Here is a 57,671-nt window from a genome sequence, read left to right as displayed (position 1 = left end):
GTCTCGGTTGCCATCTTCCCTCCCTCCCTTCCTCTCTCCGGCCGACGTGCGGCGGGGGCCCCGGTGTTCACCCGGGGCCCCCGCCGTCACCTCAGCTGCCGCCGAGTGCCGCCTTGGCGTTCTTGTCGAAGTTCTGCAGGATGGTCTTCGGGTCGCCGTTGGCCAGCCCCTGCAGACCGGTGTCGAGGTCCTTGAGGACGCTGTCCATCTTCGGGGCGTTCACCGGGCCCTGGGCGTACGCGGCGCCGTCGATGAACACCTTGTCGGCCGGGAACGCCGCGGTGTACTGGTCGCCCGCCGACTGGCGGGACGGCATGACACCGAACGCCTTGGCGAAGGTCATCTGCTGCTCGCCGCTCGTCATCGCCTCGACGAACTTGATCGCCTGGTCCTTGTACTTGCTCTTCGCGGCGATGCCCCAGCACTGGGTGAAGGAGAGCGTGCCCTGCCCCTTGGGGCCGGCCGGCAGCGCCACGACCTTGTACTTCACGTTCGGGAAGTCGTTCTGCAGAGCACCCTTGATCCAGTTGCCCTCGATGGTCATCACGGCCTTGCCCTTGCCGAACGCCTCACCGGACCAGCCGGCGTCGAGCTGCTTCGGGTACTTGGCCAGCCCGGTGCTGAGCATGGTCTTGACGTACTGGAGGGCGGCCAGGTTTTCCGGGGTGTCGGCGGTGGGCTGCTTGCCGTCCTTGCTGGTCAGCCAGCCACCGTTCTGCACCATGAAGGCGCCGATCCGGTCCCGGGTGTCACCGATGGCGAGCGGGACCTGCCCCTTCGCCTTGATCTTCTGGGCGACCGCGGTGAGCTGGTCCCAGGTCGTCGGCACGTCGGCGTCGGCCAGCCCGGCCCGGGTCCACAGGTCGGTGTTGATCTGGAGGGCCAGGGTCGAGAAGTCCTTGGGCGCGCAGTAGAGCTTGCCGTCGTACGTGAAGGCGGTGCGCAGGCTCTCGTAGAAGTCGCCCGGGTTGCTGACCTTGTCGCCGTACGGCTCGAGGGCGCCGACGCTCGCGTAGTTGGCGAACTGGGCCGCGTCCACGTAGAAGACGTCCGGCGGGGTGCCGCCGGCGAGAGCCTGACCGAGCTGCTGGGTGAGGTCCTGCGCCGGGGTGACAGTCGCGGTGTTGCCGGAGCTGCCGGCCCACTTCGCGGCGGCGTCCTGCACCGCCTTGGTCTCGGCCTCGCCGGACGAGCCGATCAGGATCTGCAGGCTGGCCGGCCCGCTGGACTGGGCGGTGTCGCCGGAGGAGTCGTCGAAGCCGCTGCCGCAGGCGGCGGAGCCGAGGAGGGCGACGGCGGCGAGGCCGGCCACCGCTGCCCGGGTGATTGTTCGGGGTGCCATGGTTTCTCCTGATGGGGGGTGTGGGACTACGCGGTGTGCCGCAGCGCCAGCGAGGGCTGGAGCAGCACGGGGGTAGGGGTCTCGTGGTCGCCGTCGAGGACCCCGGTGAGCAGGTCCACGCAGCGGGCGGCGGCGTCGCCGAGCGGTTGGCTGACGCTCGTCAGCCCGACCGCGGCGGCCACCGGCGTGTCGTCGAAGCCGATCACCGACACCTGCGGGTCGACGCCGCGGATCGCCTGGAGGACACCGAGGGCGAGTGAGTCGCTGGCGCAGACCACGGCGCTCGGCGCCACGGCGACGAGCAGGTCACGCATCAGCCGCTCCCCCTCGGCGATGCCGTCCTCGGTCTCCCGGTGCAGCCCGGTCGGGTCGACGCCGGCTGCGCGCAGCGCGTCGCTCCAGCCGGCCCTCCGGTCGTCGCCGACGCCGGAGCCGTCGGGCCAGCCGATGAAGGCGATCCGCCGGTGGCCGGCGTCCAGCAGGCGCCGGGTGGCCTGGGCGGTGCCGGCGGCGCCGTCCACGTCCACCCAGGGGTGCGCGTCGAGCGCGTCCCACGGGCGGCCGAAGGTCACGAACGGTACGTCCCGGTCGGCGAGCCATTCGGTACGCGGGTCGCCGTACTTGGTGCCCACCAGCACGAACGCGTCCAACTCGTAGGTGCCGAGCAGGTCACCGTAGGTGGCGATCTCCCGTTCGTCGTCGGTGGCGGTGTAGAGCAGCACCCGGTAGCCGGCGGCGTCGGCGGTCTCGGTGAGGCCGTGCAGGAAGCGGTCGAGCACGGAGCCGTTGATGCCGTCGCGGGTCGGGTCGATGCGGGCGGCGATGAGGCGGGACCGGCCGGTGCGCATCTGTCGGGCGGCCTGGTTGGCCCGGTAGCCGAGCGCGTTGATCGCGTCCTGGACCCGCTGACGGGTCTCCTGCCGCACGATGTGCGGGCTGTTGAGGACGTTGGACACGGTCTGCCGGCTGACTCGGGCGTGCCGGGCCACCGTCGCGATGGTCACCTTTTCGGCCACTTAATCCCTCTCGCCAACTTGAACGATCCAATTTGGATAAGGCAGGATTGGATCGTTCAAGTTTCTGGAATGTTTCGCACTTTGCACCGCCAGGGGCGCGTTGTCAAGATGGCCGCCCCGCACCCCGAGGATCTGGAGCCACACCGTGATCGAACGCCAGCTGCAACCCCTCCTGCACGAGTTGGTAGGGGTGGTCTTCGCCCCGACCAGCGCGCTGGGGGACGCGACCGGGCAGATCCGCCCGACCGGCGTCCAGGGCGTCTTCCACGCCGACGCCCGGGTGCTCTCCCGCGCCGAGTTGCGGGTCGACGAACGGGAACTCGAGGGGCTGACCCGCGGCGACGACGGCCCACACGGTGCACGCTTCGTCGGCCTGGCCCGCTGGCTCGGCGACCCCACCCCCGACCCGACGGTCCGCGTCGACCGCCTGCGCCGGGCCACCCGCAACGGCCTCACCGAGGAGCTGCGGATCGTCTCCACCGCCACTGTCGACGTCAACGCCACCGTCACCGTCGACCTCGGCTGCGACCTGGCACCCATCGAGGCCGTCAAGTCCGGTGGCGCCGCCGCCGCGCTGGAGGCCAAGACCGGCCAGCCGGGCGTGCTCACCTGGTCGGGAGCGGGAATCACAGTCACCGTCACCGCTTCCGACGCGGACGTGCTGGCCGACGCCGATCGTGCGACCGCGCCACGGCTGGCGTGGCCGGTTCACCTGGCTCCCGGCGGCGAGACCGTGCTGCGCTGGCAGTTGACCGTCGAGGACCCGCGCGCCGTCGTCGTCGGCCCAGCCGGCGAGCCGGAGTGGTCCCGACCCGAGGTGACCGCCGACGACCGACGCCTCGTCCGACTGCTGGACCGCAGCCTCGACGATCTGCGTGGCCTCCGACTGGCCGAGACCGGCGCCCCCGGGGACGTGTTCCTCGCCGCCGGCGTGCCCTGGTTCCTCACCCTGTTCGGCCGGGACAGCCTCTGGGCCGCCCGGATGATGCTGCCGCTCGGCACCGACCTGGCCGCCGGCACCCTGCGCGTACTGGCCCGCCGGCAGGGCACCCGGTTCGACCCGGCAACCGGCGAGGCCCCCGGCAAGATCCTGCACGAGCTGCGCCGACACGAGTTCACGGTGCCCGGCAACGGCCTGCGCCTTCCGCCGGCGTACTACGGCACCGTCGACGCCACGATGCTCTGGGTCAACCTGCTGCACGACGCGTGGCGCTGGGGCATGCCCGCCGAGCAGGTCGAGCCCCTGCTGCCGCACCTGGAGGCGGCTCTGCGCTGGCTCGGCGAGCACGCCGACCCGGACGGCGACGGCCTGGTCGAGTACGTCGACACCACCGGGCACGGGCTGTCCAACCAGGGTTGGAAGGACTCCGGTGACGCCGTCCGATTCCGCGACGGCACCCTGGCCACCGCGCCGATCGTGCTGGCCGAGGTGCAGGGTTACGCGCACGAGGCGGCCGTGAACGGAGCCGCCCTCCTGGACGCCTTCGGCCGACCGGACGCCGACCGCTGGCGCGAGCACGCCGCCGCGCTTGTCGGCCGGTTCCGCAGGAGCTTCTGGGTCGACGGCCGCCACGGCCCGCAGCCCGCGCTCGCCCTCGACCGCGACAAGCGCCCGGTCGACTCGCTGACCAGCAACATCGGCCACCTGCTCGGCACCGGCCTGCTCGACCGGGACGAGGAAGCCCAGGTCGCGCACCTGCTCACCACGGACACCATGGCCGCCGGGTTCGGGCTGCGGACCATGTCCAGCGACGACGCCGGCTTCAGCCCACTGTCGTACCACTGTGGCTCGATCTGGACCCACGACACAGCGATCGTGCTCGGTGGGCTGGCCCGCGCCGGGCACCGGGAGGCTGCGCTCGGCCTGACCGAGGGGCTGCTCAGCGCGGCCGAGGCGTTCGACTACCGGATGCCGGAGCTGTACGGCGGTGACGACCGCTCACTGGTTAACCGGCCGGTGCCGTACCCGGCCGCGTGCCGACCGCAGGCGTGGGCCGCTACGGGTGCGGTGCTGCTGCTCCAGGCCGCCGCGGGGCTCTACCCGGACGTGCCGGGCGGCACGGTCCGACTGGCACCCCTGGCGGGAGCAGAGTTGGGCGCCGTAGCGGTCGACGGCCTCCGCGTGGCCAACACCCCGGTGCACGTGTCTGTCGACCGCACCGGCGAAGCCACTGTCACCAACCTCCCCACCCCACTAACCCCAACCCCAACCCTCCCCACCCAACGCCGCCCAAATTCCCCAACCCACACCGCCTAACCCGTCCCTGCCCAGGCCGGCGCCCCGACCCCACCCCGCCCGGCCCCGCCCCACCCCTCGCCGGTCGATCATGAGTTGTGGTGAGCGACAGTTCCCTGTACGCCCCATGTTGTGAGGCACCACAACTCCATGATCGACGCCGGCCTAGGCCCGCCGCCCCGGCGATCTTGCAGTTTCGGTTGCCGTTAGGGGTGGGATGTTCTCTATGTCGCGACAGGAAGTGCTAGATCGCGGAGGGCAGGGGGGTCTCGGCATCGCCGGGGGGTCAGGGGGTTCGTTCGGCGATCAGCTCTTCGTCGTCGACAGCGCCTGTCGGGTGGAAGCCCAGGGACTCGTAGAGGGCGGCAGCCTGGGTGTTGTCGGGGTGGTACGACAGGCGGACCGGGGGGTTGCCCTCTCGGGCCGCCAGCCAGGGAGCCAGCGTCTGCACGGTGGCCCTGCCGACGCCCTGGCCCTGCTCGGCGGCGTCGATCAGCATCCCGCCGATCCAGTGTGAGCCGTCGTCGTCCACGCCCCACATGACGTGACCGACGACGGTCTCGTCGGCGTACACCGCGAGCGAGTTCCACACCTCGGAGCGGGTGCTCAGCAGCAGATAGCGCGCGCCCAGCGCGGCCACGAAGCGGCGCTGGTCGTCACGTGGGGCGACGTCGGCCACCGCACGCCAGTTGTCGTCGTCTACCGGCCGCAGCGTCACTCGCCGCCCGCGCCGGTCCAGGTGTCCACCATCAATCATCGGCGGATGCTACCCGGTCCGCGTGCGCAGATCTTGGACAGTTTCCGTCAGCGCGCGACGGTAACTGTCCAGGATCTGCGCCAGCAACGAGGGAGCGGGAAAGTCTGAGCTCAGTCGAGCAGGGCGTCCAGGCCGACGGTGAGGCCGGGGCGGTTGCGCACCGCGCGGACGGCCAGCAGCACGCCCGGCATGAACGACACCCGGTCGTACGAGTCGTGCCGGATGGTCAGCGTCTCGCCGGTACCGCCGAACAGCACCTCCTGGTGGGCCACCAGGCCGGTGGCGCGCACCGCGTGGACGCGTACCCCGTCGATCTCGGCGCCGCGCGCACCCGGCACCTCGTCCTTTGTGGCGTCCGGGACCGGGCCGAGGCCGGCCTCGGCGCGGGCCTGGGCGATCTGCCGGGCGGTGTGGGTGGCGGTGCCACTCGGGGCGTCCAGCTTGCGCGGGTGATGCTGCTCGATGATCTCGACGGACTCGAAGTGTCGGGCTGCCCGCGCGGCGAACTGCATCATCAGCACCGCGCCGATACCGAAGTTCGGGGCGATGACCACGCCCACCTCGGGCCTGTCGGCCAGCCAGCCGCGCACCTGCTCCAGCCGCTGCTCGGTGAAGCCGGTCGTGCCGACCACCGCGCTGATGCCCTGCTCGATGCACCACTGGAGGTTGTCCATGACGACGTCCGGCGTGGTGAAGTCGACGACCACCTCGGCGGTGGAGACGGCGGAACGGTCGTCACCCTGGTCGATCGACGCCACCAGGGCGAGGTCGTCGGCGGCGTCGACCGCCTTACAGACCTCGATGCCCATCCGGCCACGGGCTCCGAACACGCCGACCCGCACCAGCCCGGCGGGGGCCTTCTCCTGCTCGTCAGTCACGGGGCACAACCTATCCCAATCGGGACGGACCCTTCCGGCCGGATCCGGGGCATCCACCCGCCGGGATGCCACGCCCGAAAGGGCCGCACCGCGCTGCCGCAGAAGGACTCGGGCCACGCTGGGGACGAAAGAATTCGGCCCGCCCTGAGGACGGGAGGACTCAGACCGCGCAACGGCGGAAGGACTCAGACCGCGAAGTCGCCCGCACCGAAGGGGCCCACCACGGCCAACGACATCGGCCGGTTGAGCAACTCGGCGGCGAGCACGTTCACGTCCTCCACGGTGACCTCGTCGACCCGGCGGAGCAGCTCGTCGACAGGCATCAGGTCGCCGTAGAGCAGCTCACCCTTGGCCAGACGGCTCATCCGGGAACCGGTGTCCTCCAGGCCGAGCACGAACGAGCCCTTGCTCATCCCCTTGCCCCGGGCCACCTCGGCCTCGGTCAAGCCGTCGGCGGCCACCCGGGCCAACTCGGCGCGGGTCAGGGCCAGCACCTCGTCCACCTTGCCCGGCGCGCATCCGGCGTAGACGGCGAACAGGCCGGTGTCGGCGTACTGGCTGGCGTAGGAGTACACCGAGTACGCGAGGCCACGCTGCTCGCGGATCTCCTGGAACAGGCGGCTGGACATGCCGCCGCCGAGCACGTTGTTGAGCACCCCGAGGGCGAACCGCCGATCGTCGAGCCGGTCGATGCCGGGGCAGCCGAGGATGACGTGTGCCTGCTCGGTCTCCTTCGGCTCCACCAGTGTGGTCGCCGGCTTGGTGCGTACCGCCGGGGTCGCCGCGCGGTGCGGCGCCGGGCTGGCCGGGTCGCTGTCCAGCGGGGTTCCGCGCACGGCCTGACGGACCAGCTTGACCACGGCGGCGTGGTCGAGGTTGCCGGCGGCGGCGATGACGATCTCCGGCGCGGTGTAGCGACCCCGGTAGAAGGTCTGGATCTGCCGCCGGGTCATCGGGGTGACGGTCTCCGCGGTGCCGGAGATCAGCCGGCCCAGCGGATGATCGCCGTAGACGGCCTGGACGAAGAGGTCGTGCACCTCGTCACCCGGCTCGTCGTCGTGCATGGCGATCTCCTCCAGGATCACGCCACGCTCGGTCTCGACGTCGGCCGGCTCCAACAGCGAGTCCGCGACCAGGTCGCACATCACGTCGATCGCCAGCGGCAGGTCCTCGTCCAGCACCCGGGCGTAGTAGCAGGTGTATTCCTTCGTGGTGAAGGCGTTGGTCTCGCCACCCACCGCCTCGATCTGCGAGGAGATCTCCAGTGCGGTCCGCTTGTGGGTGCCCTTGAAGAGCAGGTGCTCGAGGAAGTGCGCGGCACCGGCCTGCGGGCCGGTCTCGTCACGCGAGCCGACCGCCACCCAGACGCCGAACGAGACGCTGCGCATCGCCGGAATCGCCTCGGTGAGGACGCGCAGGCCGCTGGGCAGCACGGTACGTCGTACCGTGCCGCCCAGCGGGTCGTCGCTGAGCGTCCGGGTCACCGCGCGGGCGGTGCCGCCGGAGCGGCCCGCCCCGGTGTCCCGAACTCGACTCGCTTGGCTGGCCCGCCAGCCGGGGGCCACCCCCCGTCGATCCGGTGGAAACGGCGCGCTGATGGCCCGACTCACGACTTGCTCCCGGTTCGACGAGGGGTGGGTGATGCGTTGTGCGACGGTCAGCTGTGCCGGGTCCGACGGCGCGGACGCTCGCCGCCCTCGCCACCCTCGCCGCCGCCACCCTCGCCGCCGCGCTCCGGGCCACGCCCGCCACGGTCGCCGCCACGCTCGCGGTCGCCACGGTCACGCGGAGCCCGGTCGCCCCGGTCCCGACCAGCCGGCCGGTCGCCAGCGGCGGCCTCACCGGCGGCCGGAGCCTCGGTGCCCTCCGGGCGGACCTTGTCGAGGTAGATCTTGCCGCGGGCGTCGATGTCCGCGATCTCGACCTCGACCCGGTCACCGACGTTGAGGAAGTCCTCGACGCGCTCGACCCGCTTGCCGTCGCCCACCTTGGAGATGTGCAGCAGGCCGTCACGGCCCGGCAGGAGCGAGATGAACGCGCCGAACGCGGCGGTCTTGACCACAGTGCCGAGGAACCGCTCGCCCTGCTTCGGCAGCGTCGGGTTGGCGATGCCGTTGATCCGGTCGACGGCCGCCTGGGCCGACGGGCCGTTGGTGGCGCCGACGTAGATCGTGCCGTCGTCCTCGATGGAGATCTCGGCGCCGGTCTCGTCCTGGATCGCGTTGATGGTCTGCCCCTTCGGGCCGATCACCATGCCGATCTTGTCCACCGGGATCTTGACGGTGGTGACCCGCGGCGCGTAGTCGGACATCTCGGCCGGAGCCTCGATCGCCGCCTTCATGACGCCGAGGATGACCTGCCGGGCCTCGTTCGCCTGCTGCAACGCGGCGGCCAGCACGTCCGACGGGATGCCGTTGAGCTTGGTGTCGAGCTGGAGCGCGGTGACGAACTCCGGCGTGCCGGCGACCTTGAAGTCCATGTCACCGAACGCGTCCTCGGCTCCGAGGATGTCGGTCAGCGTCACGTACTGGGTCTTGCCGTCCACCTCGTCGGAGATGAGCCCCATCGCGATGCCGGCGACCGGCGCCTTCAGCGGAACACCAGCGGAGAGCAGGCCCAGCGTCGACGCGCAGACCGAACCCATCGAGGTGGAGCCGTTGGAGCCGAGCGCCTCCGACACCTGCCGGATGGCGTACGGGAACTCCTCGCGCGACGGCAGCACCGGGATCAGCGCGCGCTCGGCGAGGGCGCCGTGACCGATCTCGCGACGCTTCGGCGAGCCGACCCGGCCGGTCTCACCGGTCGAGTACGGCGGGAAGTTGTAGTTGTGCATGTAGCGCTTGCGGTTCTCGGGGGACAGCGTGTCCACCATCTGCTCCATGCGGAGCATGTTCAGCGTGGTGACGCCCAGGATCTGGGTCTCGCCCCGCTCGAACAGCGCCGAACCGTGCACCCGGGGCAGCACGCCGACCTCGGCGGTCAGCGCCCGGATGTCGCGCGGGCCGCGCCCGTCCATGCGGACCTGCTCGCGCAGCACGCGGTTGCGCACCTCGGACTTGGTCAGCGACCGGAAGGCAGCGCTGAGCTCCTTCTCCCGACCCTCGAACCGAGCGCCCAGCTCCTCGGCGACCCGGGCCTTGACCCGGTCCAGGGCCTCCTCGCGGTCGGCCTTGCCGGCGATGGTGATCGCCTCGGCCACGTCACCGCGAGCGAACTCGGCGACGGCGTCGTAGATGTCGTCCTGGTAGTCCAGGAAGACCGGGAACTCGGTGACCGGCTTGGCGGCGACCTCGGCCAGCTCGCTCTGCGCACGGCACAGCTCGCGGATCGCCGGCTTGGCGGCCTCCAGGCCGCTGGCGACGACCTCCTCGGTCGGGGCGGTGGCACCGGCCGAGATGAGAGCGACGGCGTTCGGGGTGGCCTCGGCCTCGACCATCATGATCGCGACGTCGCCGTCCTCGAGCGTGCGGCCGGCCACGACCATGTCGAAGGTGGCGCGAGCCAGCTCCTCCAGGGTCGGGAAGGCGACCCACTGGCCGTCGATGTGGGCGACGCGGGTCGCCCCGATCGGGCCGGAGAACGGCAGGCCGGAGAGCTTGGTCGACATCGAGGCGGCGTTGATCGCCACGACGTCGTACGGGTGCTGCGGGTCGAGCGCGAGGATGGTCTCGACGACCTGGACCTCGTTGCGCAGGCCCTTGACGAAGGACGGGCGCAGCGGCCGGTCGATCAGCCGGCAGGTGAGGATCGCGTCCTCGCTGGGCCGACCCTCACGGCGGAAGAACGAGCCGGGGATGCGGCCCGCGGCGTACATCCGTTCCTCGACGTCGACGGTCAGCGGGAAGAAGTCGAACTGCTCCTTCGGGTGCTTACCGGCGGTCGTGGCGGAGAGAACAACCGTCTCGCCCAGCTGGGCGATGACGGAACCGGCGGCCTGGCGAGCCAGCCGACCGGTGGAGAAGGTGATCTCGCGGGTGCCGAAGGACCCGTTGTCGATCACGGCGGTGCGGGATTCGGTGCCGAGTTTGGTCTCGGTCATGTGCTGTCGTGCTCCTTCGCGTCGTGGGCCCACGACATCGGGGAGCTGCTCAGCCGGCCGGTCTTCGATCGAAGCGCCCGGGTGGCCGGCATGATGCCGGGTTCCCGGGGGCCACTACCGGAGACCGGTACGCTGACCGGCTCCCTCTCGGGTGGTCGCGCGGCCCGTGTTTCTTCAGGTGGGACGCGGCACGGGGGAGTAGCCGAGCGGCCACTCCCCCGTCACGTCACCGGCGCAGACCGAGCCGCTCGATGAGCGACCGGTAGCGGGCAATGTCCTTCTTCTGGACGTAGTTGAGCAACCGACGGCGACGGCCGACCAGCAGCAGCAGCCCACGGCGGCTGTGGTGGTCGTGCTTGTGCACCTTCAGGTGCTCGGTCAGCTCGGCGATCCGCTTGGTGAGGACCGCTACCTGGACCTCCGGCGAACCGGTGTCGCCCTCGGCGGTCGCGTACTCCGCGCGGATGCTGGCCTTGGCTTCCTGATCGAGCGCCATGTTCTCCCTGTTTCGATGGGTTGATCAAGTGGGTGTCCGTCGTCCCGATGGACCGGGAACGGACCGGTACCTCGCACCCGCGGCGTCGAGCAGGCACGCGAGGCCCCACGCCGGTCACCCGACGTCCCGGCAAGACTACCAGCACTCGCCGGTAACACCCGGCGAAGGGCCTCGGTGGCGGCCCGGCGCCCCGGCACGATCAGGCCAGTACGCGCCGGGTGCGCTCGACGTCCTGATTCATCTGGGCGATCAGCGGCTCGATCGAGTCGTACCGGATCTGCCCCCGCAGGTGCGCCACGAAGTCCAGGGCCAGCCGCTCGCCGTACAGGTCGCCGGAGAAGTCCAGCGCGTACGCCTCCACCCGTCGCTCCCGGCCGGAGAAGGTCGGGTTGGTGCCCACGGACACCGCCGCCAGCAGCGGCTCGTGCTGACCGCGGCGGATCAGCCGGGCCGCGTACACGCCGTCGGCGGGCACCGCCGCGTACCGGTGGCAGAGCAGGTTGGCGGTGGGGAAGCCCAGCTCCCGGCCCCGCTGGTCGCCGCGGACCACGACGCCCTCCACCCGGTGTGGGCGGCCCAGCGCGCCGGCCGCCGCGCCCACGTCACCCGCGTCGACGCAGGACCGGATGTACGTGGAGGAGAAGACGGTGCCGGCCTCGGCGACCAGCGGGGCCCCCTCCACGCCGAAGCCGAACGTCTGACCCAGCCGTTCCAACAACGCCACGTCGCCGGCGGCCCGGTGCCCGAAGCGGAAGTTGCCGCCGACCACCACCAACGCGGCGTGCAGGTGCTCGACCAGGACGTCGTGCACGAACTGCTCGGCCGGCACCCGGGAGAATTCCGGGGTGAACGGCACCACGCAGAGCACGTCCACGCCGAGCGCCTCGATCAGCTCGGCCTTACGGGCCGGCTCGGTGAGCACCGCCGGGTGCGAACCGGGGCGGACCACCTCGGCCGGGTGCGGGTCGAAGGTGACCACCACCGACTGCACGCCCAACTCGCGGGCCCGGGTCACGGCGTGCCCGATGGTCGCCTGGTGCCCCTTGTGCACACCGTCGAAGACGCCGATGGTGACCACCGAGCGTCCCCATCCGCCAGGCGCCGCGTCGTAGCCCCGCCACCGCTGCATGCCGTTCCTCTCTGCTGTCCCGCCGGCCGGCGGGTCGACACCGCCGGCTGCGGGCCGACGGACCTGCGCTGCGCTGTCAGGCCGGTGCGAGCACGATCTCCGCGCGGGCCCGCCCGTCCCGCTCGCTGACGATAGCGATCAGGCCGCCGGCCGGCCCGAAGACGGCGTACGGCCCGGAGAGGCCGGCCGGGTCCAACGGCCCACCGTGGGCGAGCACCCGGGCCTCGTCCGGCGTGGCCTCCCGGCGCGCGAAGAACCGGTCGGCCGCCGCGTCCAGTGGCAGGTTCACCACGTCCGGGGCGCGCTGTTCCAGCTCGTCGAGGGTCGCCGCCTCGGCGAGGGTGAAGCCGCCCACCGCGGTGCGCCGCAGGGCCGTGAGGTGCCCGCCGACGCCGAGCGCCAGGCCGGCGTCCCGGGCGATCGCGCGGATGTACGTGCCGGAGGAGCAGGTCACGTCCACGTCCACGTCCACCACGTCCGCCTCGGTGCGACGGATCGCCAGCACCTCCAACCGGGAGATGGTGACCCGCCGCGCGGGCAGCTCGACGCTCTCCCCGTCGCGGACCCGCTTGTACGCCCGCTGCCCGTCGATCTTGATGGCGCTGACCGCGCTCGGCACCTGGTCGACCTCGCCGCTCAGTCCGGCCAGCGCCGAGGAGATCGCGTCGTCGGTGACCTGCCCGGCCGGCACGGTGGCGGTCACGTCGCCCTCGGCGTCGTCGGTGACCGTGGTCTGGCCGAGCCGGATCGTGCCGGTGTAGCTCTTGCCCGCGCCGATCACGTAGGTCAGCAGCCGGGTGGCCCGGCCGACACCGATCACCAGCACGCCGGTCGCCATCGGGTCGAGGGTGCCGCCGTGCCCGACCCTCCGGGTCTTCGCCAGTCGGCGGATGCGCGCCACCACGTCGTGCGACGTCATGCCGCCGGGCTTGTCGACCACGATCAGACCATCGGTGCTCACGTCGGCCAAGCCTGCCAGATGGCCCGTACTCCGCGGGGCGTGGGCACGCCCCGCGTGACCCGAGCCTCCGCTCACGAGGTCTGAGCCGCTTCGTCGGGACGAGGCGTCCATCCGGCGGGAGGTAGAGCCGGGCAGCCGTGCCCGGTTCCGCGCTGGTGCCCGGGCCCTACCATCTGCTCGCACGCCATCAGCGGCGGCGACATTGACGGGGGAAGCATGGACAACACGTCGTCGAGCGAGCCCACACCGCAGGACCCGGTCGATCCGCCGCCGCCGCCCGCCGCGGTAGCGCAGGTCAACCCGGTGCAGCTACCGGACTGGCTCCGCACATCGCCGACCGAGCACCAGCCGACCGGGTGGGACCGGGTCCGTTTCTTCTCGGCCCGGCACAACGGGGCCATGCTGCTCGGCCTCGGGCTGGTGCTGGCGCTGCTGATGGTCGTCGGCGGGGTGGTGTTGGTCGGTCGGGTCGCCGATGGTGTCCGCACGTCCGCCTCGGCGAGCCCCACACCGACCCTCACCCCGCCGGTGAGCAGGGTCGGCGAACCACGCGACCTGTTCGCCGGATCGCCGGCGGCCTCCTTCGCGCCTGCCGAGGAGGCCGTGCGGATGCCGGCGGCCAAGGGCGCCGGGCCGTTCACCGCGACCCAGGTGCGGACAGCGCTGGAGTCGGTGCGCAAGGCACTGATCGAGGGTCGGGTCGACATCTCGATGTTCTCCGGGGATCCGGATCCGTTCCTCGCGCTGCTCGCCCCGGACGCTCGCGAACGGCTCCGGGGCGACTTCACCAATGGCAGCTTCCTGCGGTACGCCACCAGGATGGCGTCACCGTCGGAGTGGGAGTTCGGCGTCCGCGCCGACGGCCGGGTCAGTTACCGGGCCACCAGGCAGAACGGCATCCGACTGCTGGAGGTCTCCACGGAGTTCGTCTGGGCGTACCCCTTCGACGTGGACCTGCGGGCCCCCGCCGGCGCCACAGTGGTGGCGCTACGCGACCGGGTGGTGTGGCAGGTGCCGCACCCGGACGACGTGCCGGCTTCCTCCCGCGGCCTCTGGATCACCTCGGCGGAGGCCGTGACCTGGAACGCGGATTGCGCTCAGCTCCGTGAGGGCTGGGTGCGGGAGCAGTTCTGGATCGCCGATGTGCACCGGGACCGGATACCCGCGGGCGACCCGGGCACCATCTTCGACCTCGACGCGCCCGCGCCGACCACCACGCGCTGCTGACCGGCGGGCCCGGCGACCGGTCAGCGGACCGCGCCGGTCACCGCCCACCTGCCGTTGCGCAGTCGCAGCAGCAGGGCGACCAGCCGGATCACCACGAACACTGTGAGCCCGGCCCAGATGCCGCCCAGCCCGAGATTGAGCGCGTACGCCAGCCAGATGGCCGGCAGGAAGCCGCCGAGCGCCGCCACGATGGTGAGGTTGCGCAGGTAACGCACGTCGCCGGCGCCGATCAGCACGCCGTCGAGGGCGAACACCACCCCGGCCAGCGGCAGCATGACGACGAACCACGGCCAGGCCACCATGGCCTGCTCGCGTACCCCGGCATCGGAGCTGAACCACGACGGCACCACGCCCGCGCCGGCGGCGACGAGCAGCGCGAAGCCCACGCCGCAGACGCCGCCGAGCAGCCCGACCCGGCGGGCGAGCGCCCGCGCACCCGCGTCGTCGCCGGCGCCGAGCGCGGCACCGACCAGGGACTGCGCGGCGATGGCGAGGGCGTCGAGGACCAGCGCGGTGAAGAACCAGAGTTGCAGGGCGATCTGGTGGGCGCCGACGGCGGCGGCGCCGAAACGGGCGGCGACGGCGGTCGCGGACAGGAAGCTGGCCTGGAACGCCAGCCCTCGGATCAGCAGGTCCCTGCTGAGCACCAGTTGCTGGCGGATCACGCGAGGTTGAGGGCGCAGCGACACCCGTTCACCGACCAGGGCGGCGGCGAAGAGCACTCCGCAGAGCGTCTGCGCGACGACGTTCGCCACGGCCGAGCCGACCAGACCCAGCCCGCCGGGATAGACCAGCAGCGGGCAGAGCAGCGCGGAGAGCAGGTTGGGGCCGAGCACGAAGTACAGGGGGCGGCGAGTGTCCTGCACGCCGCGCAGCCAGCCGTTGCCGGCGGCGGCGAGGAGCAGGCCGGGAGCGCCGAGGGCCGCGATCCGCAACCACTGGGCGGCGGCGTCGGCGACCTCGCCACCACCACCGGCGAGGGTACGGGCGAGCGCGCCCCCGCCAAGCTGCATGCCGATCGCGATCAGCAGACCGACACCGAGCGCCAACCAGGACGACTGGACGCCCTCGGCGACGGCGGCGGCCCGGTCACCCGCGCCGAAGCGGCGGGCCGTGCGTCCGGTGGTGCCGTAGGCGACCACGGTGCCCACCCAGGCGGTGAGCGTCATGACCGTGCCGCCGACGGCGAGCGCGGCGAGCGGCACCCGGCCGAGGTGACCGACCACTGCGGTGTCGACCAGCACGTAGAGCGGCTCGGCGGCGAGCACCACGAGAGCCGGCAGGGCGAGCGCGGCGATCCGCCGAGGCGAGGCGGTTCGGTGGGCGGTGGTGACGGTCTGGCTCATCGCGGCCGATCCTGGCACGGCTGCGGTAAGGATCGCAATCCCGCCGACTACTTACCTTCGCCGGCGCGCCCGGATCTGGCCGAATCTCCCGCCCGCACCGATCTGAGGATCACCGTCGGCGGGGTCGGATCACTGGCGGGTGTCCATCGACGTCTGCAGCGCGCGGCGGGCCTGCTCGCGGGCGTCGTCGGTGGTGGTCTCGGGCTTGGGCTTGTTCGGCATGGTGGCGCTCCTCTTCCCAGGGCGTGAGCCGCCGACACGCGGCGGCCCTCACGGGCGGTCCTGCTGAGCGCCCCACGGCGGTCCGGGGTTACCGGAGCAGCCGACTGGGCAGCGTGAGCCCGGGTCGATCCGACCCTGGAGGGAGGCAGCGCGGGGTGTGGCACCACCGCCCATGACCTGCACCGCCAGGCGGTACCGGCCTTCTCCCAAGTTATCGTTCAGGTCCACATACTGCTTACGGTTCCCGCCATTTGGACGGTCGGCAACCCGGCTCAGCGAGCCAGGAAGTGCCAGCCCAGCCACCACCAGAACCCGAACAGACCGATCCGGCCCACCGGCACCGAACCGACCTCATAGCGCATCACGTAGGCACAGACCTCGCCAAGGGTGGGGATCCGCGACCCCTCCCGCCGGGCCATCCACTCGACCACCGCGAAGAGGATCAGCGCGGCGAGGAAGCCGCCGATCGCGAGCGCGCGCATCATCGCCGCACCAGCCCCCAGAAGGCGGCCAACCAGGCGAACCAGGCTGCCGACCTGGTCAGTTGATCCTCCAGGAGAGGATCGGCCAGCCGGGAGAAGGTGGGGAAGTCATCGCCGGCGGCCAGCACGAAGGTCACGCCCTCGAAGACCCCGAAGACCACCACCGGCACCGCCCACCAGGCCGCTCCCGCGCCCAGTCGGCGCGGCGCCGGCCGGCGGGGCACCCGGTTGCTCAGACCGAGCCAGATCAGCACCCCGCCCGTCCCGAGGGTGAACAGATTCGCCTCGGTCGAGAAGGACGCGAACCGGCCACCGACGAGCGAGAGGCAGACGAGGACGGGAACGGAGACGGCGGGCCGGTCCCAGGCGCGGGGGGCCTCCACGGTGAGGTCGTGCGGCTGCTCCATCCCGCAATTCTTCCCGGTATCACGGAACGCGGGAAGACCAACACTCCCCGGAGCTGACCCTGATCTTCCAGACCGACAGATCGATGGCGGCCGAAGGCGCGTCAGCCGATCAGCGCCGCGTCCAGCTGACCGCGGATCGACTCGACCACCTGTTCGACGGTGCCCCGACCGGTGAACCCGGCCGCGAACGTGTGCCCACCACCACCCAGCGCCACCGCGACCCGACTGACGTCCACAGCGCCCTTGCTGCGCATCGACACCGCCCACTCGGCCGGCCTGGTCTGCTTCACCACACAGCTCACATCCGCCTCGGCGGTGCAGCGCACGGAGTCGATCAGCGCCTCCAGCACGTACGGCCGCTGGTCGTGCCGGGACAGGTCATCGAGGGTGGCGAAGGTCCAGACCAGACCCCGACCTCCGGCGGCGGCCGGCTCCAGTCGAGCCCGGCCGAGCACCTCACCGAAGAGGCGGACCGCGCCGAAGGGCCGGGTGTCGAAGACCTGCCGGGAGATGTCACCCGGTGAGATCCCGGTCGCCAGCAGTCGGGCGGCCATCTGGTGCACCGCCGGAGTGGTAGCCGCGAACCGGAAGGAACCGGTGTCAGTGGTCAGCGCCACGTAGAGGCACTCGGCGATGGCCGGATCCACCACCACCCCGAGCCGGGCCAGCAGTTGCTCGACCACGACCGACGTGGCCGCCGCCCCCGGGTCGACCAGGTTGACGGTGCCGAAACCGGGGTTGGAGGCGTGGTGGTCGAGCACCAACGCCGCACCCGCCGACGACAGCCGCCCGGCCAACTCGCCGAGACGCGACTCGCTCGCCGCGTCGAAGCAGATCACCAGATCGGGCGCCGGGTCGGCGGCGTCCGCCGGGACCAGCAGATCCAGACCCGGCAGCCCCCGGAACGGCTCCGGCACCTCCGGCGGCCCGGGAAAGGTCGCCTGCACGTCGCGTACGCCGAGCTGCCGCAGGCCCAGACCGAAGCCGAGCATGCTGCCCAGCGCGTCGCCGTCCGGATTGATGTGGCAGATCAGCAGCACCCGGGCGGTCGGCGGGAGAGCCCGCACCAACGCCTCGGCCTCGGCCCACGCCGCCTCGGTCGGGCCGAGCCCGGTCGAGGCGACGAACGCTGCGCTGGCGGTGCTGGTCACCGCGCTTCCCCACCCCGCGGGGTCTCCTTGACGTCGGCCTCGTCGGCCTCGTCCGTCTCGTCGTCCTCGTCATCCACCCGGTACGGCTGGGCCTCACCCGCGTACTTCGCCTGGGCGGCGAGCCGCTGCACCTCGGCGTCGGCGTTGCGGGCGGCGGCGAGCAGGTCGTCGATGTGCTTGACCTGGTCCTGCACGTCGTCGAGGACGAACGCGAGCGTCGGCGAGTGGCGCAGCCCGAGCGCCTTGCCGACAGTGCTGCGCAGCATCCCCTTGGCGCTCTCCAACGCCGCGGCGGTGTCCGCCTGGGCCACCGAGTCCCCGAGCACCGTGTAGAACACCGTCGCGTCACGCAGGTCAGCGGTAATCCGGGCATCGGTGATGGTGATCATCCCGAGCCGCGGGTCCTTGATCTGGCTCCGCACCACCGACGCGACCAGCTCACGCACCCGTTCCGCGTGCCGGCGTACCTTGGCCGGATCAGACATCTCGCCACCTCCACGGCGTCCTGCTTCCGGTCGACCCGGCGACCCGGAGGCCGCCGGCCGACCGGCCAACATCTCGAACATTACCTTCGGGGCCGCTCCGGTCGCCCGGCACAGCCGGCACCATGGTCAGTCGTCGTCCGCACCGTAGAGCCGGCGTCGAACCGACAGCAACTCGACCTCGGGGCGATTGGCCACCAGGCGCTCACAGGAGTCGAGCACCTCGCGGACGTGCGCCGTCTCGGCGGCCACCACGGCCACCGCCAGTTGCGCTCGACCATGCAGGTCGAGCGCACCCACCTCGGCGGCCGACACCTCGAAGCGGCGCAGGGCCGCCACGATCGGCCGTACATATGATCTCTTGGCTTTGAGCGACCTGGAGTCGCCCGGCAGCAGCAGGTCGAAGACCGCGGTTCCGGTGAACATCGCCCCGGACGATACCGCCAACCCGCCCCGCATGATCAAGGGGTTTACGCCGAGTGGCGTAAACCCCTTGATCAGCGTGTCACTGCCGGATCAGGCGCGAACCTTCTCCCGCATCTCGAAGGTCTCGATGACGTCGCCGACCTGGACGTTGTTGTAACCACCCAGGGTCAGACCGCACTCGAAGCCCTCGCGGACCTCGGTGGCGTCGTCCTTGAACCGCTTGAGCGAGGTGATCGTGAGGTTGTCCGCCACGACCGTCCCGTCCCGAAGCAGTCGAGCCTTCGCGTTGCGTCGGATGATGCCCGACCGGACGATGCAACCGGAGATGTTGCCGATCTTGGACGAGCGGAAGACATCGCGGATCTCCGCGCTGCCCAGCTCGGCCTCCTCGTACTCCGGCTTGAGCAGGCCCTTGAGCGCTGCCTCGATCTCCTCGATGGCCTGGTAGATGACGGTGTAGTACCGGATCTCCACGCCCTCGCGGTCGGCCATCTCACGGACCTTGTTCGAGGCCCGCACGTTGAAGCCGATGATCGTGACCGGCTCGGACGAGGCGCTCGCGAGCATGACGTTGCTCTCGGTGATCGCGCCGACGCCCCGGTCGAGGACCTTGAGCTGGACCTCCTCGGGGATGTCGAGGTTGAACAGCGCGTCCTCCAGGGCCTCCACCGAACCGGAGACATCGCCCTTGAGGATGAGGTTGAGCGAGGTCTTCTCGCCCTCCTTGAGCTGCTCCATGAGCGTCTCAAGAGTGGCCCGGCCACGAGAGTTGGCGAAGGACGCCGCCCGCCGCCGTGCCTGCCGCTGCTCGGCGATCTGCCGCACCGTGCGGTCGTCCGCCGCGGCGAGGAACGTGTCACCCGCACCGGGCGGCGCGGTCAGACCCAGAACCATCACCGGACGCGCCGGACCAGCCTCGGAGAGCTGGTTGCCGTTCTCGTCGAGCATGGCCCGGACCCGGCCGTGCGCCCCACCGGCGACGATCGAGTCGCCCGCCCGCAGGGTGCCCTTCTGCACCAGCACCGTCGCCACCGCACCGCGGCCCTTGTCCAGGTGGGCCTCGATGGCCACACCCTGCGCCGGCCCGTCGATCGGAGCGGTCAGCTCCAGCGACGCGTCGGCGGTCAGCAGGACGGCCTCGAGCAGTTCCTCGATGCCGATGCCCGGCTTGGCTGCCACGTTGACGAACATGGTCTCGCCGCCGTACTCCTCAGCGACCAGGCCGTACTCGGTCAGCTGCTGGCGGACCTTGTCCGGGTTGGCGTCCGGCTTGTCGACCTTGTTGACCGCGACCACGATCGGCACGTCGGCCGCCTTGGCGTGGTTCAACGCCTCGATGGTCTGCGGCATCACGCCGTCGTCGGCCGCGACGACCAGGATCACGATGTCCGTGACCTGGGCACCACGGGCACGCATGGCGGTGAACGCCTCGTGACCCGGGGTGTCGATGAACGTGACCGCCCGGTCCTCGCCCTCGTGCGGGACGTGGACCTGGTACGCACCGATGTGCTGGGTGATGCCACCCGCCTCACCGGCCACGACGTTCGCCTTACGGATGGCGTCGAGCAGCTTGGTCTTACCGTGGTCGACGTGACCCATGACGGTCACCACCGGCGCACGGCTGACCAGACGCTCCTCGGCCACCTCCGCGTCGAGGTCGATGTTGAACTGCGCGAGCAGCTCGCGGTCCTCGTCCTCCGGACTGACGATCTGGATGTCGAAGCCCAGGTGCTCACCCAGCAGGTGCAGGGTGTCGTCAGAACAGGACTGGGTCGCGGTCACCATCTCGCCCAGGTTGAACATCTCCTGGACCAGCGAACCCGGGTTGGCGTTGATCTTGTCGGCGAAGTCCGACAGCGAGGCGCCACGGGAGAGCCGGACGACCTGACCCTGACCCCGGGGAGCACCCGAGCTCATGGTCGGAGCCGACAGGTTGTCGAACTCCTGTCTGCGCTGCTTCTTGGACTTGCGACCGCGCGTCGGCCGACCACCCGGACGCCCGAAGGCACCCGCGGCGCCGCCGCCACGGCCACGACCGCCCGCACCCGGACGACCGCCGCCACCGGCCGGACCACCCGGACGGAAACCGCCACCGGGAGCACCGCCACCGCCGCCGGGACCGCCACGGTAGCCACCGCCACCGCCGGCACCCGCGCCGCCACCAGGGCCGCCACGGTAACCGCCACCGCCACCGGCGCCACCGCCGGGACCGCCACGGAAACCACCGCCACCGCCACCGGGACGACCGGCGCCACCGCCACCGGGGCGACCAGCGCCACCGGGGCCGGGACGACCAGCAGCCGGGCGCTGGCTCGGCATGGACGCCGGGCTGGGCCGCGGCGGCATGGAGTTCGGGCTCGGCCGCGGCGGCATGCCCGCCGGGGTGTTGGGCCGAGGGCCACCCGCACCGGCGGCCGGGGGCCGCTGCTGCTGGCCACCCTGGATGCCGAACGGGTTGTTACCGGCGCCACGCGCCGGCGGACGACCGCCGGGGCGGGCACCCGGACCCGGAGCCGGCGTGCTCGGACGAGCTGCCGGGGAACCGGGACGGGGCGGCATCGCCGCGGGACCGGGCCGAGGGCCGGGACGGTTACCGCCGTCGGCCGGAGGCTCCCGGCGAACGGGGTTGTCCCGCTGCTGCTGGCGGGCGGCCTGCGCGGCCTTGACCGCGGCCTCCTGCTCAGCCTTCAGCGCGGCGGCACGCGCCTCCGCGGCCGCCACCTCGATGTCGTGGGCACTCGCCGGCTTGGCGACCGGGGTCGCCGACTGCGGGGCACCGGGAACCGGACCCTTGGGCTTGGGACCGGGTGCCGGCGCGGCCGGCCGCCGAGGCGGCATCGGCTTGGCCGAGACCCGGGGCGCGCCCGGGGCCGGGGTTGGCGTCGGGGTCGGGTTTGAAGCCGGCGTCGACGCGGGCGCCGACGGGGCGGCCGGAGCCGGGGCTCCGGCGGACGCGACGAATGCGTTACGCAGCCGCCGGGCGACGGGCGCCTCGACGGTGCTGGACGCGGACTTCACGAACTCGCCCATTTCCTTCAACTTGGCGAGAACGGTCTTACTCTCGACCCCGAGCTCTTTTGCAAGCTCGTGAACGCGGGCCTTGCCTGCCACTGCACTCCTCACTCCGAGGTCGTGCGGGCAGCACCCGCAGCGACCTCACTCGTGCACTTGAAGCCTGGTCATTTCAGGGACTTCATCGTGTGCTCATGTCGGTCGTCCTACCCTGCTAGCGACCCTCGCCCGGTCGGGCTGACCGGACGTAGTGGTTGGCGCATCGACGTGCTCCGCCAGCGCACCGTGGTCGAGGACCTCGGTGCTGCGCAGCGCACGCCCGAAGGCGCGGCGCCGCACCGCCAGCGCGAAGCAGGCCGGATCCGGGTGCATGTTCGCTCCCCGACCCGGCAGCCTGCGGCGCGGATCAGGCCGGAGGCTGTGACCAGCCTCGTCCCTGACCGCGACGACCCGCAGCAATTCGCTGGCCGGCGCGCGTTTCCGGCAACCCACACAGGTGCGCTCCGGTTGCACGCGTCGTACCACTGGAGGAAGTCTACCCCTAGCTGCCCGAGATCGCGCCGCCCGGCTCCCGCACGTGATCAGTTACCCCACGCGCTGCCGGTGCGGTCTGCTCCGCGTCGGAACGAATGTCGATCCGCCAACCGGTCAATCGGGCCGCGAGTCGGGCATTCTGCCCCTCCCGACCGATGGCGAGCGAGAGCTGGAAGTCGGGAACTGTCACCCGGGCGGCCCGGTTGGCCAGGTCGACCACCTCGACCCGCAACGCCTTGGCCGGCGACAACGCGTTGCCGACGAAGGTGCCCGGGTCGTCCGACCAGTCGATGATGTCGATCTTCTCACCGTGCAGCTCGCTCATCACGGCACGCACCCGCTGACCCATCGGGCCGATGCAGGCGCCCTTGGCGTTCACCCCCGGGGTGGTGGAGCGAACGGCGATCTTCGTGCGATGGCCCGCCTCACGGGCGATCGCACCGATCTCGACGGTGCCGTCGGCGATCTCCGGCACCTCCAGCGCGAAGAGCTTCTTGACCAGAGCCGGGTGCGACCGGGACAGGGTGATCTGCGGCCCGCGCATGCCCTTTGCCACGTGCACCACGACGCAGCGGACCCGCTCGCCGTGCGCGTACCGCTCGCCGGGCACCTGCTCGGACTGCGGCAGCACGCCCTCCAGCTTGCCCAGGTCGACGCTGACGATGCCCTTCTCGGTACGCGTCTCGTGCGCCTGCACCACGCCGGTGACCAGGTCGCCCTCACGGCCGACGTACTCACCGAAGTGCACCTCGTCGGTGGCCTCCCGCAACCGCTGGAGGATCACCTGCTTGGCGGTCATGGCGGCGATCCGGCCGAAGTCGTGCGGGGTGTCGTCCCACTCCCGCACCAGGCTGCCGTCGGCATCCATCTCCTGGGCGTACACCAGGGCGGCGCCCGACCTGCGGTCGATCTCCACCCGGGCGTACGGTTCGGCCCCGTCGGTGTGCCGGTAGGCGGTCAGCAACGCGGTCTCGATCGCCGCGAGAATCGTGTCGAACGGGATCTCCCGCTCGCGCTCGAGTGCGCGCAGCGCCGCGAGGTCGATGTTCACCTCTCCTCGTCCTCCACATCATCTTCGTCGTCGATGTCGTCTGAATCGTCGAACTCGTCGGAATCGTCCGCGTCGTCGAACTCGTCCTCCGGCTCACCGAGCTCGGCGAGCCGGGTGAACTCGACCTGCACACGACCGGGGCCCAGCTGGGCGTACGCCCAGGCGGCGCGGCCATCGTCGGTCTCCAGGTGCACGCCCTCGTCGTCGGCCGCGACCACCCGGCCGGTCAGTTGACGGTCACCAGCGGGCTGTTCGCCGCGTTGGCCGGGCAGCGTGGCCGCGCCCCGGGCGGTGACCTTCACCAGTCGGCCCACGTTGCGCCGCCAGTGACGGGGCAGGGTGAGCGGCCGGTCGACGCCGGGCGAGCTGACTTCCAGTTGGTACTCGCCGGCGACGATGTCGCCGCCGGTCTCCTCGGCGGCGTCCAGCGCGGCCGAGACCTTGCGGGAGACGTCCGCGACGGCGTCCAGGTCGATCCCGCCGTCGGTGTCCACCATCACGCGCACCACGTGCCGGCGGCCGGCCCGGGAGACCGACAGGTCCTCCAGGTCGTAGCCGGCGTCGTTGACCACTGGCTCGATCACGGCCCGCAGTCGGTCCCGCCGCGCGGCGAGGTCACCGCCGCGGGGGCCCGCAGCACCGCGGGGCTGACCCGTCGGCCTGGTGGCACGGCCACGCTGCGTCATCTCCGCACCCTCTCCCTGGTCGACGGGGACCGGTGTTCCCGCCATGCCGGCACGCCACCGGAGTGGACACGCCGGTGGTTGCGCAGAGCGTAACGCGCCTGCCGGGCGGCGGACCGGGCGGCGCACCGACGCCGGTGACCCCCGGAGCGGCACGGATGGTGTTGACTTGTCCGGTGGGGATCGGCAGAACGACACAGCGCGACCAAGCATCCGGACATTCCCGGCGAAAGCTCCTGAGCACCGGGACGCTGCTGGTGCTCGGCGGTGCCGTGACGCCGCTGACCGGCTGTGATCTTTTCGACCGCGACGACCAACCGGCCCCACCGCCCGACCCGCTGCGGCCGATGGTGGACGAGTCACTCGCGCTGGCCGCCGCGTACCGGGCGACCGCGACCGCCCACCCCGAGCTCGCCGACCGGCTCAACCCGATCGCCGAGACGCACACCGCGCACGCCACCGAGCTGGCCCGGGTGATCGGCGTGACAGTGCCGTCGGCGGCCCCCGCCACGCCGAGCACCGACCCGGCCGCCGATCCGAACGGCGCGCGCGCCGCCCTGCGGGCACTGGAGAAGACCGCCCAGCAGTCCGCCGCCGCCGCCTGCGCCGCTGCGCCCGCGGAGCGGGCGGCGCTGCTCGGGTCGATAGTCGCCGCCCGGGCAACCCACCAGGAAGCACTCAAGTGAGGCAGCCGTCCGCCGGGGAGGCACTCGCCTCCGCCCTGTCCGCCGAGTACGCGGCCATCTACGCCTACGGACGGATCGGTGTCCGGCTCAGCGGAGCTGCGCGGGACGCGGCACGCCAGGCGGAGGCCGCGCATCGACGGCGGCGCGACGCGCTGGTCGTGCAGCTCACCACGGCCGGCGGCGTCGTCCCACCGGACCGCGCCGGGTACGCCCTGCCGTTCCCGGTCACCGACCGGGCCAGCGCCCTGCGGCTCGCCGCCGAGGTGGAGGAGCGCACGGCCGCGCACTGGCGGGCTGCCCTGGCATCCACCACCGGCGCCGACCGGGACCAGGCGTTGGCCGCCCTGGTCGAGTACGCCGTGCGGGCCACCCGGTGGCGGAAGACGGCCGGGCTGACCCCGCTGACTGTCCCGTTTCCCGGCCGACCGACCTGAACCCGTCCACTCCGGTTGCGGTACGCATACCAGGTATGCATACTCCGTTGCCATGTCCATCCGTCACGGGTTGCTCGCCCTGCTCGAACGCGGCCAGATGTACGGGTACCAGCTGCGCGCCGCGTTCGAGGAGTCGACCGGCTCGACCTGGCCGCTGAACATCGGGCAGGTCTACACCACGTTGTCCCGGCTGGAACGGGACGGTCTGGTGCGCCCGCTGCCGGAGAGCGAGGGCGGGCAGCGCCCGTACGAGATCACCGACGCTGGCCGGGCGGACCTGGCGCTGTGGTTCGCCACCCCGATCAGTCGTAACGACCGCCCCCGTGACGAACTGGCGATCAAACTGGCGCTGGCGCTGACCACCCCGGGGGTCGACGTCCGGTCGGTGGTGCAGGCCCAACGCAGCGCGACGATGCGGGCCCTTCAGGAGTTGACCCGGTTGAAGTACGGCAGCAACCGGCCGGAGGACCTTCCCTGGCGCCTCGTGCTGGACTCGATGGTGTTCCAGGCCGAGGCCGAGGTTCGCTGGCTGGACCACTGCGAGACCAGTCTGGTCCGGCACCAACCCAGCGGCCCGGCGCCTCCCGCTACCCGACCCGATGACGTCGACGCGCGGGACGCGGCTCGATGGGCCGGCGAGGAGGCAAGACGGTGAGCGGATCGGACGACGCGGTGCTGGAGCTACGCGCCGTCCACCGCACCCACGGTGCCGGGCCGGCGGCGGTGCACGCGCTGCGCGGCGTCAGCCTGGTCGTCCGGCCCGGCGAGCTGGTCGCCGTGATGGGACCGTCCGGCTCCGGCAAATCGACACTGCTGGCTCTCGCCGGTGGGTTGGACCGTCCGACCGGCGGCGAGGTCCGGGTCGAGGGGCAACCGCTGGGGGCCCTGGACCGCCGCGGGCTGGCCCAGCTGCGCCGCCGTCGGATCGGCTACATCTTCCAGCAGCTCAACCTGCTGGGCAGTCTGAGCGCGCTGGAGAACGTGGCGCTCCCGTTGGAACTCGACGGGACCAGCGGACGTCGGGCCCGCGCACTGGCCATGGCCGCGCTCACCGAGGTGGGGCTGCCCGCGTTGGGGGACCGTTTCCCGGACCAGCTCTCCGGCGGGCAGCAGCAGCGGGTGGCCATCGCCCGCGCGCTGGTGGGCGACCGTCGGCTGGTCCTCGCCGACGAGCCCACCGGGGCGTTGGACTCCCAGACCGGTGAGGCGGTGCTGCACCTGCTGCGCCGTCGGATCGACGCGGGCGCCGCCGGGGTGCTGGTCACCCACGAGGCGCGGCACGCTGGCTGGGCGGACCGGGTGGTGTTCCTCCGCGACGGCGTGCTGGTCGACACGACGGCACCGCTGGGCAGTGTCGAGCAACTGCTGTCCGGCAGCGACCGGTGACCGTTCGCCGTCCGATGCGGGCCCTCGGTCGGGCCGGCACCGCGACGCCGCGGCCGGTCGCGCCGCCCGCCCCGGTCGGCCGGAGGCGGTTCGCCGAGCTGACCGGCTCCTGGCGGGCCGCGCTGCGAATCGCCCGGCGGGAGTCACGCCGGTCCCGGCGGCGGACGGCCCTGGTGCTCGCGATGATCGCCCTGCCGGTGGCGGCGCTCGCCTTCCTGGCGGCGAGCTACGACATGGCCGAGCTGACCCCACAGGAACGCGTCGACCGCCGGCTCGGCGTGGCCGACGCGGAGTTGCAGTGGATCGCCAGCAGCCCGGTGCGGCAGGACGACTGGGGTGAGGCATGGTCCACCCAGGACGGCGAGCCCCCCGCGCGGGTCACCGCCGCCCAGATGACCACCCTGCTGGGGCCGGGCAGCCGGGTCACCGAGCTTCGTCCCCGCGTCCCGCTGACACTGCGCGGCCCGCGCCGCGACGAGGCCGTGGCCGGGCGGGCGCTGGACCTCACCGACCCGTTGGCCCGAGGGCTGGTGCGGTTCCGGGCCGGCCGGGCACCACAGCAGGCCGGTGAGGTAGCCGTCAGTCCGGTGGCGCTGCGCCGCCTGGGCCTGCGCCTCGGCCACGCCGTGGCCACCGCCGACGGAAGCAGGGCGTACACAGTCGTGGGGGTGGTCGAATTTCCCGACGACCTCGGGCCGGTCGTGGCGCTGCACCCGGGGGCCGTGCAGGCGACCGGCCCGGAGCCGGACAGCGTCTGGCTGGCGGACCTGCCCGGAGCAGTGGACGCCGCGCTGGTGTCCCGGCTCAACGAGCGGGGGGTGGTGGTCACCGCCCGAAGCCCGGTCGGCTCGGGGACCACAGCGGACCGGACGTGGTTCGGTGCGATCAGGCAGAGCGGCGCCAACGACCTGAGCACCGGCGTCCTCATCGCGGGCCTCGGGCTTCTGGAGGTCGTCCTGCTGGTCGGGCCGGCCTTCGCCGTCGGCGTCCGTCGTCGACGGCGGGATCTGGCGCTGGTCGCGGTGGCGGGCGGGGACGCCGCCCAGCTTCGCCGGGTCGTGCTGGCCGACGGTGTGGTGTTGGGCGTGCTGGGGGCCGCCGCCGGCCTGCTGGTCGGCGTCAGCGCGGCGTTCGCCGGTCGCCCGCTGATGGAGCAGTACGTCTTCAGCGCCCGTTTCGGCGGCTACCGCTGCTGGCCGAGCGCGCTGGCCCTGCTCGGTGGCGTCGCGGTGCTGGCCGGGGTGCTCGCCGCGCTGGCACCGGCCTGGACCGCCGCCCGGCAGGACGTCAGCGCCGGGCTCGCCGGACGACGCACCCCGGCGAAATCCCCGGGCCGGTGGTTGGTTCTCGGACTGGCACTGGTGGTCGGCGGGGCGGGGCTGGCGGCGTTCGGAGCCACCCAGACTTCCCCGGCGGTGGTTCTCACCGGGCTGATCCTCGGCGAGTTGGGCCTGGTCTGCTGCACGCCCACGCTGCTCGGGGCGCTCGCCCGCCTCGGCCGGGTGCTGCCGCTGGCGCCACGGATCGCACTGCGCGATGCCAGCCGCAACCGGGCCGCCGCGGCACCCGCCATCTGCGCCGTGATGGCCGCCGTCGCCAGCAGTGTCGCCCTCGGCGGCTACCTGGCCAGCGACGGCACCCGCGACGCGCGCGCCTACCGGCCGGCGCTGCCGACCGGTCACATGCTGGTGCACGCCAACCGGCCGGACGGCCAGCCCACCCTGGCGCAGGTCGCCGACGCGGCCCGGGACCAGTTGGGGGTCGACGCGGTCGCCACGGTGTACGAGCCCAACTGCGACCCGACGGGTGCCCGTTACTGCGACGTGGCACCCGTCCTCCCGCCGAGCCGAGCCTGTCCGTTTCAGCCCGGCGACAGTCTTCCCGCCGCACACCGCCAGCAGGCGCGGGCCGACCCACGCTGCCAGATCCGCGAGGCCGACTCCTACGGCGGCTACGTCCTGCCCGGGGTGGACGACGGCTTCGCGCTGCCACTTCTCACCGGCGCGGACCCGGCGACGACCGCCGCCGCCACGGCGGTGCTGCATGCCGGTGGCGTGGTGGTGACCGACCCGCGCTACCTGCACGACGGCCTGGTGACCGTCCGCGTCTTCAGCACGGACGGGAAAACGGACACTCCGGCCACCGTCGTCCGCGACCTGCCGGGGTACGCGCTGCCCCAGGCGTCGGGCTCCTCCCGCCTGCTGTTGTCCACCCACGCGGCCCGACAACTCGACATGAGCTGGTTCCCGGCTGGCTGGGTGGTCGGCACCCCGACCCCGCCGGACGAGGAGCAACAGGCGCGGTTCTCCGCCGCGCTGCGTTCCTTCGGGACGTTCTCGCTGAACGTCGAGTACGGCGGCGCCCCACGCGACGTCTCACCGGTGCTCCTGCTGCTCGCGGCGGCGGCCGGGCTGATCACCGTGGGGGCGGCGGGGATCGCCACCGCGCTCGCCGCCGCCGAGGGACGCGCCGAACTGACCACCCTCGCGGCCGTCGGCGCGGCCCCAGCGGTACGCCGGCTGCTGGCGATCTGCCAGGCCGGGGTCATCGCCGGTATCGGTTCGGTGCTCGGCATCGTGGCCGGGCTCGGCACCGCCGCGATCGTGCTGGTCTCGGTGAACCGGCAGTACGCCAGTGACTGGCCGATATCCGATCCGTACCCCTTTCTGGTGCCGTGGCCCGCGCTCGGGGTCCTGGTGCTGGTGCCGGTGGTGGCGATGCTCGGGGCGGGCCTGTTCACCCGGGCCCGACTGCCCATCGAACGGCGGCTGGACTGACCGGTCCGCCGGGCAGCCGAAAGTGGACCGCGTGGGGGTGCCGCCGGGGCCGGGCAGCCGGCAGACTGACCGGCGTGTCAGTGCTCAGGAATGTCGTCCGTCGAGTCGGTCATCATCGCTGGTTCGGCGCCACCGCGCGCCTGCTGGTTCCGGCCGACCGGATGGTTGGTCGACTCACCCGGGGTAGGGTGGTCGCGCTCGGCCTGCTTCCCTCCCTGCTCATCACCACAACGGGTCGCCGCTCCGGCAAGCCCCGCAGCAATCCGCTGCTCTACGTGCCCGACGGCGACGCGTACGTGGTGATCGGCTCCAACTGGGGGCAGACCCACCACCCCGGCTGGGCGATGAACCTGCTCGCCGATCCTGCCGCCGAGGTGGACGTGAAGGGCCGGCGGGTCGCGGTGCGGGCCCAGCGGGCCTCCGGCGCCGAACGGGACCGGTTGTGGCAGCTGTTGGTCAGCGCGTGGCCCGCGTACCACACGTACGTGCAGCGGGCCGGTGGCCGGGAGATCCACATCTTCCGGCTGGCCCCGATCGGGCGCGGCGCGCCCGAAGCGCCGCCGCCGGCTGGCTAGGCTGACGCTCGGTAGTTGAGGCGAGGTGGTTCCGTGAGCGCGAGGAGTGAGCCGGGGTTGCGAGCTCCGCAGCCGCGAACAGAGCTGAGCCCGTGAGCGCGAGGAGTGAGCCGGGGTTGCGAGCCCCGCAGCCGCGAACAGAGCTGGTCCGGTGAGTGAGCGGGCCGGTGTCGACCGGGGCCTCGACGATCGACGGTGGACGGTCGCGGAGCGGGTCGCCGAGGCGATCCGGCGGCGGTTCCCGGCCGACGCGCTCGCGATCGCGGTACACGGGCCGCTGGCGCACGGGGACGACGACGGCGGCGGGGACCGCGAGGCCGGATTGCTGGTGGTCACCTATCGGCCCGGGACCGGCCCGTCGCCGGCCACCCGGCGGGTCGACGGGGTGCTCGTCGACCTGACCGTGGCCGCCGCCGAGGACTACCTGGCCCAGGCGCGGGTGCTCTCACCGCTCTGGCCGCTGACCGCCGACCGGTACGTCACCACGCAGGCGTTGCACGATCCGACGGGCTGGTTGCGCACGCTGCGCGACGAGCACCTCGGCCGGCTGGCCCGGGCCCGACCGGCGGAGTTCAGCACCGCGGCCCGCCAGGCGTGGTACAGGGGCAGCGCGGCGCACTCCCGCGCGGCCCGGCTGGCCGAGTGGTACGAGACCGATCAGGCTCTGCTGATGCTCGCCGAGGCCCGGCTGGCGGCGGCGACGGTGACCGGTCTGCTGAGTCGCACCTACTTCCGGGACCCGGGGGACGCGGTGCGGCGCACCGGGTTGGCCGGGGCGGACATGACCGAGGTGGGTGTGGTGCTGGCCCGGCAGGCCGAGGAGCTGGCCGCTCGTGGTCGTGCGGTCGACGGCACGATAGACGAGCTGCTCAGCACCTGAGGCGCGTCACAGCCCGCCCGGTACGCCGATCAGCGAGCCGATCAGGTAGGTGGCGCCGGCCGCCGCGGCGCCCAGCAGCAGCTGGCGCAGCCCGCTGGTCCACCAGGGACGGTGGGTGAAGCGGGCCACCACGGCACCGGCGGCGAACAGCCCGAGCCCGCCGACGGCGAGCGCCAGCCACAGTTCGGTCGCGCCGAGCAGGTACGGCAGCAGCGGGACCAGCGCGCCGATCGAGAAGAACAGGAACGACGAGATCGCCGCGGCCCACGGGCTGGGCTGGTCGTCGGGGTCGACGCCCAGCTCCTCGCGGACGTGCACCCGCAGCGCCTCCTCCGGGTCGCGCCGCACCGCCTCGGCGACCTGGGTGGCGAGGTCCCGGGGCAGGCCCCGGGCCACCCACGCGTCGGCCAGTTCCCGGGCCTCCGCCTCGGGGTGCCGTTCCAGTTCCCGTCGTTCCTTGGCCACCTCGGCGGCGACCTGCTCGTTGGCGGAGCGCACGCTGGTGTACTCGCCGAGGCCCATCGAGATCGCACCGGCGACGAGGCCGGCGCTGCCGGTGAGCACGATGCTGCGAGGCGACACCCCACCGCCGCCGACCCCGGCGATCAGGGCGATGTTGGTGACGAGGCCGTCCATCGCGCCGAACACGGCCGGGCGCAGCCAGCCGCCGGAGACGTCCGCGTGGTGCGCCTCGCGCAGCGCCGCTGGGGTGTCGGTCACGGCAGGGTCAGGATCTCGTGGCCGTCGTCGGTCACCACGATGGTGTGCTCGAACTGCGCCGTCCACTTCCGGTCCTTGGTGACCACTGTCCACCCGTCGTCCCACATGTCGTACTGGTAGGTGCCGAGGGTGATCATCGGCTCGATGGTGAACGTCATGCCGGGTTCCATGATGTCGGTGGGGCGCGGGCTGTCGTAGTGCGGCACGTACAGGCCGCTGTGGAAGGCCTCACCGATGCCGTGGCCGGTGAAGTCGCGCACCACGCCGTAACCGAACCGCTTGGCGTACGACTCGATGACGCGTCCCACCACGTTGATCTGGCGTCCCGGGGCGACGGCGCGGATGCCGCGCATCATCGCCTCGTGGGTCCGCTCGACCAGCAGCCGGGCCTCTTCGCTGACCTCGCCGACGCAGAAGGTGGCGTCGGTGTCACCGTGCACCCCACCGATGTACGCGGTCACGTCGACGTTGATGATGTCGCCGTCGTGCAGGACCGTGGTGTCCGGGATGCCATGGCAGATGACCTCGTTGAGGCTGGTGCAGCAGGACTTAGGGAAGCCCTTGTAGCCCAGCGTCGACGGGTACGCGCCATGGTCGCAGAGGAACTCGTGCACCACCTTGTCGATCTCGTCGGTGGTCACGCCGGGTTTGCAGTGCTCGCCGGCGAGCTTGGTCGCCTGGGCGGCGAGCCGGCTGGCGATCCGCATCTTCTCGATGGTCTCCGGCGTCTGCACGTGCGAGCCACGCCACTCCCGCGGACGCGTCTTGCCCACGTACTCCGGTCGGGCGATCTGGGACGGCACCGGTCGCATCGGGGAGAGCGTGCCTGGTGTCAGCGGCGGGCGGACGGTCATGCCGCAAGCCTATCGCCGGGGCCGCTGGTGACCCGCGCCACGGCCGCCCGGTGGAGGTTGTTGCCCTGCCAGGGTGGCTGTGCCATGGTGTCAGCGTGGATCAAGGGGGAGCACCACCCGTCTTCTCCGCCAGCGCAGAGATCGACGGTGACCACCTCCACGTCGTGGTGGCCGGCGAGGTCGACATGGCGACCGCGGACACGATGCTCCAGACCGCGCTGCGCGAGCCCGCCGCCGGGAAGATCACTCTCGACCTGAGTGCGGTGACCTTCTTCGACTCGGCCGCCATCCATGCCCTGGTCCGGCTCGCCCAGGAGTTTTCGGGGCGGCTCAGCGTCCGCCCGTCCCGGCAGGTCCGTCGGGTGCTGGAGATCTCCGGCCTCGGCGAACAGGGCTGGCTCGACCCGGCCTAGGCAACCGGCCGCCGCCGAGCGCGCGGTCAGTCCTGCAACTGCCGGCGCAGCGTCACCTCGGTGCCCTCGGCGGTACGCCGTACCGACAGTTCACCCAGCGCTCTGATCAGGTCCAGGCCGCGGCCCCGGAAGCCGGAGCCGGTCGACTCCCGCCACTGCCCGCTGTCGCGCACGGTGGCCGTCACCGTCCGACCGTCGATGGCCACCTCCACACTGATCATGGCCTCGGCGGGGTGGACCGGGTGCTCGATGGCGTTGGCGGCGGCCTCGGAGACGGCAACCGTCAGGTCGAACCTGTCGGTCTCGCCGACGGAGTGCGCGACGAGGAAATCCTCCAGCCGCTTGCGGAGCACGCTGAGCCGGGTCGGGTCCGCCGGTAGCCGCAGCGCGAAGCGGTTCAGCTCCGCCGCCTCCAGGGCGAGAACCGCCACGTCGTCGCGGCGCGGCCGCCCGGTGACCCGTTCGACCACCGCGTCGATCAGGTCCACCACGTGCTCGCTCGGGGTGGCCGCGTCGATGCGCAACTGGGCCAGTGCGGCATCGATGCCGAGCTGACGGTCCTCGACCAGCCCGTCGGTGTAGAGCAGCAGTCGAGTGCCGGCCGGCAACTCGCCCTCCACCGACTCGTACGTCGCGTCGGGGAGCGCGCCGACAGGTGGGCCGAGCGCCCGGTCGTGCAGGAACGCCACGTCGCCTCCGGTGATCAACAGTGGGGACGGGTGACCGGCGCTCGCGTAACGCAGCCGCCCGGTGCCGGGGTTGAACAGCAGGCAGACCACCGTCGCGAAGGAGCGGGCCTCGGTGGAGCCGACCAGCCGGTTGAGCCGGGTCAGCGACTCACCCGGGTCGAAGCCCTCCAGGACGTACGCCCGCAGCGCGTTGCGCAGCTGCCCCATCGCCGCGGCGGCCCGGACGCCCTTACCGACCACATCGCCGATGACCAGCACCAGCTCGTCGCCGTTGAGCGCGATCGCGTCGTACCAGTCGCCACCGACCTCGACGTCGGCGCTGCCGGGCAGGTAGCGGCTGGCGATCACCGCGCCGGGCAGTTGGGGCAGCGACCGGGGCAGCAGGCTGTGCTGCAGGGTGGTGGCGATGCGGTGTTCGGCTTCGTAGAGCTGGGCGTTCTCCAGTCGCACCCCGACGAGCCGGGCCAGCTCGGTCAACGCGGCGTCGTCGGCCTGCGCCTCGTCGCCGGCTGCCCGCCAGACCCGCAGCTCACCGAGCTGCTTGCCGGCGGTGCCGGTCAGCTCGGCCACGAACGACGGGTCGGCGGCGGTGGTGCCTCCGCCGTCCGCCTCGAAGCGCGCCTCGGCCGCGGAGACGACCACCCGGGCCGCTTCGGCGAGGCTCAACGCGTGCCGGGCGGCGACCTGGAGCACGTCGGCTGTGGATCGGGCGGAGTTCACCGCCACCGCCGCGTCGGCCAGCGCGCGGAGCCGGCGGATGATCTGCCCGCGCAGCTGGCCCAGCTCGACGTTGGCCCGGACCCGGGCGACCAGTTCCTGCGCGGAGAACGGCTTGGTGAGGTAGTCGTCAGCGCCGACGGCGAGACCGGCGACCTCCTCCGCGGAGCCGGCGCGGGCGGAGAGCAGCACGATCGGGACATGCCGGGTGCGCGGGTCCGCGCGCAGCGCGCTCACCAGCCCGAACCCGTCCAGCCGGGGCATCATCACGTCGGTGAGCACCAGGTCGAACCCGCCCTCGCGGGCCAGCGGCAGGGCTTCGAGCCCGTCGTTCGCGGTGACCACGTCCCAGGTCGGGGAGAGCAGTCGGCTGACGTGCTCCTGCAGGTCGGCGTTGTCGTCGACGACCAGGATCCGGCCGGCCGAGACGCCCTCCGACGGCCAATGGTCGAGTTCCGGTGTCGACGCGACGCCGGCCCACAGCGCGGTCTCCGCCACGAAGAGCCGGGCCTGCTGGGGCTCACCCACCGGCAGCGGGTCGAACGCCGCCACCTGGTCCGCCGGCAGGTGCGCCGAGCCGAACGGAACGGTCACCGTGAAGGTGCTGCCCACGTCGATCTGGCTCGTCAACCCGACCTCGCCGCCGTGCATCTCGACCAGTTCCCGGACCAGCGCGAGGCCGATGCCGGTGCCTTCGTGGGTACGTGCCCGCGCCCCGGGAACCCGGTGGAACCGTTCGAAGACGTGCGGCAGCTCGTCCGTCACGATCCCGATGCCGGTGTCCGTCACCTCCAGCCGGGCCGCGCCCTCCACGGCCCGGACCCGCACCCGGATCTCGCCGTCGAAGGTGAACTTGACAGCGTTCGACACCAGGTTGAGGACGACCTTCTCCCACATGTCCCGGTCGACGTGGACCGGCATCGGCAGCGGCGGACAGTCCACCACCAGTCGCAACCCGGCCCGGTCGGTGGCCGAGCGGAAGGTGCTGGCCAGCCGGGCGGTGTAATCGGCGAGGTCGGTGGGCTGGTAGCGGGCGGCGAGCCGACCGGACTCCAGCCGGGAGAAGTCCAGCACCGTGTTGACCAGCTTGAGCAGGCGCAGCGCGTTGCGGTGCATCATGGTGAGCCGGTCGGTGTCGGTGGGGGGCAGCGCCGGATCGGCCAGCATGTCCTCCAGCGGGCCGAGCACCAGGGTCAGTGGCGTGCGGAACTCGTGGCTGACGTTGGCGAAGAAGTTGGTCTTCGCCCGGTCCAGCGCTGCCAGCTCGGCGGCGCGGGCCCGTTCCTGCTCGTACGCCCGCTGGGTGCCGACCGCCCGGGAGATCTGGGCGGCGACCAGGCCGAGGAAGTCGCGGTAGTCGTCGCCGAGCGGCAACTGGCGGGCCACGCCGACGACCAGCGCGCCGACCGTCTGGTTGGTCGCCGTGAGCGGCAACACGAGAGCCTGGTCTGCGGCGTCGACCGGCAGCGCGTCGAGCAGCGCGGTGACCTCGATCGTGGCAGGCGCGTCATCGGCGCTGAGCCGGGCCAACACCTGCGCCGTGACATCGGCGGCGGGCGGGGTGGTGCCGGTACAACCGGCCAGGGTGAGCTGGTCGCTGTCGTCTGCCAGATAGATCAGGGCGAACGGCACGTCGGCCTCGTGCCGGCCGAGCACCTCGGCGGCGGTCCGGCCCAGCTCCGTGGCGTTGCCGATGTCGCTCAGCTCGGCACCCAGTTCGGCCAGCGCGCGCAGGCGACGCTCGCCGAGCACCCGCCCGGTGGTCTCGCTGACGATGCAGTAGACGCCACTGACCGAGCCGTCGTCACCGCGGATCGGGTCGTACGAGACGTTGAAGTAGGTCTGCTCGACGAAGCCGTACCGGTCCAGCAGAAAAGGGTGGTCCTCGCCCCGGTAGGAGCGGCCGGTGCTCCGGACGTTGTCGAGCAGGGGGCCGAGCACCGCCCAGGTCTCCGCCCAGTTCGCGCGGGCCGGTCGGCCGATCACGTCCGGGTGTTTGCCGCCGATGGTCGGCCGGTAGGCGTCGTTGTAGAAGGCCAACTGCTCGTCGCCCCAGAACATGACGATCGCCGCGCTGGAGGCGAGCATCATCCCGACCGCGTTGGAGAGCTCCGGGGGCCACTGACCGGGCCCGCCCAGGGGGCCGGAGGACCAGTCGAAGGAGGCCAACCGCTCGCCCATCTCGCCGCCGGCCGCGAACGCGGCCGCCAGCATCGGCGGGGTCTCGCGACCGGACAGGGCCGGATGCCCGATGTCCGCGCCCCCCTGGGCCGAGCTCATGCAGCCTCCCCGCCCCGGCCGTACCCCTCGACCGTTGATCTTCACCCGCTGTGCCTCGACTTGTACCCCAGCGGACCAGCAACGTAACGCATTACGGGCGATGGACGCTGGTTACGTACGCCTGGGCCGTCGGGCACCGGACAGTGCGGGTGGTTGACGGTGTCGAACGGCGGCGGCAGAAGCGCTCTGACGAGTCAGAAGACCGGCAGTCCGTCGATGCTTGCCGCATTTTTGGTGGCCCGGTAGACGACCAGATCATCGGCGCTGCGGCGGGAGTGTGAGGTGAGCAACAGATCGCGTTCCGCCCGGAAGTCCATGAGAGGCACCGCGTATCCGCAGGAGTCACTGACCCGCTCCACCTCGACGGTGATGACCGCCCGGACGGCGTGCACATCCGGCGGTGCGGGAAACTCGGCGAGCCGATCGGCGAAGGCGTCTTCGGTGACCGCGACGCTGCTGCCCCGACCATGCAACCGGACGATCTTCGGCGGGCCGTCGAAGGCACAGAACATCAGCGTGATCCGGCCGTTGTCCCGCAGGTGGGCGATGGTCTCCGCCCCACTGCCGTGATAGTCGAGGTAGGCCACCCGGTGCGGGCCGAGGATCACGAAGGTGCCCCGCATGCCCTTCGGTGACACGTTGACGTGCCCCTCGACCCCGGACGGAGCGGTCGCCACGAAGAAGAGCGGTTGGGCCACGATGAAGTCACGCAGTCGAGAGTCGATCTCCGGATAAACCTTGCCCATGCGTCGATCCTCCCACCGGCGCCATCGACGGGCGGGGGCGATCTCAGTCACACCCGCCGGCCGGCGGCCCGCACCAACGCCGGGATCGGGGCGGGATCCGACTCGTTCTCCGGATGCCACTGCACCCCGAGCACGAACGGCAGTGCCGGGTCCTCCACCGCCTCGACCACACCGTCCCCCGCCCAACCGGTCACCGTGAGCCGGCCCGGATCGGCTACCGCCTGGTGGTGGTACGAGTTGACCTGGTCGACCCCGGCCAGCACCGACGCGGCCAGGCTCCCCGGCGCGAACCGCACCGCGTGCGCGCCGTACACCCCCGGTGTCGGGCGGTGCGCCTCGTGACCCACCACGTCGGGCAGGTGCTGGTGCAGGGTGCCGCCGTACGCCACCGCCAGCAACTGCATCCCCCGACACACGCCCAGCACCGGCACCTCGGCGGCGAGCGCGGCGGCCAGCAGTGTCAACTCGCCGGCGTCCCGGTCCGGCCGGTCCTCGGTACGGGGGTCGGGCGGGTGGCCGTACCGCCCCGGGCCGACGTCCGCACCACCGGCCAACAGCAGCCCGTCGAGGACAGCCACCACGTCGGCGTCCACGTCGTCCGGCGGCAGCACCACCGCCCGGCCACCCGCGGCCGCCACCGCCCGCGTGTACGCCTCCGGCACCAGCACCGCCCGCACACCCCGCCAGACGGCCCAGTCGGCGGGTTCGACGTACGCGCTGACCCCGATCAGCGGGCGTCGGGCTGGCCGGGTTCGCGACTGCGGGGCTCGCAGAGCCGGCTCACTCTCCGCGCTCACAGCGGCGTGACGTAGGCGCCCGTGATGCCGCCGTCGACCACGAACTGCGCGGCGGTCATGAACGAGGCGTCGTCGCTGGCCAGGAACGCCACCGCGGCGGCGATCTCCTCCGGTTGCCCGAAGCGTCCCATCGGCACGTGCACCAGCCGGCGGGCCGCGCGCTCCGGATCGGCGGCGAAGAGCTCCAGCAGCAACGGGGTGGCCACCGGGCCGGGACAGAGGGCGTTGACCCGGATGCCCTCACGGGCGAACTGCACACCCAACTCCCGGGTCATCGCCAGCACCCCGCCCTTGCTCGCGGTGTACGCGATCTGCGACGTGGCCGCACCCATCAACGCCACGAACGAGGCCGTGTTGATGATCGAGCCCTTGCCCTGCCGCCGCATGTGCGGGATGGCGTACTTGCAGCACAGGTAGACGCTCGTGGTGTTGACCCGCAGCACCCGCTCCCACGCGTCCAGGCCGGTGTCCAGGATGGAGTCGTCGTCGGGCGGCGAGATGCCGGCGTTGTTGAACGCGATGTCCACCCGGCCGTGCCGGTCGGCCACCCCGTCGAACAGGTCGCGCACCGCCGACTCGTCGGCCACGTCGGTGGCCACGAACTCGCCGCCGCACTCCTCGGCGGCCTTCGTACCGGCGGCCACGTCGATGTCCACGCAGACCACCCTGGCCCCCTCGGCGGCGAACCGCCGTACGGTGGCCAACCCGATCCCGCTGCCCGCTCCGGTGACCACGGCCACCCGGTCCTGCAACCGACCCTGCACTGGCGTCACTCCTCCGTCGCGATGAACACGTTCTTGACGTCCGTGAAGGAGAGCAGCGCGTCCGGGCCCAGCTCACGGCCGAGCCCGGAGCGCTTCATCCCGCCGAACGGGGTCCAGTAGCGCACCGAGGAGTGCGAGTTGACGCTGAGGTTGCCCGCGTCGACGGCGCGGGCCAGGCGCAGGGCCCGACCCACGTCCCGGGTCCAGACCGAGCCGGAGAGCCCGTACTCGGTGTCGTTGGCGAGCCGGATCGCGTCCGCCTCGTCGTCGAACGGCAGCACCGAGACCACCGGGCCGAAGATCTCCTCCCGCCAGTGCCGGTCGGCCGGCGAGTCGGCCAGCAGCACGGTTGGCGCGTGCCAGAACCCGGGGCCGTCCGGGCAGGAGCCCGTGAAGGCGATCTTCGCCCCGTCGAGGTAGCCGGCGACCCGGTCCCGTTGGGCGGCGGAGATCAGCGGGCCCATCTCGGCGGTGTCGCGGGACGGATCCTCGACGCGGACCGCGCGGACCGCCGGTTCGAGCAGTTCCAGGAACCTGTCGTACACCGAACGCTGGACCAGGATCCGCGACCGTGCGCAGCAGTCCTGGCCGGCGTTGTCGAAGACCGCGCCCGGCGCGGTCGCAGCGGCGCGCTCCAGGTCGGCGTCGGCGAACACGATGTTCGCGCTCTTGCCGCCCAGCTCCAGGGTGAGTCGCTTCACCTGGGCGGCGCAGCCGGCCATGATCCGGGTGCCGACCTCGGTGGAGCCGGTGAAGCAGATCTTGCGGACCGCCGGGTGGGTGACGAACCGCTCCCCCACCACCGAGCCCTCGCCAGGGACGACGGTGAAGACGCCGTCGGGCAGGCCGGCCTCGCGGGCCAGCTCGGCCAGACGCAGCGCGGTGAGCGGGGTCAACTCGGCGGGCTTGAGCACCACTGTGTTGCCGGCGGCGAGCGCCGGGGCGAACCCCCAGGCGGCGATCGGCATCGGGAAGTTCCAGGGCACGATCACGCCGACCACACCGAGTGGCTCGTGGAAGGTGACGTCCAACCCGCCGGGTACCGGGATCTGCCGCCCGCTCAACCGCTCGGGCGCGCCGGCGTAGTAGTCCAGGACGTCACGGACGTTGCCCGCCTCCCACCGGGCGTTGCCGACGGTGTGCCCGGAGTTGCGTACCTCCAGCACTGCCAACTCGTCCAGATGCGCGTCGACCACGGCGGCGAACCGCCGCAGCAACCGCGCCCGGTCCCCCGCCCCCACCTGCCGCCAGCCAGCACATGCGGCGCTCGCCCGCGCAATAGCCAGGTCCACGTCCTCCACAGAGGCCGCCGCAACTTCCCGAAACCCGACCCCACGCGCCGGATCCACCAGAACCGTCACGCCGCTACCCCCTGCTCCTGCGCGATCTTGCAGTTGCTGCACCGACAAAAGCCGCGAATCTTCACGAACCACCAACACAAAGTGCAAGATCGCGGGAGGTTGGGCGGGTTGGCGCGGGGTCAGAGGCGTTCGAAGCCACGCTTGAGCTCCCAGTCCGTCACAGCGGCGTCGAAGGCGGCCAACTCGACCCGCGCCTGGTTGGCGTAGTGGGCCACGACCTCGGCGCCGAACGCCTCGCGGGCCACCGTCGACTCCTCCCACAGGGCGAGAGCGTCGCGCAACGTGCCGGGCACGCGCTCGGCCTCCGGGTCGTCGTACGCGTTGCCGGTGCACTCCGCGCCCAGCTCCAGCCCCTGCTCGATGCCGTGCAGCGCGCCCGCGACCAGCCCGGCGATCGCCAGGTACGGGTTGACGTCAGCGCCGGGCACCCGGTTCTCCACGCGCATGCCCTGCCCGTGCCCGACCACCCGCAGCGCGCAGGTGCGGTTGTCGACACCCCAGCGCAGCGCGGTCGGGGCGAACGATCCCGGCTGGTAGCGCTTGTAGGAGTTGATGTTCGGGGCGAAGAGCAGGCTGAACTCGCGCATGGTGGCCAGCAGCCCGGCGAGCACCCGCTGCCCGGTCTGCGACAGGTGCGCCGGTCCGTCGCCGAGCATCGCCGACGAGCCGGAGGAGTCCCGGAGCGAGAAGTGGATGTGGCAGGAGTTGCCCTCCCGCTCGTTCGGCTTGGCCATGAAGGTGATCGCCATCCCCTCCTGGGCGGCGATCTCCTTGGCGCCGTTCTTGTAGATGACGTGGTGGTCAGCGCAGGCCACCGCCTCGTCGTACCGGAAGGCGATCTCGTGTTGCCCGAGGTTGCACTCGCCCTTGGCGCTCTCCGGGGTGAGCCCCGCGCCGGCCATCTCGACCCGGATGCGACGCAGCAGCGGCTCCACCCGGGCGGTGCCGAGCAGCGAGTAGTCGACGTTGTACTGGTTGGCCGGGGTGAGGTCGCGGTAGCCGCGCTGCCAGGCGTCCTCGTACGAGTCGCGGAACAGCACGAACTCCAACTCGGTGCCGGCGTACGCGGTCAGCCCGTGCTCGGCCAGCCGGTCCAGCTGCCGGCGCAGGATCTGCCGGGGCGAGGCGACCACGTCACCCGAGCCGTCGAGCCAGGTCAGGTCGGCCAGCAGCAGTGCGGAGCCGGGCTGCCAGGGCACCCGGCGCAGCGTGGCGAAGTCCGGAACCATCGCGAAGTCGCCGTAGCCGCGTTCCCAGCTCGACATGGCGTACCCGTCGACGGTGTTCATGTCGACGTCCACGGCGAGCAGGTAGTTGCAGCCCTCGCTGCCGCCCTCCACCACCTGGTCGAGGAAGAAGGGCGCGTGGAACCGCTTGCCCTGCAACCGGCCCTGCATGTCCACGAGGGCCAGCACCACGGTGTCGATCTCGCCCTCGGCGACGGCGACCCGCAGTTGTTCCAGCGTGAGCGGTGCTTTCCTCATTCGCGGGCCTCCATCACCAAGGTCTACTGGCAAACCGGATCACCGTCAATGCCCCCGGTGGCAAGGGCCGCAAACCCGGCGGGACGGCAGCACCGTCCGTCCCGCCGGGGGCCGATCAGACCGGGCCGTCGGCCGGCGCCGGGCCGGCCGCACCCGCGGATTCCTCGACGGTACGAACCGGGCCGGTGAACCACTTGCGGGCCGAGGCGTACCACCACACGGCGACCACGAGCAGCACCCCGCCGACGGCGAGCGGCGCGTAGTTCACCGCCGACCAGGTGAACCCGTCGTTGCCGGGCACCCCGGCGGGCACGATCGGCAGCACGAAGTAGACGGCGATGATCGCGATCTCGATCACCGCGATCCAGCCGAACAGCTTGTACTTACGGCCCAGCGTCCACGGCCCGGGGACGAACCGGTCGCCCATCCGCAGGCGGAGCGCGATCGGGATGAGGAACGACAGGTAGAGCCCGAGCACCGCGACGGAGACGACGGCGTAGAAGGCGATCGGGATACCGGCGGAGCTCTCGTACAGCGCCGGCAGGGTCAGCACCAGGCCGGCCAGGGTGGCACCGATGATCGCTTTTACCGGGGTGCCGTTGCGGTCGACGGTCGACCACAGCCGCCATCCGGGTACGGCACGGTCCCGGCTGAACGCGTACGCCATCCGGCTCATCGAGGTCACGCAGCTCATGCCGCAGAAGAACTGCCCGATGGTCGAGATGATGATGACGATCTTGAAGAAGACCGGGGTCAGCGCCGACTCGAAGATGGCGCCGGAGAAGCCGCCCGCGGCGTTGACCGCCTCGACGTCGGTGGCCGCGAAGAGGAACGCCAGCAGCAGGATCCAGCCGCCGACCGCCGAGTAGAAGATCGACTGCCAAAGCCCACGGGCCGCTGCCTGCGAGGCGCCCCGGGTCTCCTCGGAGACGTGCGCGCAGGCGTCGAAGCCGGTGATCGTGTACTGGGTCAGCAGGAAGCCCAGCGGCAGCACGTAGAACCAGAACGTCAGCCCGCCGATGTCCCCGTCGCCGAAACCGGAGTTGTTGAACCGCTCGGTGAACACGAACTGGAAGCTCTGGTGGTTGTCGGGCACGAAGACCAGGATGGCCACCACGACGGCCGCGCCGGCCACGTGCCACCAGACCGAGACGTTCTGGAGTACGTCGATGATCCGGTGCCCGAAGATGTTGATCAGCCCGTGCAGCACCAGGATGACCACGAAGAGGACGAACGCCTGACGCAGCGTCCCGGCCCAACCGTCGAAGAGCGCCGACAGGGTGAGGTTGAGGAACGTCGCGCAGCCGTAGTCCACCGAGGCGGTGACAGCCACCAGGCCGATCAGGTTCAGCCAGCCGGTGAACCAGCCGTGCACCGGGCGACCCATGGTGGCAGCCCACCAGTAGATCCCACCCGCTGTCGGGTACGCCGACACCAGCTCCGCCATGCAGAAGCCGATGATCAGGATGAACAGCGAGATCAGCGGCCAGCCCCAGGAGATGGCGACCGGCCCGCCGTTGTTCCACGCCTGCCCGAAGGTGGTGAAACAGCCGGCCAGGATCGAGATGATCGAGAAGGAGATGGCGAAGTTGGAGAAGCCGCTCCACTTTCGGCGCAACTCCTGTTTGTAGCCGAGTTCAGCGAGCCGTCGGGCGTCGTCGTCCATCGGTTGCTCGGCGGTCGGCACGGGCGTCGTGGCCACTGCACACCTCCCTGAGGTGGTTCCGCGTGCGAGTGGGCAAAGTGTCGTCCCGGCCGATCAAGGCGGTCAATACGTAGTCGGTGGGAATCTCACCGCCGTCGGGCTAATTGCGTTGCCGACCGGCCACCGCGGCCGGCATCCTGAACCGGTGACCAGGCCCGACAGGGGCCTACCCCGGGCGCTCGGACCGCCCGACCCGGTGGCGCGGGGCACGCCTCTCTCTCACGTACGGCCATTCCGCCGTACCCGAAAAGTGCCCCGCGCCCCCTCCCCTCCCCGCGCCGATCTTGCAGTTTCAGTTGCCGATATCAGCGGGATGCGCCGTATGTCAGCGCAGTAAGTGCAAGATCGCGGGGCTGAGGCGAGGGCTGAGGACGGGTCAGGTCAGGAGGAGGCCGGCTACCCAGAGGGCCGCGACCAGGAGGCCGGCCAGGAACTCCACCAGCATCGACAGGCCGGCGGCCTTCAGGGCCTGCACTGTGGAGGGCCAGGCGAGCTGATTACTGCCCAGCCGGAGCCGTTCGGCCGCCCACACCCCGGCGACGAAGCCGAGCACCAGGCCGACGACCGGCACCACGAAAAACCCGATGATGCCGAGCACCCCACCGGCGAGCAGCGTGGACGTCGGCACACCGGTGCGCTTCAGGTTCCGGCCCGGCCACGCGTACTTGATCACCGCGCCACCCCCGGCGACCAGCGTGGCGGCGGCGAACACCGCCCAGCCAACCAGGCCCGCGCCGCCGAAGATCGCCCAGAGCAGCACGCCACCCCAGCACAGCGGCAGCGCCGGCAGGCCCGGCACCACCACGCCGGCCAACCCGGCCAGGATGGCCAGCCCGGCCACCACCGTCACCGCCGTCTGCGAGTCCGTCAGGTCCACGCCGCCATCCTCCGTCGCCACCCTCCGGACCGGAACGGTCCCCCGCTCTGCCGCGTGCCGTCGCTTCGCGCCACGCTGCTGAGCCTGCTGGTTCGCTCGCTGCGCTCGCTCACGACAGCACTCCGCTTCGCTGCGTGCCGTCGCTTCGCGCCACGCTGCTGGGCCACCCGGTTCGCTCGCTGCGCTCGCTCACGCCGACGCTCCGCCGCGCAGCCGGGCCGTGATCACATCGGCCGGGGCTGGCGCACCGAAGAATCGGCCCTGCCCGGTGTCGCAGCGCAGCGCCCGCAGCCGTTCCGCCTGCACACCGGTCTCCACCGCCTCGGCCGTGACCCACAACTCCAGGGCGTGCGCCAACCGGACCAACGCGTCGACGATCCGTTCGTCGCGGTGGTCGGCCGCCACGTCGGTCCCGTCCGCGCGGATGCCCTCCACGAACGGACCGGCGAGCTTGAGGCAGTGGATCGGCAACCGGCGCAGGTACGCCAGGTTGGAGTACCCGGTGCCGAAGTCGTCCACGGCCAGCCGGACGCCGAGCGCGGCGAGCCGGTGCAGGCTGCGCAGGGGCTCACCGGCACTGCCCATCACGGCGCTCTCGGTCAGCTCCAGTTGGAGCAGCTCCGCGGGCAACCCGCTGGTCTGCAGGGCGTCGGCGACGGTGTCCACGATGGCCGGTTCGTCGGCCTGCCGGGCGGCCAGGTTGACGCTGACCACCAGCCTGGCGTCGGGGAACTCCCGCCACCACCGTTCGGCGTCCTCGCAGGCCCGCCGCAGCACCCACTCGCCGAGCCGGACGATCAGGCCGGTCTCCTCGGCCAGGCCGATGAACCGGTCCGGCCCGATCAGGCCCAACTCCGGATGCTCCCAACGGACCAGCGCCTCCACCGCGAGCATGGTGCCCTCCAGCAGCGACACGATCGGCTGGTAGTGCAGTACGAACTCGCCCCGCTCCAGCGCGGCGGGCAGCCCGGCGACCAACGCCGCACGGGCGATGTCCCGGGCGCCGCGCTCGGGGTCGTAGACCGCCCACCGGCCCCGGCCCGCCGCCTTGGCCCAGTAGAGCGTGGTGTCCGCGGCCTTCATCAGCTCGGACGCGCTGGTCTCCGAGGCCGGGCACTGGACGATGCCCACACTGGCCGAGACCGCCAACTGGTGCTCACCGACGTGGACCGGGGCCGCGACGGCGGCCAGCGCCGCTTCCGCCACGGAGACCGGGTCGTCGGTGTCGTCCCCTCCCTCGACGAGGATCACGAACTCGTCGCCGCCCATCCGGGCGACCAGGTGGCCGTGGTCGGCCACGCACGCGGCCAGCCGCCGGCCGATCATCACGAGCAGCCGGTCACCGAGGTCGTGGCCGAGACTGTCGTTGATCGCCTTGAAGCCGTCCAGGTCGAGGAAGCACACCCCGACGCGCTGCCCGGCGTCCGCGGTGTCGAGCACCCGTCCCAACGTCTCGAAGAACAGCGTCCGGTTGGGCAGCCCGGTCAGCGGGTCGTGCAGCGCCTGGAAGCGCAGCCGCTGCTGGAGTTCGTACCGCTCGGTGATGTCCTCGATCATCGCGACGGTGAATCGGGGCCGACCCTCGTGTCGGATCAGCGAGACGGCCAGATCCGTCCAGACCGTCGTGCCGTCCTTGCGGTAGTACCGCTTCTCCACCCGGGCCGCGTCGTGCTTCCCCTCGATCATCTCCTTGTAGAGCTCCCACATTCCGGCCGCGTCGTCGGCGTGGACCAGCCCTGTCACGTTGGTCTCGCGCAGCTCCTCGATCGAGTAGCCGAGCATGTCGGCGAACGCCTGGTTGACGTCGATGATCTGACCGTCCACGCCGGCGATCCCGATCCCGATCGCGGCGCCGGTGAACACCGCCCGGAACCGTGCCTCGCTCTCGCGTAGCGCCTGCTCGACCTCGTCGCGTGCCTGCCAGGCCGACCTGGCGATCCGCTCCTGCTGGCTGAAGGTGCGGTCGCGCAGCGCACGGGCGAACCCGGCGGCCAGTCCGCCCTGCACCGCAGCGATCCGGTCGACGAGGTCGGCCGGCGGGTCACCGTCGCACAACACCCGGTGCCCGAAGGTCGCGCCGAACGCGTGCAGCGTCCACTCCAGGGCCTGCGGCTCGGTGAGGTGCGCCTCCACCAGGGCCCGCCCGACCTCCTCGGCCGCTGCCGCGCTGAACGGCTCCGACCGTACCGCCTGGGCCAGCCGGATCGTGTACGCCAGCAGCAGCCGCTCGGTCTCGGCCACGCTGAGCGGCACGAAACCGAGCCGACGCACCGCGCGGGCCCAGTCGGCGGCGAACGCCTGGGCGTCCGCCCGGCCGGCATCGGCCCCGGCGTGGCCCCGGCCGGCATCGGCCCCGGCGTGGCCCCGGCCGGCATCGGCCCCGGCGTGGCCCCGGCCGGCATCGGCCCCGGCGTGGTCCGGGACGGCAGCCACGAGATCAGCCGGCGGGCTGGTCGTACCGGGCGACGCCCCCGAAGGCGCCGAACCGCTCCGGGTGCTCGTCCACGTCGGACGGTGAGTCCGGGCGCCAGAGCGGCATGTGCACCACACCCGGTTCCAGGACGGTCCAGTCGCCGAAGAAGCCGGTGACCTGAGCACGGGAGCGCAGGGTGATCTCGGTGGCGGTGCGGGCGGAGAGGCGCTGGGCGTCCAGCATCTCCTGCGGCTGGTCCTCGAACGTGGAGTGGGAGACGACAAGGAAACTGCCCGGCGCGGCGGCGGCCCGCAGGGTGGCGAGGATCGCCTCGGGCCGGTCGGCGTCCGGGACGAAGTGCACCACCCCGGCCAGCAGGATGCCCACCGGGCGACTGAAGTCGATCAGCCCGAGCTGTCGGGTCTCGGCGAGGATCCGCTCCGGCTCACGCAGGTCGGCGTGGATGACCCCGGTCAGGTCGTTGCCAGCCAGCAACTCCCGGCTGTGCGCGACCGCCACCGGGTCGATGTCGACGTACACCACGCGGGCCTTAGGGTTCACCCCCTGCGCCACCTCGTGCACGTTGCCAACGGTGGGAATTCCGGAGCCGATGTCGAGGAACTGGTCGATGCCGGCGTCGAGCAGCACCCGGACGGCCCGCCGCAGGAACTCCCGACCGGAGCGCATGGTGGCGGCGAGATTCGGGGTCATGCTGGCGATCTGCTCCGCCAACTGCCTGTCGATCTCGAAGTTGTGCGCTCCACCCAGAAAGTAGTCGTACACCCGGGCCGCGCTCGGCCTGGTCAGATCGATCTCGGTCGGCAGTCCGTCCGGCATCAGCGTGCTCCCCAGTTCATCGCCGCGGCGCGGGACGGCACCGGCATCGGGGCGCGCAGCGGGCACGCGTGGGCACCGGTCGACCCGCGGGTCGTGTGGTGTGGACCACTCTAGGCCGCTGACTCCAACAACAGCGAGATGCCTTGACCAACGCCGATGCACATGGTGGCCAGAGCCCGGCGGCCGCCGCGACGGCGCAGCTCCAGGGCGGCGGTCAGCGCCAGCCGCGCGCCGCTGGCGCCGAGCGGGTGCCCCAGCGCGATGGCACCACCGTTCGGGTTGACGTGCTCGGCGTCCACGGGCAGCCCCAGCTCACGCAACACCGCCACGGACTGCGCGGCGAACGCCTCGTTCAACTCCACCACGTCCACCGCGCCCACCTCGACGCCGACGCGTTCGAGCAGCTTGCGGGTGGCCGGCACCGGGCCGATTCCCATGATCCGGGGCGGCACACCAGCCGCCGCCGCGCCGACGATCCGGGCCAGCGGGGTCAGGCCGTACCGGGCAACCGCCGCCTCGCTGGCCACCAGCAGGGCGACAGCGCCGTCGTTGACGCCCGAGGAGTTCCCGGCGGTCACCGTGCCGCCGTCGCGGAACGGGGTGGGCAGCGCGGCCAGCTTGTCCAGCGAGGTCTCCCGAGGGTGCTCGTCGACCTCGACCAGCCGGGTCTCCCGACGACCCGCCGGCACCGACACCGACACGATCTCCTCGGCGAACCGGCCGTCCGCCTGCGCCCTGGCCGCACGCTGCTGCGAGCGGTACGCGAAGGCGTCCTGCTCGGCCCGGCTGACGCCGTACTCGGCGGCCACGTTCTCCGCCGTCTCCGGCATCGAGTCGACCCCCCACCCGTCACGCATCAGCGGGTTCACCAACCGCCAGCCGAGGGTGGTGTCGTACACCTCGGCCGAGCGGGAGTACGCCGAGGACGCCTTCGGCATGACGAACGGCGCCCGGCTCATGCTCTCCACCCCGCCGGCGATCACCAGCTCGGCGTCCCCGGCGACGATGGACCGGGCGGCGGTGGCGAGCGCGTCCAGGCCCGAACCGCAGAGCCGGTTGACGGTGCTGCCCGGCACCTCCTCGGGCAGGCCGGCCAGCAGCGCCGCCATCCGGGCCACGTTGCGGTTGTCCTCGCCGGCCTGGTTGGCGCAGCCGAGCACGACGTCATCGACCCGCGCCCAGTCCACCGACGGGTGGCGGGCAACCAGTTCCCGGATCACGTGCGCGGCCAGGTCGTCGGGGCGGACGCCGGCCAGCGCGCCCGCGTACCGGCCGATCGGGGTGCGGACACCGGCCACCAGGTATGCCACGGTCATCGCGAGTCCTTAGGGGGTGCAGACGGCGGGGGTGGGGCACGCCCACCGGGTCACGAGGGCTGCCGGCCGCCAGGATATCCACGCCGGCAGCGGATAGGTTGACGGCATGGCCCGGGCCCAGTTCAGCGCAGAGACCAGTGGCGGCGGCGCGTTCGTCCGCCAGCCGAACCGGTTCACCGGTCGGGTCACCGCCGACTCCACCTCGCCACCCGGCGGCGGCCCGGACGAGCAGGACCGCTGGCCGTTGGAGGCCGGCCGTTACCGGCTGATCTGGTGCCGGGCCTGCCCGTGGGCGCACCGGGCGAGGATCGTGCGTGGCCTGCTCGGGCTGGACGACGCGATCTCGCTGGGCACCGTCGACCCGATCCGGGACGAGCGGGGCTGGGCGTTCGCCCTCGACCCGGACGGCTTCGACCCGGTGCTCGGCGTGAGCTTCCTCTCCGAGGCGTACCTGGCCACCGACCCGGACTACACCGGCCGGGTGACAGTGCCGGCACTCGTCGACACAGTGACCGGCCGGGTGGTCACCAACGACTACCCACAGCTCACCCTCGACTTCTCCACCGAGTGGCGGCGGCTGCACGCGCCCGACGCCCCGGATCTCTACCCGGTCGCGCTGCGCCCCGAGATGGACGCGCTGATGGCCGAGATCCACACCGATGTGAACAACGGGGTCTACCGGTGCGGGTTCGCCACCTCCCAGCAGGCGTACGACGAGGCGTTCCGGGCGCTCTTCGCCCGACTGGACGCGCTCTCCGAGCGGCTGGCCGGGCAGCGCTACCTGATGGGCGACGCGATCACCGAGGCGGACGTGCGGCTGTTCACCACACTGGTGCGCTTCGACGCCGCGTACCACGGGCACTTCAAGTGCAACCGCGACAAGCTGACCGAGATGCCGGTGCTCTGGGCGTACGCCCGGGACCTGTTCCAGACGCCGGGTTTCGGCGAGACTGTGGACTTCGACCACATCAAGCGGCACTACTACGGCACGCATCGGGAGATCAATCCCAGCGGCATCGTGCCACTCGGGCCGGACGAGTCCGGCTGGAGCACGCCGCACGGGCGTGGCTGAGCCGGGTCGGCCGACCGCCCCGACCCTGCCGAGCGCCCGCGGCGAGGTCGCCCGCCGGGTAGCCGGGTCCGCGGCGGCCGGCTGCACCCTGGCCGGTGCGGTGGCGGTGACGCTCGCCGTGGTCGCCGGTCCCGGTCCAGGGCTCACCGGGTACGTCAGCGAGGCGGGCATTGCCGGCAGCGCCCACGCCGCGACGTACCGGATCGGGATCCTGGCCCTTGCCGGCGCGTTGCTGCTGATCGGTGCGGCGCTGCCTCCCGGGGTGTGGGCGGCGGCCCCGGCGCTGCTCGCCACCGGAGCGGTGTTCACCGCTGTGTCGGGGGCGGTGACCTGCTCCGGCGGCTGCCCGTTGCCGCCGTTCGAGCGCGCGACGACGGCGGACCTGGTGCACGGCGGCGCGAGCATCGCGGCGACCGCCGCTGTGGTCTTCGCCATGATCGCGCTGGCCGTCTCCGTGCCGGCGGGCCGGACGGTGCGTCGGCTGGCCGGGGTCGCCGCCGTGCTGGCCCTGCCGCTCTGTGCCGCGGTGGGGCTGGCGATGCTCGTGATCGGTCGAGGCCCGGTGGTGGGGGTGCTGGAACGGCTGATCCTCGCCCTGGCGGTGCTGTGGGGCCTGGGCACCGCCACCGCGCTGGCCCTCTGTAAGGAGCCTCACGCCGTCCGGTCCTTCCGATGAGCGGGAATCGGCGTATCGTCGGCCAGCGATGACCAATCTCTGGGGCCTCACTGTCCGCCTGTATGTCGATCTCCGACTGCAGGCCAGTGGCATCTGTCCGGGCTAGCCGCGTTCCCACGCCTGCCCCGATCGGACCGGACAATTGGATACATCCTCATGCCTTTCAGCCTGCGCAAAATTCCCTTCTCCGTGCAGATCCTGCTCGGCCTCGTGCTCGGCGTCGCGCTGGGCTTCCTGGCCCGCAGCAACGACCTGAGCTGGCTGACCAGCACCCTGCACACCGTCGGTAGCCTCTTCGTCCAACTGCTCAAGCTGGCCGTGCCGCCGCTGGTCTTCACCGCCATCGTGGTCAGCGTGGTCAGCCTGCGTGGCGTCGCCAACGCCGCCCGGCTCGCCGTCAAGACCCTGATGTGGTTCGGCATCACCGCGCTGATCGCGGTGAGCATCGGCATCGGCCTCGGCCTGCTCACCAACCCGGGCAGGGGCGTGACCCTCGACCTGGGTGGTGCGGCCCCGCCGAAGAACACCGGCTCGTGGACCGACTTCCTCACCGGCATCGTGCCCACCAACCCGGTCGGCGCGTTCGTCGAGGGCAACGTCCTCCAGATCGTCTTCCTCGCCGTCGTCGTCGGCGCCGCGGCCCTGCTGGTCGGCGAGCCCGCCGAACCGTTCGTGGCGCTGAACCGATCCCTCCTGGAGATCGTCCAGAAGGCGCTCTGGTGGGTCATCCGGCTAGCCCCGATCGGCACCCTCGGCCTGATCGGCAATGCCGTCGCCTCGTACGGCTGGGACCTGCTGGCTCCCCTCGCGAAGTTCACCACGGCCGTCTACGTCGGCTGCGCCATCGTGCTGTTCGTGGTCTACCCGCTGGTGCTGATCCTCGCCGGCCGCCTCAACCCGCTGCGCTTCTTCGCCGGTGCCTGGCCGGCCATCGAGCTGGCCTTCGTCTCCCGCTCCTCGGTCGGCACCATGCCGGTGACCCAGCGTTCCGTCGAGCGCCTCGGCGTCCCCCGCGAGTACGCCTCGTTCGCGGTGCCCTTCGGCGCCACCACGAAGATGGACGGTTGCGCCGCCATCTACCCGGCCCTCGCCGCGATCTTCGTGGCGCAGGTGTTCGGCGTTGACCTCGGCATCGGCGACTACCTGCTGATCGCCTTCGTCTCGGTGGTCGGCTCGGCGGCCACCGCCGGCCTGACCGGCGCGATCGTGATGCTCACCCTGACCCTCAGCACGCTGGGCCTGCCGCTGGCCGGCGCCGGTCTGCTGCTGGCCATCGACCCGATCCTGGACATGATCCGCACCGCCACCAACGTCGCGGGGCAGGCGCTGGTGCCGACAGTGGTCGCCGCCCGCGAGGGCACTCTCGACCGCGCCGCGTACGAGTCCGCCGGCCGGCGTGACCTGACCGACCCGGAGCCGGTCGCCGACACCCGGCCCGAGCTGACCCCCGTTCCTGCCTGACCGATTCACCAGTACGGCGACGGGCCCCTCTCCCCGGGGGCCCGTCGCCGTGTCGGAGAGGATGAGCCCATGAGTTCCCTGTTCACTCCCCTGGCCCTGCGCGGGGTCACACTGCCCAACCGGATCGCCATGGCACCGATGTGCCAGTACTCCGCCGGCCCCGACGGTCTGCCCACCGACTGGCACCTGATCCACCTCGGCAGCCGCGCGGTCGGCGGGGCCGGCCTGGTGCTGACCGAGGCGACCGCCGTCCTCCCCGAGGGCCGGATCAGCCCACAGGACACCGGCCTCTGGTCCGATGCGCACGTCGACGCCTGGCGACCGGTGACCGCGTTCGTCGCCGCTCACGGCGCGGTGCCGGCCGTGCAGCTCGCGCACGCCGGCTTCAAGGCCTCCACCTACCGGCCCTGGGCACCCGAGCGCGGTGGCGTGCCGGACGCCGAGGGCGGCTGGACGCCCGTCGCCCCCGGCTCGGAGCCGTTCACCGCCGACTACCGGACGCCGACCAGCCTCGACGAGGCCGGCATCGCCGGTGTGGTCGACGCGTTCGCGGCCGGAGCCGTACGCGCTCTGGACGCCGGCTTCGCCGCCGTGGAGATCCACGCCGCTCACGGCTACCTGCTCAACGAGTTCCTCTCGCCGCTGACCAACCGCCGCACCGACTCGTACGGCGGCAACCGCGCGGCCCGGATGCGGCTCACCCTGGAGGTCGCCCGCGCGGTGCGCGCCGCTGTCGGCGAGGACGTGCCGGTGCTGACCCGGATCTCCGCCACCGACTGGGTCGAGGGCGGCTGGACGATCGAGGACAGCGTGGTGCTCGCCGGTGAGCTGGCCGGCGTCGGCGTCGACCTGGTCGACGCGTCCTCCGGTGGGGTGAGCACGGACCAGCGCATCCCGCTCGGCCCGGGTTACCAGGTGCCGCTGGCCGCCCAGATCCGCCGCGAGGCCGGCGTGCCGACCGGCGCGGTGGGCCTGATCGTGGAGCCCGAGCACGCCGAGCAGATCGTCGCCAACGGCGAGGCCGACCTGGTGCTGCTGGGTCGGGAGTTGCTGCGCGACCCGTACTGGCCGCGCCGGGCGGCCGCGAAGCTCGGCGTCGCGTACTCCGGCCCCGCCCAGTACGCCCGCGCCTGATCCTTCCGGTCGGGCGGCTGCTCACCCAGCAGCCGCCCGACCGTCGGCACTCAACCCGCCAGGTGTGACCAGTCGCCCTCCAGGTCCTGCCAGGTGCCCTGGGCGGCCACCGTGCCGCCGAGCAGCACCACCACGTGGTCGGCCCGGACCAACGCGGCGCGCTTCGCCGTCGAACCGACGACCGTCACCCCGTGGCCGCGCAACGCCTGCCACAACGCCAGCTCGGTGGTGACGTCCAGCGCCGACGACACGTCGTCGGCGACAAGCAGTTCGGTACGCGGGGCCAGCGCACGGGCCAGCGCCAACCGCTGCAACTGCCCGCCGGACAGCCGGGTGCCCTTGTGCCCGATGAGCAGGCCCAACCCACCACCGGCGGCGGCCAGGTCATGGTCGAGCTGGGCGGTGCTGACCGCCCCCGCCGCGTCCACCTGGTGCCCGAGGGCGATGTTGTCGGCCACCGTGCCGGAGAGCACCCGGGGCAACTGACCGACGTAGCCGACCTGGTTGGGGCGCAGGAACAGCTCCGGCTCGGTGACCGGGTCACCGTTCCAGGCCAGCTCGCCGGTGTGGTGCACGATCCCGGCCAGCCCGCGCAGCAACGAGGACTTGCCCGACCCCACCGGCCCGACGACCAGCACCAACTGCCCCCGCTGCACGGTCAGGTCCACGTCCCGGACGGCCACCGTGCCGTCGGAGTGCACCACCCCGAAGCCACGCAGCTCCAGCCGGCGCAGCGGATGCCGGGGTGGCATGGTCGGCGCAGGCGCCGTCCCAGCGGTCAGGTCGACCTCCGGCACCCCCGCGGAGTACGTGCTCACCCCGGTCATCGCCACGGTGCGTCGGGTCCAGACCCGCGCCGAGGGCAGCTGCGAGATCAACGACGCCGTCGTCCAGGCGAACCAGCGGGCCGCGCCCAGGGTGGAGACGGCCACCAGCACCGCCCCGGCGGAGAGCGAACCGTTCAGGTAGAGCGCCCAGGCTCCGATCGGCAACAACCCACTGGCCATCGACGGTGTGGAGCGCGCCCACACCTGCACCGAGATCTCCCGCCGCTGCCGGTCGCTGCGCAGCACATCCAGGCTGGCCAGGTGACGCAGCACCGCAGTGGTCGCGCCGGCGAGCTTCACCGTCCGCGCCGCGGAGAGCGCGGAGACCAGCGCCGTGGCGAAGGAGGCCCGCGCCGCCACCGTCGCCCGGGCCGCACGCTCCAGCTTCGGCCCGAACAACGTCGCGGCCAGCCCGGAGACGACCATCGTCCCGAGGAAGAACAGCCCGGGTACGACGCTGCCGGTGACCGCCGTCATGGCGACCACGAGCACCAGCGCGACGGTCTGGTCCAACACGTTGTCGGCGAGTTGGACCACCCGCTCGGTGTCCCCACCCTGCGCCACCACCTCGGCGGGGGTGTGTGAGCTGACCCGGCGCGGGCCGGTCTGGCCGTGCACCAGCCGAAGGCCGATCCGCAGCATCTGCCGCACCCACCACTGCGGGAACCAGACGTGGGTGTAGAACGGCAGCGGCAGGGTGACCAGCAACCCGGCGACGATCCCCACCGCCGGCAAATACGGGTTGCCGGTCCCGTCGACCAGGTCCGCCCAGAGCCAGGGCAGCACCGGGCCGTCCAGCCCGAGCAGGCTGAGCCCGAGGAACAGCACGATCGCCGCCGCCCCGTACCGGGGATCGTTCGTGCAGAGTCGGAAGATCTCCCGCAGCGTCCGGGCCGGCGGCACCGGCGGCAGCGGCGGAGGATCGGCCCGGGTCGGCCCGACCGCGTCCCGCGTGCTGTCGGAGGGTGTCTCCCGTGTGGCCTGCTCATTCGGCTCGGCCCGCGTCGACGCCGGCTCGGTCGGCCAGGCGACGCCCTGCTCGTTCGCCGCGACCGGCTCGCCCCGCGCGGGCGCCGGCTCGCTCGGCCACGCGTCCGGGCCGGGGCCGACCAGCAGGTCGGTGCCGACGCCGGTACGACCGGCCGGCGCCACCGCCGCGTACGCGGCGGCGTGGCTGGTCGCCAGCAGTTCCGCGAAGCGCGTCGACGTCTCCAACGGACCGGCCTCGACCACCTCGCCGTCGGCCAGGACGACCACCTCGTCACAGCGGCGCACCGAGGAGAGTCGGTGCGCGATGACGATGCCGATCCGGTCGCGCAGCAGTCGTTCGGTGGCGCGCTGCACCCGCGCCTCGGTGACCGGGTCCAGCCGCGCAGTGGCCTCGTCGAGGATCACCACGTGCGGCTCCCGGACCAGAATCCGGGCGAACGCCACCAACTGCTCCTGACCGGCGGAGAGCACGTGGCCGCCCTCCCCCAGCCGGGTCGCCAACCCGTCCGGAAGCTCGGCGATCCAGCTCGCCAGGCCCAGCTCGTCCAGCGCACGAGCCGCCGCGTCGAGCAACTCAGTGTCGAAGAGCGCCACGTTCTCGGCGAGCGTGCCGGCGAGGATCTCGGTGCGCTGCGGCACCAACGCCACCCAGCGGCGCAGTTGCTCGACGTCGAGGTCGCACAGGTCGGTGCCGCCGAGGAAGACGGTGCCCGGCGGCACGTCGACCGCCCGGGTGAGCACCTTCGCCAGCGTCGACTTGCCCGAGCCGGTCCGCCCGATCAGCGCGTACGAGCGACCACGCGCGAAGGTGAGGCTGAGCCCGCGCAGCGCGGCACCCCGACCACCCTCGCCGTACCCGAATGTCAGGTCCCGAATGCGCAGGTCACCCTCGCTCGGGCTGGCCCCGCCGACCGGTTCCTGCCGGGCCTTGGAGAGCAACTGCACCCGCGCCCACGCGCCGAGCGCCTCCTGGATCTCCGGCACCATCCGGCTGACGTGTTCCGCTGTCGCCCCGAAGGCCAGGGCGAGCAGCCAGATGGCGGTGAGCCGGGCGGCGTCGATCCGGCCGGTGGCCAACGCCCAGGCACCGCCGAGCACCACCGCGCCGATGCCCGCCCGGATCGTCGCGGTGGCCACCGTCGCCACCCGGGCGGACAGCACCCAGACCACCAGGCCACGGGAGAGCACGGCGGAGGCCCGCCGGGCGTACAACCGCAGCACGTACGGCCGCGCCAGGCTGGTGCGTACGTCGTCCTGGCCGTGCACCGCCTCCTCCATCACGGCCGCCAGGTCGGACCACGCCTCCTCCTCGGCCATCCGGGCCGGGCCGATCCGCGCCGTGGGCCGGCGCAGGCCGACCGCGAGCACCACGGTGAGCAGCAGCATCGCGATCCCCGCCGGCCACCAGACGAACAGCGCCACGACCATCGACAACAGACCGACGCAGAGGCCCTGGGCGAGACGGGTGCCCTGGTTACGAATTGCCGACGCGACCTGATAGACGTCCCCGTCGATGCGGTCCAGCAACTCGCCGACCGGGGTGGTCTCCAGGGTGGGAAGGTCCTGCCCGAGAGCGACGCGGCAGAGCCGGCGACGCACGTCGGCGGACCAGTCGGCGGTCAGGCCGGCCATCAGCAGACTCACCGCGAGGTCGCTGAGGACCACAGCGACAAGGGCCACGGCCAGCACGGCGAAGAAACCAGCCGAACGGTGCACCAGCACTGCGCCGGCCAGGGCCGATGCGCCCGCCTGCCCCGCGGCACCCAGCACGATCAGAACGGCCACGATCGTCACACGACGGGTCGACGTACCCCACAGATCACGGAGCAGGCGCATGGAAAGTCCTCCGGGACGTGGGTGGCGGAGACCTCAGCCTGCCGGCAGCACCCCGTCATCTCAACCGATTTACCCGCCTCTGAGCTGGGCTTCCGTCAGTTGCGCCAGCGACCATGGCAGGGCCGCTTACGCCCTCGGAGCAGGGCCGCTTACGCCCTCGGAGCACGGCGCCCACGCCCCGGAGCACGGCCGCGCACGCCCCGGAGCACGGCCGCGCACGCCCCGGAGCACGCCCGCTTACGCCCCGGAACAGAGGCCGACTCCCGGGCCAGCGGCGGCAACGCCCGGAGCGGTGACGGCAGGAGCCAGTGGCGGCACGCACCCCGTGGGTGTTTTGGCCGATTCGAGGCCTTCTGGGCGGTCGGCGATGGCCTCAGAGGTCTAGATCGACTCGGGTTCTGTGATGTCGCGGTGTCCGGACGTCCGGGACAGCGCGACTTTCATGTACGCGAGTGGATCACGCCCAGTATCAGAGGGTTTGCTGCCGTGAGCCACGCGTTCAATGGAGTCTTTGTCGGTTTCTGGGCCGTTCGGGGTGTGGCCGGGCGCACGCGTGGGCCGGAATCATGGCCGGGCCGGGGTCGTTACATACCCTGACGATCGCAGTACCACCGGCCGGCCGCCCGATCTTTGCGGGCTGGTCGCGCAGGTGGGAATGGCAGTCTCCCCCCGGTCGTTGCAGTCCCACGGACGACCGACGGGCACTCGCTTCGACGAGGGTGCCGGCAGGTGGGCCAACCCCGGAATGCCAGCCACCCCCCGGTCGTTGCAACCCCCACGCCGCTGGCACCGCCGCGATGAGGGTGCCCATGGATGGGCCAACCCCGGAATGACCCCGGCCCGGCGGTCGTTACACATGGACCCGGCGCCACGAGCCCCCCGCTCGGTAGGTCGCCGACTCCGACGCCCAACCCAGGCGTCACCCCCCCCCAAACTTTTTCCCCTTTGAGACGTGCAGCGCCGGACGAGGTGCTCACACCCTCACCGCCGTCCCCCCCGGGTGGTGTGGGTGTTCTACCCCCGAAGGAGCTACCCCCATGAACACGATCATTCGTAAGAGCATGCTGTCTGTTGCTGGTCTCGCGTT

48 protein-coding genes (1 of these 48 running past the window's edge) are annotated in these 57,671 nt (G+C 72.1%); 14 read left to right on the top strand and 34 right to left on the bottom strand.

Annotated features, from left to right (window positions below; all coding sequences use genetic code 11):
- The 3 genes from ACGF3C_RS23625 to ACGF3C_RS23615 all read right to left on the bottom strand — a co-directional run.
- On the bottom strand, positions 1-14 hold the 5' portion of the coding sequence (locus tag ACGF3C_RS23625; RefSeq protein ID WP_393225225.1) for a carbohydrate ABC transporter permease. The gene continues 1,108 nt to the left of window position 1, outside the view; 14 of the gene's 1,122 nt are visible here — the first part of the coding sequence; it begins with the start codon at positions 12-14; its stop codon lies beyond the left edge, outside the window.
- 77 nt (positions 15-91) lie between these two features.
- On the bottom strand, positions 92-1,342 hold the full coding sequence (locus ACGF3C_RS23620) for an extracellular solute-binding protein (RefSeq protein WP_357235571.1): 1,251 nt from the start codon (positions 1,340-1,342) through the stop codon (positions 92-94).
- 26 nt (positions 1,343-1,368) lie between these two features.
- On the bottom strand, positions 1,369-2,358 hold the full coding sequence (locus ACGF3C_RS23615; RefSeq protein ID WP_393225222.1) for a LacI family DNA-binding transcriptional regulator: 990 nt from the start codon (positions 2,356-2,358) through the stop codon (positions 1,369-1,371).
- A gap of 145 nt (positions 2,359-2,503) precedes the next feature.
- Here ACGF3C_RS23615 and ACGF3C_RS23610 point away from each other — a divergent pair, with 145 nt between their 5' ends.
- Positions 2,504-4,615, top strand: coding sequence for a glycogen debranching N-terminal domain-containing protein (locus ACGF3C_RS23610; protein WP_393225219.1), 2,112 nt, complete (start codon positions 2,504-2,506; stop codon positions 4,613-4,615).
- 265 nt (positions 4,616-4,880) lie between these two features.
- Here the strand turns inward: ACGF3C_RS23610 and ACGF3C_RS23605 are convergent, their stop codons facing one another.
- From ACGF3C_RS23605 to truB, 7 genes are all read right to left on the bottom strand, one after another.
- Positions 4,881-5,351: a GNAT family N-acetyltransferase gene (locus ACGF3C_RS23605; RefSeq protein WP_357225754.1), complete on the bottom strand. Its 471-nt coding sequence runs from the start codon at positions 5,349-5,351 to the stop codon at positions 4,881-4,883.
- A 110-nt stretch (positions 5,352-5,461) separates the two neighbouring features.
- Complete coding sequence (gene dapB / locus ACGF3C_RS23600; protein WP_393225216.1) at positions 5,462-6,229, bottom strand: 4-hydroxy-tetrahydrodipicolinate reductase; 768 nt, start codon at positions 6,227-6,229, stop codon at positions 5,462-5,464.
- 185 nt (positions 6,230-6,414) lie between these two features.
- Positions 6,415-7,839: a M16 family metallopeptidase gene (locus tag ACGF3C_RS23595; RefSeq protein WP_393225213.1), complete on the bottom strand. Its 1,425-nt coding sequence runs from the start codon at positions 7,837-7,839 to the stop codon at positions 6,415-6,417.
- 47 nt (positions 7,840-7,886) lie between these two features.
- Positions 7,887-10,268: a polyribonucleotide nucleotidyltransferase gene (locus ACGF3C_RS23590; protein WP_357225763.1), complete on the bottom strand. Its 2,382-nt coding sequence runs from the start codon at positions 10,266-10,268 to the stop codon at positions 7,887-7,889.
- 226 nt (positions 10,269-10,494) lie between these two features.
- Positions 10,495-10,764, bottom strand: a complete 270-nt coding sequence (rpsO, locus tag ACGF3C_RS23585; RefSeq protein WP_030337594.1) for a 30S ribosomal protein S15 — start codon at positions 10,762-10,764, stop codon at positions 10,495-10,497.
- 199 nt (positions 10,765-10,963) lie between these two features.
- Entirely contained in the window at positions 10,964-11,893 is a 930-nt protein-coding gene (locus ACGF3C_RS23580; protein ID WP_393225210.1) for a bifunctional riboflavin kinase/FAD synthetase, read from the bottom strand.
- A gap of 76 nt (positions 11,894-11,969) precedes the next feature.
- Complete coding sequence (truB, locus tag ACGF3C_RS23575; RefSeq protein ID WP_393225207.1) at positions 11,970-12,854, bottom strand: tRNA pseudouridine(55) synthase TruB; 885 nt, start codon at positions 12,852-12,854, stop codon at positions 11,970-11,972.
- 216 nt (positions 12,855-13,070) lie between these two features.
- Between truB and ACGF3C_RS23570 the strand changes: the two genes are divergently transcribed.
- Complete coding sequence (locus ACGF3C_RS23570; protein ID WP_393225205.1) at positions 13,071-14,081, top strand: hypothetical protein; 1,011 nt, start codon at positions 13,071-13,073, stop codon at positions 14,079-14,081.
- A 20-nt stretch (positions 14,082-14,101) separates the two neighbouring features.
- Here ACGF3C_RS23570 and ACGF3C_RS23565 read toward each other — a convergent pair whose 3' ends face one another.
- The 10 genes from ACGF3C_RS23565 to rimP all read right to left on the bottom strand — a co-directional run bounded on the left by ACGF3C_RS23565 (position 14,102) and on the right by rimP (position 23,880).
- Positions 14,102-15,427: an MATE family efflux transporter gene (locus ACGF3C_RS23565; RefSeq protein WP_393225202.1), complete on the bottom strand. Its 1,326-nt coding sequence runs from the start codon at positions 15,425-15,427 to the stop codon at positions 14,102-14,104.
- Between the two features lie 494 nt (positions 15,428-15,921).
- Positions 15,922-16,131: a DUF6186 family protein gene (locus tag ACGF3C_RS23560; protein WP_181548655.1), complete on the bottom strand. Its 210-nt coding sequence runs from the start codon at positions 16,129-16,131 to the stop codon at positions 15,922-15,924.
- Positions 16,131-16,538, bottom strand: a complete 408-nt coding sequence (locus tag ACGF3C_RS23555) for a hypothetical protein (RefSeq protein ID WP_210784728.1) — start codon at positions 16,536-16,538, stop codon at positions 16,131-16,133. Before ACGF3C_RS23555 ends, ACGF3C_RS23560 begins: the two co-directional genes overlap by 1 nt.
- A 101-nt stretch (positions 16,539-16,639) precedes the next feature.
- A complete protein-coding gene (locus tag ACGF3C_RS23550) occupies positions 16,640-17,689 on the bottom strand; it encodes a bifunctional oligoribonuclease/PAP phosphatase NrnA (RefSeq protein ID WP_357225778.1) in 1,050 nt (349 codons plus the stop codon).
- Entirely contained in the window at positions 17,686-18,174 is a 489-nt protein-coding gene (gene rbfA, locus ACGF3C_RS23545) for a 30S ribosome-binding factor RbfA (RefSeq protein ID WP_355009567.1), read from the bottom strand. The genes ACGF3C_RS23550 and rbfA overlap by 4 nt, the downstream gene beginning before the upstream one ends.
- Positions 18,175-18,300: 126 nt before the next feature.
- Complete coding sequence (locus tag ACGF3C_RS23540) at positions 18,301-18,597, bottom strand: DUF503 domain-containing protein (protein WP_238671751.1); 297 nt, start codon at positions 18,595-18,597, stop codon at positions 18,301-18,303.
- A gap of 90 nt (positions 18,598-18,687) precedes the next feature.
- Positions 18,688-21,708 carry a translation initiation factor IF-2 gene (gene infB / locus ACGF3C_RS23535; protein WP_357199285.1) on the bottom strand — a complete coding sequence of 1,007 codons (3,021 nt, stop codon included), beginning with the start codon at positions 21,706-21,708 and terminating at the stop codon, positions 18,688-18,690.
- Between the two features lie 93 nt (positions 21,709-21,801).
- Positions 21,802-22,134 carry a YlxR family protein gene (locus ACGF3C_RS23530; protein ID WP_393225197.1) on the bottom strand — a complete coding sequence of 111 codons (333 nt, stop codon included), beginning with the start codon at positions 22,132-22,134 and terminating at the stop codon, positions 21,802-21,804.
- Positions 22,135-22,150: 16 nt separating this feature from the next.
- Positions 22,151-23,194 carry a transcription termination factor NusA gene (gene nusA, locus ACGF3C_RS23525; RefSeq protein WP_357222018.1) on the bottom strand — a complete coding sequence of 348 codons (1,044 nt, stop codon included), beginning with the start codon at positions 23,192-23,194 and terminating at the stop codon, positions 22,151-22,153.
- Positions 23,191-23,880: a ribosome maturation factor RimP gene (gene rimP, locus ACGF3C_RS23520; RefSeq protein ID WP_357222016.1), complete on the bottom strand. Its 690-nt coding sequence runs from the start codon at positions 23,878-23,880 to the stop codon at positions 23,191-23,193. The genes nusA and rimP overlap by 4 nt, the downstream gene beginning before the upstream one ends.
- A gap of 155 nt (positions 23,881-24,035) precedes the next feature.
- Between rimP and ACGF3C_RS23515 the strand changes: the two genes are divergently transcribed.
- The 7 genes from ACGF3C_RS23515 to ACGF3C_RS23485 all read left to right on the top strand — a co-directional run bounded on the left by ACGF3C_RS23515 (position 24,036) and on the right by ACGF3C_RS23485 (position 30,615).
- Entirely contained in the window at positions 24,036-24,563 is a 528-nt protein-coding gene (locus ACGF3C_RS23515; protein ID WP_393225193.1) for a hypothetical protein, read from the top strand.
- On the top strand, positions 24,560-24,997 hold the full coding sequence (locus ACGF3C_RS23510; protein ID WP_030337610.1) for a ferritin-like domain-containing protein: 438 nt from the start codon (positions 24,560-24,562) through the stop codon (positions 24,995-24,997). The genes ACGF3C_RS23515 and ACGF3C_RS23510 overlap by 4 nt, the downstream gene beginning before the upstream one ends.
- A gap of 52 nt (positions 24,998-25,049) precedes the next feature.
- Entirely contained in the window at positions 25,050-25,652 is a 603-nt protein-coding gene (locus ACGF3C_RS23505) for a PadR family transcriptional regulator (protein ID WP_357222012.1), read from the top strand.
- Complete coding sequence (locus tag ACGF3C_RS23500; protein WP_238686836.1) at positions 25,649-26,383, top strand: ABC transporter ATP-binding protein; 735 nt, start codon at positions 25,649-25,651, stop codon at positions 26,381-26,383. Before ACGF3C_RS23505 ends, ACGF3C_RS23500 begins: the two co-directional genes overlap by 4 nt.
- A complete protein-coding gene (locus ACGF3C_RS23495; protein ID WP_357222008.1) occupies positions 26,380-29,160 on the top strand; it encodes an FtsX-like permease family protein in 2,781 nt (926 codons plus the stop codon). The genes ACGF3C_RS23500 and ACGF3C_RS23495 overlap by 4 nt, the downstream gene beginning before the upstream one ends.
- Positions 29,161-29,234: 74 nt before the next feature.
- The gene (locus tag ACGF3C_RS23490; RefSeq protein WP_357222006.1) at positions 29,235-29,735 is read left to right on the top strand and encodes a nitroreductase/quinone reductase family protein; all 501 of its coding nucleotides are present in this window, start codon (positions 29,235-29,237) and stop codon (positions 29,733-29,735) included.
- A gap of 151 nt (positions 29,736-29,886) precedes the next feature.
- Positions 29,887-30,615, top strand: coding sequence for a nucleotidyltransferase domain-containing protein (locus ACGF3C_RS23485; RefSeq protein ID WP_357222004.1), 729 nt, complete (start codon positions 29,887-29,889; stop codon positions 30,613-30,615).
- Positions 30,616-30,621: 6 nt separating this feature from the next.
- On the opposite strand, the gene ACGF3C_RS23480 is transcribed toward ACGF3C_RS23485, so the two are convergent.
- Together ACGF3C_RS23480 and map are read right to left on the bottom strand one after the other, a co-directional pair.
- Positions 30,622-31,335, bottom strand: a complete 714-nt coding sequence (locus ACGF3C_RS23480) for a VIT1/CCC1 transporter family protein (protein ID WP_091400358.1) — start codon at positions 31,333-31,335, stop codon at positions 30,622-30,624.
- Positions 31,332-32,189, bottom strand: a complete 858-nt coding sequence (gene map / locus ACGF3C_RS23475) for a type I methionyl aminopeptidase (RefSeq protein WP_393225185.1) — start codon at positions 32,187-32,189, stop codon at positions 31,332-31,334. Before map ends, ACGF3C_RS23480 begins: the two co-directional genes overlap by 4 nt.
- 95 nt (positions 32,190-32,284) lie before the next feature.
- Here map and ACGF3C_RS23470 point away from each other — a divergent pair, with 95 nt between their 5' ends.
- Positions 32,285-32,602 (top strand): STAS domain-containing protein, encoded by a 318-nt coding sequence (locus tag ACGF3C_RS23470; protein ID WP_357222001.1) that lies wholly within the window; start codon positions 32,285-32,287, stop codon positions 32,600-32,602.
- 26 nt (positions 32,603-32,628) lie between these two features.
- Here the strand turns inward: ACGF3C_RS23470 and ACGF3C_RS23465 are convergent, their stop codons facing one another.
- The 11 genes from ACGF3C_RS23465 to pcaF form a co-directional block, all read right to left on the bottom strand.
- Positions 32,629-36,288 carry a SpoIIE family protein phosphatase gene (locus tag ACGF3C_RS23465; RefSeq protein WP_393225182.1) on the bottom strand — a complete coding sequence of 1,220 codons (3,660 nt, stop codon included), beginning with the start codon at positions 36,286-36,288 and terminating at the stop codon, positions 32,629-32,631.
- A gap of 194 nt (positions 36,289-36,482) precedes the next feature.
- On the bottom strand, positions 36,483-37,034 hold the full coding sequence (locus ACGF3C_RS23460) for a pyridoxamine 5'-phosphate oxidase family protein (protein WP_357199326.1): 552 nt from the start codon (positions 37,032-37,034) through the stop codon (positions 36,483-36,485).
- 47 nt (positions 37,035-37,081) lie between these two features.
- A complete protein-coding gene (locus ACGF3C_RS23455) occupies positions 37,082-37,831 on the bottom strand; it encodes a gamma-glutamyl-gamma-aminobutyrate hydrolase family protein (protein ID WP_393225178.1) in 750 nt (249 codons plus the stop codon).
- The gene (locus tag ACGF3C_RS23450) at positions 37,828-38,595 is read right to left on the bottom strand and encodes a 3-oxoacyl-ACP reductase (RefSeq protein ID WP_355009583.1); all 768 of its coding nucleotides are present in this window, start codon (positions 38,593-38,595) and stop codon (positions 37,828-37,830) included. The genes ACGF3C_RS23455 and ACGF3C_RS23450 overlap by 4 nt, the downstream gene beginning before the upstream one ends.
- A gap of 5 nt (positions 38,596-38,600) precedes the next feature.
- Complete coding sequence (locus tag ACGF3C_RS23445) at positions 38,601-39,944, bottom strand: aldehyde dehydrogenase family protein (protein WP_393225747.1); 1,344 nt, start codon at positions 39,942-39,944, stop codon at positions 38,601-38,603.
- Between the two features lie 131 nt (positions 39,945-40,075).
- Positions 40,076-41,440: a glutamine synthetase family protein gene (locus ACGF3C_RS23440; RefSeq protein WP_357221992.1), complete on the bottom strand. Its 1,365-nt coding sequence runs from the start codon at positions 41,438-41,440 to the stop codon at positions 40,076-40,078.
- Between the two features lie 115 nt (positions 41,441-41,555).
- Positions 41,556-43,142, bottom strand: coding sequence for an amino acid permease (locus ACGF3C_RS23435; RefSeq protein WP_357221990.1), 1,587 nt, complete (start codon positions 43,140-43,142; stop codon positions 41,556-41,558).
- Positions 43,143-43,521: 379 nt separating this feature from the next.
- On the bottom strand, positions 43,522-44,022 hold the full coding sequence (locus tag ACGF3C_RS23430; protein ID WP_355009587.1) for a DUF456 domain-containing protein: 501 nt from the start codon (positions 44,020-44,022) through the stop codon (positions 43,522-43,524).
- Between the two features lie 189 nt (positions 44,023-44,211).
- A complete protein-coding gene (locus ACGF3C_RS23425; RefSeq protein WP_393225173.1) occupies positions 44,212-46,455 on the bottom strand; it encodes a putative bifunctional diguanylate cyclase/phosphodiesterase in 2,244 nt (747 codons plus the stop codon).
- A 4-nt stretch (positions 46,456-46,459) separates the two neighbouring features.
- Positions 46,460-47,272, bottom strand: coding sequence for an SAM-dependent methyltransferase (locus ACGF3C_RS23420; RefSeq protein ID WP_393225170.1), 813 nt, complete (start codon positions 47,270-47,272; stop codon positions 46,460-46,462).
- Between the two features lie 110 nt (positions 47,273-47,382).
- The gene (gene pcaF, locus ACGF3C_RS23415) at positions 47,383-48,588 is read right to left on the bottom strand and encodes a 3-oxoadipyl-CoA thiolase (protein ID WP_357221985.1); all 1,206 of its coding nucleotides are present in this window, start codon (positions 48,586-48,588) and stop codon (positions 47,383-47,385) included.
- Between the two features lie 106 nt (positions 48,589-48,694).
- Between pcaF and ACGF3C_RS23410 the strand changes: the two genes are divergently transcribed.
- The 4 genes from ACGF3C_RS23410 to ACGF3C_RS23395 all read left to right on the top strand — a co-directional run bounded on the left by ACGF3C_RS23410 (position 48,695) and on the right by ACGF3C_RS23395 (position 52,931).
- Complete coding sequence (locus tag ACGF3C_RS23410; RefSeq protein WP_357221983.1) at positions 48,695-49,660, top strand: glutathione S-transferase C-terminal domain-containing protein; 966 nt, start codon at positions 48,695-48,697, stop codon at positions 49,658-49,660.
- On the top strand, positions 49,653-50,336 hold the full coding sequence (locus tag ACGF3C_RS23405; RefSeq protein WP_393225167.1) for a DUF998 domain-containing protein: 684 nt from the start codon (positions 49,653-49,655) through the stop codon (positions 50,334-50,336). Before ACGF3C_RS23410 ends, ACGF3C_RS23405 begins: the two co-directional genes overlap by 8 nt.
- 168 nt (positions 50,337-50,504) lie before the next feature.
- Positions 50,505-51,797: a dicarboxylate/amino acid:cation symporter gene (locus tag ACGF3C_RS23400; RefSeq protein WP_357222024.1), complete on the top strand. Its 1,293-nt coding sequence runs from the start codon at positions 50,505-50,507 to the stop codon at positions 51,795-51,797.
- A gap of 69 nt (positions 51,798-51,866) precedes the next feature.
- Complete coding sequence (locus ACGF3C_RS23395) at positions 51,867-52,931, top strand: NADH:flavin oxidoreductase/NADH oxidase (protein WP_393225164.1); 1,065 nt, start codon at positions 51,867-51,869, stop codon at positions 52,929-52,931.
- 50 nt (positions 52,932-52,981) lie between these two features.
- Here the strand turns inward: ACGF3C_RS23395 and ACGF3C_RS23390 are convergent, their stop codons facing one another.
- Complete coding sequence (locus ACGF3C_RS23390) at positions 52,982-56,584, bottom strand: ATP-binding cassette domain-containing protein (RefSeq protein ID WP_393225161.1); 3,603 nt, start codon at positions 56,582-56,584, stop codon at positions 52,982-52,984.
- Positions 56,585-57,671 lie beyond the last annotated feature (1,087 nt).

It is taken from the genome of Micromonospora sp. NPDC047762 (genome assembly GCF_043204655.1).
GTDB lineage: Bacteria > Actinomycetota > Actinomycetes > Mycobacteriales > Micromonosporaceae > Micromonospora.
This window is presented reverse-complemented; position numbering and strand designations above follow the sequence as displayed.

Excerpts from the sequence above, each read along its gene's own strand:
- ACGF3C_RS23620 (WP_357235571.1), bottom strand. The coding sequence starts at position 1,342 with ATGGCACCCCGAACAATCACCCGGGCAGCGGTGGCCGGCCTCGCCGCC.
- ACGF3C_RS23605 (WP_357225754.1), bottom strand. The coding sequence starts at position 5,351 with ATGATTGATGGTGGACACCTGGACCGGCGCGGGCGGCGAGTGACGCTG.
- ACGF3C_RS23590 (WP_357225763.1), bottom strand. The coding sequence starts at position 10,268 with ATGACCGAGACCAAACTCGGCACCGAATCCCGCACCGCCGTGATCGAC.
- rpsO (WP_030337594.1), bottom strand. The coding sequence starts at position 10,764 with ATGGCGCTCGATCAGGAAGCCAAGGCCAGCATCCGCGCGGAGTACGCG.
- ACGF3C_RS23580 (WP_393225210.1), bottom strand. The coding sequence starts at position 11,893 with ATGCAGCGGTGGCGGGGCTACGACGCGGCGCCTGGCGGATGGGGACGC.
- ACGF3C_RS23570 (WP_393225205.1), top strand. The coding sequence starts at position 13,071 with ATGGACAACACGTCGTCGAGCGAGCCCACACCGCAGGACCCGGTCGAT.
- ACGF3C_RS23565 (WP_393225202.1), bottom strand. The coding sequence starts at position 15,427 with ATGAGCCAGACCGTCACCACCGCCCACCGAACCGCCTCGCCTCGGCGG.
- ACGF3C_RS23560 (WP_181548655.1), bottom strand. The coding sequence starts at position 16,131 with ATGCGCGCGCTCGCGATCGGCGGCTTCCTCGCCGCGCTGATCCTCTTC.
- ACGF3C_RS23555 (WP_210784728.1), bottom strand. The coding sequence starts at position 16,538 with ATGGAGCAGCCGCACGACCTCACCGTGGAGGCCCCCCGCGCCTGGGAC.
- rbfA (WP_355009567.1), bottom strand. The coding sequence starts at position 18,174 with ATGTCTGATCCGGCCAAGGTACGCCGGCACGCGGAACGGGTGCGTGAG.
- ACGF3C_RS23540 (WP_238671751.1), bottom strand. The coding sequence starts at position 18,597 with ATGTTCACCGGAACCGCGGTCTTCGACCTGCTGCTGCCGGGCGACTCC.
- rimP (WP_357222016.1), bottom strand. The coding sequence starts at position 23,880 with ATGACGCAGCGTGGCCGTGCCACCAGGCCGACGGGTCAGCCCCGCGGT.
- ACGF3C_RS23515 (WP_393225193.1), top strand. The coding sequence starts at position 24,036 with ATGGTGTTGACTTGTCCGGTGGGGATCGGCAGAACGACACAGCGCGAC.
- ACGF3C_RS23505 (WP_357222012.1), top strand. The coding sequence starts at position 25,050 with ATGTCCATCCGTCACGGGTTGCTCGCCCTGCTCGAACGCGGCCAGATG.
- map (WP_393225185.1), bottom strand. The coding sequence starts at position 32,189 with ATGACCGTCCGCCCGCCGCTGACACCAGGCACGCTCTCCCCGATGCGA.
- ACGF3C_RS23465 (WP_393225182.1), bottom strand. The coding sequence starts at position 36,288 with ATGAGCTCGGCCCAGGGGGGCGCGGACATCGGGCATCCGGCCCTGTCC.
- ACGF3C_RS23460 (WP_357199326.1), bottom strand. The coding sequence starts at position 37,034 with ATGGGCAAGGTTTATCCGGAGATCGACTCTCGACTGCGTGACTTCATC.
- ACGF3C_RS23440 (WP_357221992.1), bottom strand. The coding sequence starts at position 41,440 with ATGAGGAAAGCACCGCTCACGCTGGAACAACTGCGGGTCGCCGTCGCC.
- ACGF3C_RS23420 (WP_393225170.1), bottom strand. The coding sequence starts at position 47,272 with ATGCCGGACGGACTGCCGACCGAGATCGATCTGACCAGGCCGAGCGCG.
- pcaF (WP_357221985.1), bottom strand. The coding sequence starts at position 48,588 with ATGACCGTGGCATACCTGGTGGCCGGTGTCCGCACCCCGATCGGCCGG.
- ACGF3C_RS23410 (WP_357221983.1), top strand. The coding sequence starts at position 48,695 with ATGGCCCGGGCCCAGTTCAGCGCAGAGACCAGTGGCGGCGGCGCGTTC.
- ACGF3C_RS23395 (WP_393225164.1), top strand. The coding sequence starts at position 51,867 with ATGAGTTCCCTGTTCACTCCCCTGGCCCTGCGCGGGGTCACACTGCCC.
- ACGF3C_RS23390 (WP_393225161.1), bottom strand. The coding sequence starts at position 56,584 with ATGCGCCTGCTCCGTGATCTGTGGGGTACGTCGACCCGTCGTGTGACG.